This is a genomic window from Nocardia coffeae, assembly GCF_019890715.1.
Lineage (GTDB): Bacteria > Actinomycetota > Actinomycetes > Mycobacteriales > Mycobacteriaceae > Nocardia > Nocardia jiangxiensis.
The window spans coordinates 1,149,014-1,206,684 of the sequence record NZ_JAINZY010000001.1; the positions used below are offsets into that span (position 1 = coordinate 1,149,014).

Genomic DNA, 57,671 nt, shown 5'->3' on the forward strand with positions numbered 1-57,671 from the left:
GCACCCAGCCGGTCGAGGTGTGACACAGGATCCCGATACTGCCCGGGGTGTGACCGGCCAGGTCGACGAGCACCACACTGCCGTCGCCGAACAGGTCGCGGCTGCGGGTGAAGGTGAGCACCGGCGGTCCGTCGAGATCGAACTGCTCGACCGGACGGTCGCGCAACGAATCGCGCACGCCGCCGACCGGAGCGACCACCCCGTCGACGATCCACCGGTGTTCCTCGCTGTGCAGGTGGACCGGCAGACCGGGAAAGTCGAGCAGGCCGCAGACATGATCCCAGTGCGCGTGCGTGGGCAGCGCGAAATCCGGTGCGGGAAGCCGGGTTTCGCCCTTCAAGGCGGTGACCGTCGCAATGGTGCCGGCGGGCGGGCGGACCGCGACCCGCACGATCGCGGGCAATTCGGCGATGGCCCGGCGTTCGGCATCGAGGCAGAAACTCGGATCCACCAGAAAGGTGGCCTCCGGATGCCGCACGACGAACGAGGTGAGCGCATTGCGAATCCGCCTCGGATCGAACCGGCCCTCCACGACCATGGGCGTCGGCACCGCGCGCGGCACCTGCTCCAGGGTCGTGATCTCGACGGTGCGCCGCGCGGTCGGCAACCCCGCATCGGCGATCGACCGCAGAAAGGACTCGTCGGGCTTGCGTGGCCGCACCATTCCGCGCACCAGACTCGTTGCAGCGGAACAGCATTCGAATACATTCGGACTACGAACTGGTTCGGACATGACGGAACGCTAATACTTGATGTCGACATGAAGTCAAGGAGGCGAATGTGAGCACCGAATCGACCCTGCGCATCGGCGACGCCGCCGCGATCCTCGGCATCGAGGCCCACGTCCTGCGCCACTGGGAATCCGTCGGCCTGCTGCACCCACCCCGCACCCCCTCGGGCCACCGCACCTACAACCAGCAAACTCTCGACATCGCCCGCCTGATCCGCATCCTCCAGCGCACCGGGTTGTCCCTCGAACAGATCCGCGACCTCGGCGCCAACACCAGCGCCACCCGCATCACCCTCATCGAGACCAAACGCGCCGAAATCCGAGCCCGCATGGCCCTCCTGGAAGCCACCGACCGCTTCCTCGCCCACCTCACCACCTGCAGCCACCCCCTGATCGCCGACTGCCCCGAATGCTCGAAGTTCAGCCGGTCGGCCCCACCGCCACACCCCGAAAACTCGCCGATAAACCAGTCCGCAACACCCGCACGCCGACCACGCACGCCCCGCACCGTGAGCGAATTCCGACACTGAGAGGGCGCTGAGAATTACGGTTCCCGCTGTCGATCGCCAAACCGGTGAGGCAGGATGCGTAGGTTCGCCGTGGCCGCCGATGGCCAGGATCACCACTCGTTCGCGGTTGCCCGACGTTCCGATTCGGGCCCAGGAGTAAGGACCGACTTTTGCGGATCGCCAATCCCGTGTACGAGGTGTACACCCGCAGGCTCAGAGGTCAACTCGCCGGAGCGGAACTGCCCCGGCACGTCGGCCTGATCATGGACGGCAACCGCCGCTGGGCCCGCAAGAAGGGCCTGGCCGACACCCGGCTGGGCCACCGCTACGGCGCCGAGCACGCGGAGAACGTGCTCGCCTGGTGTGAGAACCTCGGCATCCGGCACGTCACGGTGTTCCTGTGTTCCACCGAGAATCTGCAGAACCGCCGGAACGACGAGATCGACTTCCTCATGCAGGTCGTCGAGGATCTGGTCACCGACCGCCTGGGCCGCCCGGATTCCGGCTGGCAACTGCATGTCGCCGGTTCGATGGACGTGCTGCCCGACACCACCGCCCGCGCCCTGAAGAACGCGATGGAAGCCACCCGGGACTGCACCACCGACGCGCACGTCACCCTCGCCATCGGCTACGGCGGCCGCCAGGAGATCATCGACGCCTTCCGCGACCTGCTCTACGAAAACGCAAGTCAGGGAAGATCTCTCGGCGACATAGCCGACACCCTCACCGCCGAGGACCTGGCCGCCCACCTCTACACCGCCAACCAACCCGACCCCGACCTGGTGATCCGAACCAGCGGCGAACAACGCCTCTCCAACTTCCTGCTCTGGCAATCCGCCTACGCCGAACTCTATTTCTGCGAGGCCTACTGGCCCGCCTTCCGCGAACTCGACTTCCTCCGCGCCCTCCGCAACTACGCCAGCCGCCACCGCCGCTACGGGAAATAAGCCCTCCCCGCGCGCCGTATCACCAGCTCGAACCCCGTGTCAGGGGCCGTGTCAGGCCGACATCAGGCCCATATCAGCCGGGCTGGCGACAGTATCCCCATGAACATGGCAATCACGGCCTCCGGGCTGCGGAAGTCGTACGGCGACAAGGCCGTACTCGAAGGCATCGACCTGAGTATCGGTGCCGGAACGATCTTTTCGTTGCTCGGACCGAACGGGGCGGGCAAGACGACGACGGTGAACGTGTTGACCACGCTGTTGAAGGCGGACGGCGGCACGGCACACGTCGCGGGGCACGATCTGGCCACCGCACCCGAGGCGGTGCGCGCTGCGATCGGCGTGACCGGACAGTTCGCGGCGGTGGACGAGCTGCTGACGGGCGAGGAGAACCTGCAGATGATGGCGGATCTGCACCGCCTGAAGGGCGGCGAGCGCAAGCGCGTCGTCAGCGAGCTGCTGGAACGATTCGATCTGGCCCGGTCGGCCAAGAAGCGGTCCTCGACCTATTCCGGCGGGATGCGCCGGAAGCTGGACCTGGCGATGACGCTGGTCACCCGGCCGCAGATCGTCTTCCTGGACGAGCCGACCACGGGCCTGGATCCGCGCAGCCGACGCACGATGTGGGAAATCGTCCGGGAGCTGACCTCCGAGGGCGTGACGATCTTCCTCACCACCCAATATCTCGAGGAGGCCGATCAGCTGGCCGACCGGATCGCGGTACTCGACCAGGGCCACATCGTCGCCGAGGGCACCCCCGACGACCTCAAGCGCCAGATGCCCGGCAGCCACATCCGGCTCCGGTTCACCACGATCGGCGAATTGGATTCGGCCGCACGGGCGCTGCCCGGCTCCACCCGCGACAACGAGGCCCTGGCCCTGCGGGTTCCCGACAGCGGCGGCACGAAATCCCTTCGGCTGCTGCTGGATCGGCTCGCCGAATCCGCGATCGAGGCCGAAGAGGTCTCCGTCCACACTCCCGATCTCGACGACGTCTTCCTTTCCCTGACCGGTCACGCGACCACGGAGGCCACAGCATCATGAGCACCATCACAGCGCCACTCGGGGATTCCTCGATCATGTTGCGCCGCAACGTCAAACACATCACCAGGACTCCGGTCACGATCTTCAACGCGGCCCTGATGCCGGTCGTGATGATGCTGATCTTCGTGTACGTGTTCGGTAGCGCTTTCGACGTCGGCGAGCACTACATCGACTACGCGACGCCGGGAATGATCCTGCTGGCCATCAGTTATGGCTTGTCGGGCACGGCGGTATCGGTGAGTTCCGATATGGCCAAGGGGATCATCAACCGCTTCAAGGTGATGGACGTGTCCCGCAACGCGGTCCTGATCGGTCACGTCGTGGCCACCATCGCGACCAACGTGGTCGCCATCGCGGCCATCATCGGCATGGCCTTCGCGCTCGGATTCCGTTCGCCAGCAACAGTACTCGACTGGCTTGGCGCGATCGGCATCGTGGCCGCGACATCGTTCGCGGCCTCCTGGCTCACGGTCGCGCTCGGGATGGCGGCGAAGACTCCGGAATCCGCGGGCATGAGCGTCGTGCCGCTGATCATGCTGCCCTTCCTGAGCAGCGCGATCGTGCCCGCCGACAAGATGGGACAGGGCGTGCGGCAGTTCGCGCAGTATCAGCCCTTCACGCCGATCATCGAATCCCTGCGCGGTTTTCTCACCGGACACCCCTCCGGCGGATACACCGCGGCCGCGCTGGCCTGGTGCGCCGGGTTCGCCATCGTCGGGTACCTGTGGGCACGTGCCACTTTCAACAAGCGAGTGTAGTCGCGGCCAGCTCCTGCCAGTCCGCCTGCGCACCCTCCCCCGTCGCCTCGGTGAAACGTTCTTCGCCGAGGCGACTTCGTGCTGCCTGCTCGATCCGGGCCACGTCCGGCTGGGAATGATCGGGGAGTCCGCGAACCTCCTCGCCCGCCGCGAGCAGCCGCGCGGCCTGCTCGTCCCGGCCCGCGCGCAGGGCCAGATCCGCGATCCCGACCAGCACCCTGGCGACGAAGGGCGCATATCCCGCCTCGGCGGCGGCCCGGAAGGCCGCGGTGTGGTGTGCGCGGGCCTCGTCGAGCCCCTCGGCGAGATAGCCGAGCTGACTGTGTATCTCCGCGCTGACGCTCGCCTGCTCGACGTCGCTGCCGAACAAGGTTGTCGCGGTATCGATCTGCCGATGGGCCTCCGGCGCGTCACCGCTCCAGCGGGCCAGATCCGCCTTCGCCATGGCCAATCCGGCCAGCGCGCTCGGCCAAGCAGCCTGATCCGCGCACCGCTGCGCCTCCGCCATCGCGAACGCACTCGCCTCCGAATCGCCGAGCAGCCAATATAATTGGGCCTGGCGCCACCGGCATCGAACGACATCGTCGAGCGTGCCGACCTCGGTGACCACCGCGATCCCCTGCTCGAAATACTCACACGCAGAGGCGAATTCGCCACGCATCGCAATGCGATCCGCCAGTTCGGTCAACGCGAAGAAAATGCCCCAACGCTCGCCGATCGCCCGGAACTCGGCCAGGGCCGTCTCGAAGTACTCGTCCGCCTCCCGCCCCTGCCGGCCGACCATCGTCCGCATCTTGCCCAGCTGCAACCGGGCCAGTGCACGCACCCAGGGGTCGTCGTCGGTGAGCAGCGGTTCGAACGCGGTCAACAGCGCGTCCGGACCCTGCAGCATGCGTTCGAGCGCGGCGACGAACCCCAGCAGCGGATAGCGGGCCCGACTGTGCTGACCGAAGCGGTATGCCTTGTGGATCCATTCCTGCGCCAGGCTCTCATCGGTCGGCCCGGACATCATGAAGTGCACGACCAGGCCGTACACCATGGCGCGCGTCCCGTCGTCCACCTCGCCGGGCAGGTCGGCGGCCGCGGTGATCAGCTCCAGGCCCTCGGCCTTGTGCCCGCCGAGCCACCAGTACCAGCCCGCGGCCGCCGCGAGCCGTATCGCCCCCGCATCGCCGGCCGCGAGCCCGCCGCGCATCGCCACCGCGATGTTGTCGTGCTCGGCCTCGAGCGTGGCGAGCCACCGGATCTGCTCTGCGCGGCGCAGATTCGGCTCCGCGGCCTCGGCGAGCTCGGTGAAATACTCCAGATGCGCCCGGCGCGCCGGCTCCGATTCCCCGGCCTCCTCGAGCCTGTCCTGGGCGTACTGGCGGATCGTCTCGAGCATCCGATAGCGCGGCTCGCTGTCATCCGCGATGAGCAGCAGGGATTTCTCGGTCAGCGCGGTCAGTAATTCGAGCACCTCCCACTGCTCGACCGCCGTAATCCTCCCGCCCCCTTGCCCTTCGGATCCATCCGCCGCGTTCACATTCCCCTGCACCGCGTGCTCGCCCGCGCAAACCTGCTCGGCCGCAGCCAGACTCACGCCACCGGAGAACACCGCGAGCCGACGCAGAACCATCCGCTCGGCGTCGGTGAGCAGCTCCCAGCTCCAGTCGACGACCGCGCGCAGCGTCCGATGCTGCGGTATCGCGGTGCGGCTGCCGCCGGTCAGCAGCCGGAACCGATCATCGAGGCGAGTGGCGAGCTGATCGAGGGACATGGTGCGCAGCCGGGCCGCGGCCAGCTCGATCGCCAGCGGTATCCCGTCCAGGGCCCGGCAGACATGCACCATCGTCGACAGCGTGCGGGCATCGGCCGGGAGATCCTTGCGCACAGCACCGGCCCGATCCCGCAGCAGCTGCACCGCCGGGGAGGATTCGATCTCGCCGACGCTCGCGCCCTCGGCCGGCAACGTCAGCGGCTCGACCTGCCACAGCGCCTCACCCGTGATGCCGAGCGGTTCCCGGCTCGTCGCGAGGATCCGCAGCTTTCGACACTCTCCCAGCACCCGGTGGGCGAAAGCCGCCGCGGCATCGATCACATGCTCGCAGTTGTCCAGGATCAGCAGCGTTTCCCGTTCACGCAGCGCCGCGACCAGCCGGTCCATCGGTTCCGCATGTTGTACGGCGAGCAACGCATCCCGCAGTCCCAGCGCGGCCAGTGCCGATTGCGCCACGTCACCGGTCGCGCCGACGGAAACCAGCTCCACCAGCCAGGCCCCGTCCGGCAGGTCGTCGAGCATGCTGCGCGCGGTCTCGAGCGCCAGCCGGGTCTTTCCCGAGCCACCGGGACCGGTCAGGGTGGTGAGCCGATGGTTCGAGATGAACTCGCGCACGGCCGCGACGTCGGCATATGTGCCGATGAACGTGGTGAGCTCGGCCCGCAGATTCGTCCTGCGTTCCGCCTCCTCCCGCGCACCGACCTCGCCGCGCAGCAGCGCGACGTGCAGCGCCGACAGCTCCGGTGAGGGGTCCGCGCCCAGCTCGTCGGCCAGTGCCTCCCGCGCGCGCTGGTAGACGGTCAGCGCCTCGGCGGCGCGCCCCGCCTCGCCCAGCGCCCGCATCAACCCGGCAACCAGCCGCTCCCGCACCGGGTTCCGGGCCACCAGCTCGGTCAGCTCGGCGATCAGTTCCGGCCCCCGGCCGAGCCGGATCTCCGCCTCGTACAGATCCTCCGCGGCTGCCAGGCGCAAGCCCTCGAGCCGAGTGATCACCGCGTCGACGGCCTCGCTGTCCTGGATACCGACGTCCTGCATCAATGCGCCGCGCCACAGCTCGACGGCCTCGCGCAGCAGCTCGGCGCGATGCGCGTCGCCACCGCCACCGGCCTGGTCCAGCAGCTGTTCGAAGCGCACGGCATCGACGGCACGGGGCTCGACGATCAGCCGATATCCGCCCGCCTGCACATCGAGCGACCCGTCCGGCAGCACCCGGCGCAGCCGGGAAACCAGCGCCTGCAGCGCATTCGCCGCGTCGGCGGGCGGCTGCTCGCCCCAAATCCAGTCGACCAGCGTGGATTTCCGGACCGCGCGGCCGGGTTCGAGCGCCAGGGCGATCAGCAACGCCCGCAACCGCGCACCCGGTACCTCGATCACCCCACCGTCATCTGCTCGGATATCGAGCGGTCCAAGCAATGCGATCTTCACCCGGCCATTCTGCCGTGAATGGGCAAATCGTCCACCGACAGCTTTCCAGCGGCCACGCAACCGCGGTCTACCAGGCGGAACACCGTGCGGTCCAGGCCGAACGCCGTGTCAGCGGGGATGTCAGAACGATGTCAGGCCGGTATCAGCCACCCCGGCGAAAGTAGTGCCATCAACGAAACACAGCGATCCAGCACACCGGCTGAATTCGCCACTCGCACAAGGAGAAACGCCATGAACACCTTCCAGACCCCGAACCCGATCGCCGTCGTCCTCGATGTCCTGTCCGCGACCGTGAACGTGATCGCCTCGGACCGCACCGACACCGTCGTCCAGATCCACCCCGCCGACGAGTCCAAGAAGGCCGACGTGCGCGCCGCCGCACAGACCCGGGTCGACTTCGCCGCGGGCACCCTGACCGTGACGACCCCGAAGGACTGGCGTACCTACTCCCCCTTCGGCGGCAACCCCACCATCGAGGTGACCATCGAGGTTCCCACCGGCTCCCAGCTGACGGGCAACGCCGGAGTGGGCCGACTGCGGGGCACCGGGGAATTCGGCGAATGCCGGCTGGAGATCGCCGCGGGTGACATCTTCGTCGACCGCCCGCTCGGCTCGGTCACCGCCAAGACCTCCTGCGGCGACATCCGCATCGGCGCGGCAGCCCGCGGAGACATCCGGCTGGAGACCTCCATGGGCGAACTCGAGGTCGGCATCCGTCCGGGCAGTGCGGTGAACGTGCAGACGAACACCCTGCAGGGCAACGTGCAGAACCAGCTGGGACCGGTCGCGGACGCCAACGGCGACACCGTGCAGGTGTACGCGCGCAGCGCGATGGGCAACATCACCATCCACCACGCCGCCGCCTAGTGCATCCGGCACCTCCGCAGGCGGGTGCGCGACGCACGTCAGCGTCGGCACCCGCCCTCCGGAAACAGCCTCGAGCAGGACGAACATCGCCCCATCCGGCATGTCAGGTCCGTATCAGGCCGATGTCAGCCGACCCGGCGACAGTATTCCCATGAACAGCTCAGCAGTCGCGGCGACCGGGCTGCGGAAAGCGTACGGGCACAAGATGATCCGCAACGACGCGCTCGCCATCTGCCGCACGCCCTCGCGCCCGGTCGCCGGGGAGAAGGGGTAACCCATGGAACTCAGGGTGGACCGGGAGCGCTGTATCGGCGCCGGAATGTGCGTACTGACCGCCCCCGGAGCGTTCGACCAGGACACCACGGACGGCCGAGTGGTCCTGCTGCGCGACCCGGCCGAGCCCGAGGCCGTGCGCGAGGCCGTCCGGGTGTGCCCGTCCGGCGCGATCACCATCGTCGAATAATCGTCACGTAAGGAAAACCCCGATGAGTCAAGCAGATTCGATCCCCCACGGCCTCGCCACCGACCGCGACGCGGGCCCCTTCAACCCGCCCAGCGGCACCACGCGGCTGCGCGAGACCCGTCCCGTCAGCCCCATCGTCTTCCCCGACGGTCACCAGGGCTGGATCGTGACCGGTTACGAGGCGCTGCGCGCGCTCATGGCCGACACCCGGTTCAGCTCTCGCCAGGACATCGGTGTTCTGCACACGCTGGAGGACCTGCCCGACCTGCCCGCCGACCGGGAACCGTCCCCGCAGATCCCGGGCGTATTCATCGCGATGGATCCGCCGGACCACACCCGGTTGCGGCGCAAGCTCACCGGCGCCTTCACCGTCCGGCGCATGAAGCAACTCGAGGACCACATCGTCGAGGTCGTCGAGAGGCAGCTGGATCACCTGGCGAGCCTGACCCCGCCGGTCGACCTGGTCGAGGAGTTCGCGCTGCCGGTGCCTTCGCTTGTGATCTGCGAACTGCTCGGTGTTCCCTACGCGGATCGCGGTACCTTCCAGGCGAATTCGGCCAAGTTCCTGGTCAAGGACCAGCCGATCGAGGAGAAGATGGCGGCGTACGGCGCGCTGACCACCTATCTCGCCGAACTGGTCATGAGCAAGCGCGCCGACCCGGACGAGGACATTCTGTCCGACCTGGCCCGCCAGGACGACCTGTCCATCGAGGAGCTCACCGGCATCGCCTTCCTGCTGCTGCTCGCGGGCCACGAAACCACCGCGAACATGTTGGGACTGGGCACCTTTGCGCTCCTGGAGCACCCCGAGCAAGCCGCCGAACTTCGCGACGACCCCGATCTGATGCCAGGCGCCGTCGAGGAGCTCATGCGCTATCTGTCCGTCGTCGACATCCTCTACCGCTACGCCGTCGAGGACATCGAGCTCGCCGGCGAAACGATCGCCAAGGGATCGACCGTCGTCATCTCGACGCTGGCCGCCAACCACGACCCACACCGCTTCGACAACCCCGACACCCTGGACATCCACCGCACGGCCCGCGGCCACCTGTCCTTCGGCCACGGCGTCCACCAGTGCCTAGGCCAGCAGCTGGCCCGCATCGAGATGCGCGCCGGATTCCAGGGCCTGCTCCGCCGCTTCCCCACCCTCACCCTGGCCATCCCCGCCGAAGAAGTGAAGCTCCGCACCGACATGAACATCTACGGCGTGCACGAACTGCCGGTCACCTGGACCGACACAGCCGAATAACCCGATACGCCAAGTTCAGGGCGGTGGATCCGAAGGATCCCCGCTCTGAACTCCGCGCCAACAAATTGCACCGCCGAGCTGCTCCCCGTCGAAGCGCTCACCGCCCGAGAACTGGCCGTACGCCGCAGCCTAACCTGCGCTGACCTCCCCGTTTTCGCGATCCGCCACCAAGACGATAGACTCGCACAGCCGAAAGGTACGCCGCCTTAGCTCAGTCGGTAGAGCGCTTCACTCGTAATGAAAAGGTCAGGAGTTCGATTCTCCTAGGCGGCTCCATCACCGCCCCGGTTTCAACAACCGGGTGCCGGTTTCCCGTGACTGCCCGTGCAGCTCCATCGTCGGCCCCAGCTATAGCTATCCGACTACCCAGAGTCGCCCGAACACATGCTCACGCACTCGCTGAGTTCCGTTCCGTGCTGTGTCGATGATGTGCACAGCCTCCCGACCAGTCAAACCCAAGCGCTTCGCGAGTTCGACCGGCACAGTTTCGGCATCACCGACCAGGTCCACAAGCAAACGATTACGTGCCTGCTCGGCCGCATGGATTTCGGCCGATGCTCTCCGGAATATCTCTGATCTCGGCGGAGTCCGCCCCTGCGAGCCCCGCGCGTCCAATTCACCGGTCGACACCAGGCGAGCGTGTGCGCGCTCCAGCCGCGACATCACCTCGGATTCGCGGTCCGTACTCATGCGATCAGAATATCGCGAGGCGCGAGCACGGCATCCAGTTCCCTCACCGTCCGCGTATCCGCCCACGGCGACAGACGATGCCGCCCCTCGGCCAACGCACTCGCCAGCCTCGGGGAGCGATTCTGCTCTGCCAGAGCTGCCGCTTCGGCTACGGCACTCGCCGCTTCCTCGATCTCGTCGAGCTGGATCAGCGCACGTTCCAGCTCGAGCAGCGTGACAGCGCGGTCCCGAACATAGTTCGGCGGCATAGTCGCCAGAGCCTGCCTGGATGCTGCGACCGCATGCACGGCGTCGCCGAGAATCGCGAGGCAGTTACCGCGATAACTCTCCTGTATCCCCGCACCCATGAAGTAGGCCCGGCTCTGCGACGGATGGCACGGCTCGACCCCGACGAGCATGGCATCTGCCTCATCAAGAGCTTCCAAACACGCAGATCGCTGCGCGGCGATCGCGGCGGCTTCGGCATTGCGGATGGCGACATAAGCCCGCAGATGGCAGTCCTGCGATTGCATCACCCAGCTACGCGCAGCAACCGCGTAATCGACCGCGATACGCGGCCGACGTTGCCAGGTCTCCAACTGCGACAGATGGCACAGCAGATATGCGCCGAGATCGGAGTCTTCGGCATCGTGTGCGTTCTCCCGGGCCTGCGTGTACAACCGTGCGGCAGTCGAGTAATCCTGCCCATCCCACGCCAAAGACCCTGCAAGCCCGGTCCATTCGGCGTACAGCGACAGAACCTCGGGGCGTAGCGCAGCCGGGCAGTCTCGCAGCATCGCCCCCGTGACTTGCTGCTGCGCAACGACCATTCCTTGTGCCGCAGGAGAACCCAGCAAATCATCCAGTTGCATCGCGTGGTGCAACGTCGACCGCACCAACGACACTGCGGCAACATCAGGTCGGCCTGCCCCCGACAACAACCACGCAGCACGTTCGGCGGAATCCCCGAGACCCAACGTCGCCAACGCGCCCGCTCCTATGGCACTGGCCTTCAACAGTTCTCGCCGCTTCATATCGCTCTCACTTCGGCGTAGTTGCTCGAACCGTTCCGCGACATCCTCCGGAGCCTTCGCGAGCATCGTCGAGTAGGTGGCCTGACCGAGACCGCCGACCGGCGTCTCGCCCTTCTCCCAACGTCTGACAGACCGCTCCGCCACACCGAGAGTGTGCGCAAACATGGCTTGCTTCATCCCGTAGGCACGACGCAGCGCAGCGCAATCTTCCCCGGTCCATATCGCGACGATAGCCATCACAGCCCCCTGTGGCGGAAGTAATGACCGCCACTGTAGCCGGTTCCTGTCCGGTTCCGTCCGGGCTCGACGCCGTCATGGCTGATTCAGCCGGTTCCTGTCCGGCCCATGTCCGGAAATGTCCGGTGTCATGGCGAAAGCATTTCCTCAGCCCCGCCGCCGGGTTGATGTCATCGCCCGATCGCGACATCGACAGACCAATTGCGAACCGCTGATCGATAGCAAGAGTCCCCGGCGGCGGGTGCCCCATCCAAATGGATCGAGCAGGGAGCGATAGACCTTATGGACATCGAAATACCTGTGCGCCAACAGCGTTCGCCTCGCCGTGTCCGGCCGAGTCGAGACAACCCGAAGCGTCCGACAGCAGTCGGGTTGGTTCGCACCGATATTTCCGGACTGGATGCATCCGAACACGCCGTCCGGATACACCGTCACGCCGAACAACTCGGCTATCGGTATCTGTACACGGTGCGACCACCGGTCAGGCGTGAGACCGACCCGGTCGAGTACGCCCTCGCGATCGCCACAGGGGTACAGGCCGCCGCATTGATCGTCTACGACCTCGAGACCGTCGGAAACACACCGGCCCGTGTATGCGAGGTATTCGATCTGGAAACGGTATGTCCACCGATCACATGGGCAGCCGCGAAACCAGGCTCCCTCGACCCCCACCATGCGCGCCCCGACCATCGATTGTCGGTCGTTGAGTCGCATCGAATTATGCAGGTGCACATAGCATGTAGTGCCCCGAACTGCCCGCTGAAGGCGAGCGCATTGGGCTGCCTCGTTCAGGCAGGAAAGCTCGTGCCGCCCACTCGCACACCACGCCAGCGGGCCGCCGCCCGCGGACTACCGTTTCCTACGCTCGATTACGAGACACCGGCGGCAGTCGGCCCCGGGATTGAAACACTCCTGGATGTACTCGACGCACTCACCGAGCCGAACGCGGATGCCCGAACTGGCGGTGCCCGCCTGCCTCTGCGCAGTGGAGAGTGAACCGCACCGGCGGCCGACATGGACAACATCCACCACACCGAAGCCGGTGGCTTCCAAGCCATGTGGCGACTGGACCGTCACATCGTCGGAATCATGCGCATCAGCAACACGTCCGACGACTCCGTAGTGGCCTCGTTCGATCCAGACCCCTTCCCCGACCTTGCCCAAGTGCGCGAACAGTATCCAGCGTTGGAGCAGTTGTGGAACGCCATCCGGCATGCATTCTGGTCCGAACTCCTTCCCCCGCAGCACTATTCGAGCCGAAATCCATGATCGTGGCCGCTGAATGTCAGTGGCCTGTCAAGCCGGACAGCGGTCCGCTGCCATCGGCACCATCCATCAAGTGAAACGAAGGGGGCACGGCTGCCATGTTCCGTATCGGAATCCCTGTCCACATCCACAAAGACACCACTTTGCGCGTGAAGATCCATGACGCATGCGGCTTGACTTGCACGTTCTGCCACAACGAAGGAACGCCCGTCACGATCGACAACCGACACCGACCTCCAGGAGATTTCGTCGCATCAGGCAGCAGCGGACGCGCCTCGATCTACGCCGGAACCAACGGCGCGACCTTTCTATCTGCGCCGATGCCCGACAACGAGGAGTTCGGGCACGCGATTGCCGCACTCCGTGACGCGTTGGAGCTGACCGAACTCCACCTGACCGGCGGCGAGCCGACCTTGCATCCAGCCGTCGCGCGCCTCACTCGGATCGCCGTCGACGCCGGCTATCGGGTCGGCATGACCTCCAACGGAGAGCGCGGCGAGCGGGTGATCCCGGATTGCGCCGCAGCCGGTCTGGACCGGGTGAACTTCTCGATCTTCGGCACCACCGCAGCTGAACTGGCCGAGGTTCAGCACGCTCGCTACAGCAATCCTGCTCTGGCACAACGGAAGATCGACGCACTCAAACGGTCGATCGCAGCGTGCGAGGCGACTGAGGTCAAGGCAAGCGCCAATATCGTTGTCCCCGACCACAGTCATGCCCCGCGCGTACATCGCCTACTCGACGAATACTCCCCGCACCTGACCGTACGGCTACTCAACTCGCTCGACCGGGGCGCAACTTCGATCGACGCCATCGAACGAATCCTTGCCGGCCGTGGCGCAGTCGCCGAAGCTCGCCACATCACAGCCGGAGTCTCCGGCGCACGCACGATCTACCGCCTACCGGATGGTCGGCGGATCCACTTCAAACAGATTCGCCCGGTCCGGCTGCCCAGCACATGCGCCGGATGCCGGTTCAACAACGGCACTGATTGCGAAGAGGGCTTCTACGGTGTGAGGCTGTACTACGACCGGACCGCCGGCTTCCAGGTCGGCGTCTGCATCCAGCGCATGGACTTGTGTATGCCACTGTCCGACTTCCTGACCAGCCCACTCCGCCGCGAAATTCTCACTCTGCGCGACACCGAGTATCACCAGCTAACCACCAGGCGCGCTGGATAGGTTCAATAGTTGCCCGAGCCACGACAGGAGCCACATGCCAATAGAGCACGAAGCCAAGATCCTCGACATCGACCCCGATGCCACCGAACGCCACATCATCGACAAGGGAGGTCGCAAACTCGGCCAGCGGTTCATGCGCCGCTACGTCTACGACATCACCCCCGGCGATGAATCCAAGTGGATCAGACTGCGCGACAACGGAAACGGCATCACACTCGCGGTCAAACACATCACCAGCGATGCCATCGACGGCACCCACGAGATAGAGGTGAGCGTCGACGATTTCGCCGCCACCAACGAACTCCTCGAGCTGCTGGGCTTCACGGCAAAGTCCTACCAGGAAACCAAGCGAATCAGCTTCACTCTCGACGGCGCACAACTCGAAATCGACACCTGGCCCCGAATCCCGCCGTACCTGGAGATCGAAGCCGCCACGAAGCAGGAAGTCATCCAGATCGCCGCGCAACTCGGCTACGCCGAATCCGACCTAACCGGCGAGAACACGATCAAGATCTACGCCCGCCACGGCATCGACCTCAACACCGTTCGCGAGCTTCGGTTCTGAGTAATCCCCCGCCCGCCATGTAGCCAGACCAGCAGAGCCCAGTGTCCAGGGATTCGAACACGGGGCTTTGCTTGCGGCAACTCGCCGGAGAGGCAGGTCTCTCATCAGGGGGTGCCGAGATCCTGAACTGCCTGTTTGTAGTCCTGCGGAAGCGCCAATCGATTAAGCCACTCGTCGGCAAAGTCTGCGGCTGCCTCGCAAGCCCATCGTGCACAGTCCGCACCCAAACACTTGTTCGGAAACCACGGAGCCCCGATCCGCTGCGTGTTCACCTTAAACCTCGGCTTGAGCCGCCTCTCGATATCACTCGCTTCATTCTGTTTCGCCCCAACCTTTTGCCAACTTACCTTGAAATGAACCAGCTCATTCCGAAGGAAAACCAGATCAGCCGCCTCACTGTAGACGCCGTCCCCTCTGGCGAACTCCGTCGCACCTGTCAGCAAAAGAGATCGTTGATACTTGTCAAATAATTGAAGGCGTTTCTCGGACCCGCTCACTTCCGTGTCGTTCCAGGCGGTGGCGAGATCCGAAACCACTTCAGGCGCAAAGATTTTCATGCGCCCGTTCACAGACATATACGGATCCGCTGCGTCGCTATACAAATCGTTCACGAGCGATTCCAAGAACGAGACTGAAAACTTCACAGCAGCCATGGCGTACGATCTATGTGGAAAATCTGGATTCCCATTCCCCTCATGAACAATCTTAGCTTCACGCTCCTTGCATAATCGCGCAAAGTGGAGTGCAGCCCAAAGATGCTGTGCAGTCAACGGCTCACGAGCTTGGATATTTGCGACTTCTGTAAATCCAACCGCATCGGCAACCGGAACAATAACCACTGCATCCTCAGATTGGTTGTGATCTTCCACACTTACCTCCATTCAACATGCTGTGAGGTCGCGCCACTATTCAATGGCATGCCACGGCTCCCGCTATGCCTTCAGCAGACCATCGCAGATCGGAGGCAACCGTTACCGAGCACATGACATAGCCCCGACGACAACCGCGGCCCACCTCCAGGCTCCATCGCCAGCAGTCCGCAGCAGCACACAATCGGGCCGATTCCGACCCACGATCCAAACGACCGTTTCAGCAGGTCAGCCACCCATTACTATCCAGCACCACGATCACCAACGCCAGCAAACATCGAGAGCGGCAATCTTGAAACCCGTCGCTCATGACAGCATCAGCTCCACCATGTTCTGGTTGAACTCTGGGTGCGACGGTCCGGATCCCGGCATGAGCAGCCGTTACTTTTGCCGTACAAACGTCCGCATACAAACCCGGATTGTGGCGCACTCTCCCGAATGGCTTTGGTCGTAACCTGTTGCTGTACAACAGCTTCGCCGAACTTCCTCGGACAACCACATACACCCGAACCAATCAGAAGATCCAGGGTTCGAGTCCGGCGGGTGCACGGTTCCGCGAGTGCTGCCCACCTCTGTCGGCGGCAACGTGCGTACACCCCTATCCATGCAGCGCCCTGCGCCACAGCCCGATCGACACTCACCGGCCACGCTCACACTGCCGGGCCACAACTCAGGCCGGATCGCACAGACCCGCGCATACGAACCATCCCCAGTACCACCCCCACCCCCTGGGAACATTCCACAAAACTATGACACATCATTCTGTGGTATGTACCACCAAACTGTGGCATATTGAACCCGCCGAAGAACTACATCGAGCGCTGCCGCCCAGGTAGCGCGGACGTTTTCGCGATGGAGAGCGGATGACCACATTCAGCACACCTCCCGCCGATGCCGGGGCCGTAGCGGTGCAGGAGCTCTGCCGGGCCGCGGAGGCACACCGAGAGTTCGGGGACAGATACGGGACGTTGCATCCGAAGGTGTGGCAGGAGCTGGAGGATTCCGCGCTGCCGCGTGCCGCGTTGCCGAAGCAGTTCGGTGGGCTGGAGTGGTCGGTGCCGCAGCTGTTGGAGGCGGTGCGCGAGGTTTCCGTCGCCGATCCGGCCACCGGGTGGGTGGCTGCGATCAACGGTCCGGCCGGGGCGTTCCTGTCTCGCCTGTCCCCTTCTGTCGCAGGCGATTTCACCGACCGTCACCTGGTGATCGGCGGCTCGTCGGTACCTGTCGGCACCGCCGTCCGGCACGGCACGCGGGTTCGGCTGCGGGGGCGCTGGCCGCTGGTCACCGGTGCGCCATCGATGACCCTGGCGGCGCTCGCGGCTCCCGCGACGGGACCGGACGGAGTCCCGGGCACCCGGTGGTGGTTGGTTCCGCCGTCGGCATTGGTTATCGAAAAGGACTGGGACGCATTGGGTTTGCGTGGTAGCGCGTCCTACACCCTCGGCTGCGACACCGTGGTGCCGAGCGGGCACAGCGTCGACCTGACCGCACCGACGAACATCGACGCGCCGATGTTCCGGTACCCGCTCTACGGCCTGTTGGCCGGGTGCATCGCGGAGGTCGCGCGGGCGACCGCGGACCGTGCGCTCGCTGCCTTCGCGAACCTGGCCGTTACCACCCGCACTCGTTACGGGGCCGGACCGCTCGCCGAACAACCTGTCGCGCAGGCGGCGTACGCCCGCGCGCACGGACGTGTGCAGGCCGCGGCGGCGTTGCTCGACAGCGCCACGACGCTCGCGTGGTCCAGCGCGCAGGTCGGCGAGGTTCCCACCGAGCAGGTGGCGCTGCTGCGCTCGGCCTGCTGTCAGATGGTCGATACCGCGCAGGAGGTGTGCCGCGACCTGTTCGAGGCCGGTGGTTCCGCGGCGATCCACCGGCGCAACGGACTCGAGGGATGCTGGCGCGACACCGTGGTGATCGCCCGCCACGCCCTGGTCGCGGCCCGCGGACGACAACTCGTCGGCGCGCATCACCTCACTTCCACGGCAGCCAAGGACCTGTGACGGTGGGGCCTGCTCCAGCGGTACTCGCGCCACCGTCCCCCGCACCACCCCGAGCATCCAGCTGGACACTGGTCGCGCTGTGCCTCGGCTTCTCCCTGGTGACCTTCGACAACACCGTCGTCACGGTGGGCCTGCCGCAGATGCAACAGCAACTCGGCATCGGCGCGGACGTCGCACTCTGGATCGTGGACGCCTACATGGTGGCCTTCACAGCGTTACTGCTCATCGGTGGCTCACTCGCCGACCGGTGGGGCGCCCGACGCGTGTACCTGAACGGAACCGTGCTGATCGCCGCAGGCTCGGCATTATGCGCGGTCGCCGACTCGGGTGGACTGCTCATCATCGGCCGGGCGCTGCAAGGAATCGGTGCGGCAGCGGTGATGCCCGGCTCCCTGGCATTGATCAAATCCAGCTATACCGACGACCGGCATCAGGCTCGCGCGGTGGTCATCTGGACGACGGCCGGCAGCGCCGCCGCGGTCGCGGGACTCGTCTGTAGTGGCGCGCTCGTCTCCGCCTTCGGCTGGCGAAGTCTGTTCTGGATGAATCTGGCCGTCGCCGTCCTCACACTCGCCCTGTCCGGACTGTGCCTGCGCGAAGCGCCGACCGTGCACAACCGGCTGAACCTGTTGAGCCAGGGCGTATTTCTCGCCGCCCTGACATCCTTCGTGGCAGGTGTGATCGAGTGGGGAGCATCGAGTACGGATTCGCTCACGGGTCCGGTGCTCATGGCGGTCGGTCTGGTGCTCGCCGTGGGCTTCACCGTCGTCGAACGCCGATACCCCAGCCCCGCACTGCAACTGGCACTTTTGCGCCGCGCGGACGCCCGCGCCGCCACAACAGTGGCATTCGTGGTCAACTTCGGTTTCTACGGACAACTCTTCCTGACGGCCGGATTTCTCCAGCGAGTCGAGGGATTCTCGCCCCTGCAAACCAGTCTCGTGATCACGGTCGAAGCGATCGGGGCGGTGTTCGGTTCACCGTGCGGCAGTTGGATCGCCCAGCGCTCCTCATATCGCATCGCCATGCTCACCGGACTGCTGGTCATCTCGGGCGGAATGCTCGTCATGGCAACGGGCGTATGGACTCACACGCTGGAACTCACGGCCGGATCGTCGTTCTTCGTTGGTCTCGGCGTCGACCTCGCGATCGCCTCTGCGACAGCGGATATGCTGCGCGTCGCGTCCACCGGCCGCGCCGGTGCGGCATCGGCTCTGCTGACGGTGTCCCGCCAGGTCGGCAGCGTGATCGGCGTCGCCGTGCTCGGTGTGGCAGGGGCGGCGACCGCCCCGTCGGCAACCGGTTCCTCTCGCGCGTTGATCATCGCCGCGCTGAGCTGTGCGGTGGCCGCATACCTCATCCGACGGGCAGGCACCGCACGATTCCACGGCCGACTCGGTGACCGGCCCGCGACTCCCGCAACGAGCAGGTGAGAGATGAAGATATCGATCCGCGTCAACAACGACCTGCCCTATGACGAACTCCTGCAACTGGTTTCGGCCGCCGAAGCGGCAGGGGTGGACCAGATCTGGGTATCGCACGATCTGCTGCTGCGTTCCGCGCCGGTGCTGATGGGAGCCCTCGCCGCACGGACCGAACGCATCCACCTCGGCATCGGCATCATGAATCCGTACACGGTGCACACCACCGAGATCGCGATGGCGGCCGCCACCGCCCAGGAGGTCTCCGGCGGCAGATTCGCCCTCGGAGTGAGCGCGGGCGCGACCGACTTCCTCGGCTGGGCCGGACTCGAGCGCCGACGCCCGATGACAACGGTGCGACAGTCGGTGACAGCGTTGCGAGCCCTGTTGGGGCACAACGACATAGCCGAAGAAGACCTGCCGGACTGGTGGAGCGGCTCGTCCGCACTTCGTTTCCCGCCGACGAGTCCGGTACCGGTATACATCGGCGCGACGGGACCACAGATGCGCCGACTGTCCGGCCGGATCGCCGACGGAGCACTCCCCCTGCTGCCCTGCCCGGACCTGTTCGGCAAGGTCAGCGCCGATATCCACAGCGGCCTGCGCGACGCCGACCGCGACAGCGCCGCATTCGATCTACCGGCCTGCATCTGGGTATCGGTCGGCGAACGCGACGCAGCGCGCCGGGCACTGGCCGAGAAACTCGCCTACTACGGCCAGTCCTTCTCCCCGGACCATCTGGCCCCGGCGGGTCTACGCCCCTCCGACTTCCACGAAGCCGGAAGATACGCTCGCGCAGGGGATCTCGGAAAGGCCGTGGAATTCATCGACGACCGGATGATGCGTCTCGCCGTCGTCGGTTCTCCCGAGGAGGTGATCGAGGGGTGTTTCGAGTTGCGCGAACTCGGTGCCCGACATATTTCGTTCGGCCCACCCCTCGGCCCGGATCCCCTTGCCGCACTTGCGGAACTGGGACGCACGGTCATTCCGGCACTGCGTTCGGCGACGCCATGATCAGCCAGGTCCATCGCTCGCGGCGGCGAGCAGCGGCACCACCAGATCGCTGATCGGCGTCGGGATACCGTGGGCCCGTCCGCGACGCAGCACGACACCGTTGCGCACGTCCCATTCGAGCGGCCGATCGGCCTCACGGTCGGCGAGGATGGAAGTGCCCATATCGGCTGGGTAAGCCCGAAACCCGTCGACAATCTCCTGCGGCACGTCATCGCTCAGCGCCGCGCCGTCGGCTCGGGCAACCTCGAGACACTCCCGGAGATAAGCCAGGGACAGTTCGGCGATATCGCCCCTGGCGAACATCCCGGAGCGACGACCCGTCAGAACCATCAATCCGGCGACCGCGTTCTGCAACAGCTTGCGCCACGCCACGGACTTGAAGTCCCCGGCCAGCTCGACCGAGCACCGTGTGCCGCGCAGAGTCTCGACCACCACACGTGACGCCGATGTGTCCGGCAGGGTCAGGCGCGCCTCGCCACGCAACCACACCGAACCGTCGGACTGTGTCTGAGCGGGGAACCACACCACCGAGGGGATGACCCGAGCACCGCAGACATACGGCCCGACAATCGTTTCCTGCTCGACGCCGTTCTGGAGAACACAGACGACCGTGTCCGGGCCGCACAATGCCTTCAACCATGATGCCGCCGCCTCCACCTGCGTCGACTTGACGGCGAGGAAAACGAGGTCGACCGCCCCGTCGACCTGTGCCGGGTCGATCTGCACCGGCCCCGGCACGACGACCCGGCCCTCCTCCACCTGCAACTCGAGGTGGTCACGCGCGGTCCGACCACAGATCCACGGCGTCCGGCCGACCTCGTGCAGCGCCGCCGTCACGGTCGTGCCGATCGCCCCCGGACCCACAACGGCGACGGTTGGATTCATCGACAACATCCTCTCCCTCGAGTAGTCCCGACCGCGCGACCAGCCGGGCAGACCCTTGTGTCTCGGACAGATCGTCTACCGAGGTTAGGCAACTCACCCCGCCATGCCTTGGCCCGACGCAGTGAAACCCCTCACCACGAACCGGACCACAGACCTGTCGTCGGGATATGAAGGTTCGGTAGCGAGTTTCCTGCGCTCTCGGCGAGACGTTCACCGCCTCGGCGAGCGTGGCGCGTCGGTGACGGCCAGTGGCATACGGATTCGATGCACGTTACATTTCTGCGGGATGTAGCGAAAGGAGATCCGGTGCGCAGACGGCGCATGCTCATCGCAGCCGTGGCGACACTGGGCGCGATCGTGTCATCGAGCTTCACCACGGCGCACGCCGATCCGATCCGCACCGCGAATTCGCAAGTAACACCGGTGGCAGGCGTTCCGCTCGACCAGTTCCGCAACGCCTTCGTCCAGCGGGACCGATCCGCACTCACCGTGGCCGGTCACCCGTTCCGATTCTCCGGCGCGAACGTCGAATGGCTGGGCCTCGAGAACTACGGCCCCAACCCCGCACCCACCACTCCGCTGGGCAGCGAACGCTATCCGAGCGACTACGAGATCGACGACGTATTCACCACCGCCCGGGATATGGGCGCGACCGTCCTTCGAGCGCAGACTCTCGGCGATACGATCGGCTGCCCGTCCTGCCTGGAACCCGCACTGGGACAATTCAATCCGGCCGCCTTCGCGCATATGGACAAGGTCGTGGCCGCGGCCCGCGCGCACAGGATCAAACTGATCGGCGAATTCTCCGGCGACGCCAACGGCGCACCCGCCCCGAACCAGAACTCCCCGTCCGCCGACAGCCACGACTGGTATTGCACCTGGCGGCATCGACCCGACTGCGGGCAGGCGTTCTTCACCGACCCGGCCATCATCGGCGACTACCAGCGGCACATGAAAGCCGTACTGGAGCATGTGAATCCGCTGACCGGACTCGCCTACAAGGACGATCCGACGTTCACCGGCTGGGTCGACGGCAACAATCTCGACCTGCTCGACGGCGCACCTGCCCCGGTCACCGAGGGCTGGCTGCGCACCGTCTCGGACTACTTCCGCTCGATCGACTCCCGGCAGCTGTTCATCAACATCAGCCTGGGCGGCGGCGACGGATTCGTCACCGACGGCGCGCTGCGGCTGCCCAATGTCGACGTCTACGCGGCGGAGTACTACCCGCACTGGCTGCCGATCATCTCCGGCGGCAACCGCATCGACGGCAACGCCGGGAAGCTGCACGACACCGCCGCTCAGGTCGCCGCAGCCGGAAAAGCGTTCAGCGCGATCGAATTCGGCTGGGACAGAACAGATTTTCTCACCACCGGTGCACTGGGCGATTTCCTCACCGGCCTGGAATCAGACCCGCACATCGCCGGTGACAACTTCTGGGCGCTTTCCGCGCACGCCGAAGGCCACGGCTGGCAGCCCATCCCCGCCGACGCCCACTGCTCGCCCACCTGCGAATGGGGTGAGGACGGCAACTGGTGGGCCCTCTACTACACCGGCCGCACCACCGCCTCCCACACCGCAGCCGACATGTCAACGCGCGCACAGCACTTGCGCACCCACGCCTACGCGATGTCCGGATATCCGGTACCGCCGCCGCATCGCCGGGTCCCCGCGCCGATCATCACCTCCACCACCGAGGGCAAGGTACTGTTCGAGGGCTCGGCCGGTGCGCCGAACTATTCGATTCAACGCCTTTCCCAGGGTATTTGGACAACGGTGTGCGACCACTGCACCACCGATGCCGCCGACGGCTGGCAGGACACCGATCCGCACGCCGCGCGCTGCTATCGGGTCATCGGTGACAACCTCGACGGCGTCGAAGGAACACCATCGGCTCCCGCCGGGAGCGACTGCCGCCGCAATGCCCGCGGCCACACACTTAGCAAATCGGAGTGAAGGAAATCCATGTCCCGGTTCAAGATTCGGTGTGCCGTGCTGCTCGCCGGAATATGTGCGGCGCTGTCCCTGACCGGGCCCGCGACGGCCGCGCCCGCCCCCAACGGCGGGCTGACGCTGCGCTCCGACATAGCGATCAATGCGCGCCTGCACGAACTGGTGTTCACCACCCCCGACCTGAACGCCCCCACTTATGTGAGAGTGCTGCTACCGCAGGGCTATTCGTCTGCCCGGCGCTATCCGGTGCTGCTGCTGCTCGAAGGTTGCTGCAATGCCGCACCGCAGGCTCGCGACTGGACCGACCCGGCCAAGGGCAACGCCGAGGCGATCGTGGGCAACACGCCGGTGATCCTCGTCATGCCCGATTCCGGTAAGGGCGGGTTCTACAGCGACTGGTACAACAACGGCCACGGCGGCAATCCGCGCTGGGAGAGCTACCACATCGGCCAGCTGCTGCCCTGGATCGACGCGCATTACAGCACCGTGTCCGGACGTCGCGGCCACGCGGTCGCCGGTTTCTCCATGGGCGGATTCGGTGCGATGAGCTACGCCGCCCGGCATCCCGACCGATTCGTCTCCGCCGCATCGTTTTCCGGCGCCCTGGACTCCAACGATCCACAGGCCGTCACCACCGACGAGATGCTCGCCTACCTGGACAACCCCGTCCCGGGAAGCCTTTGGGGTCCCCGCTCCACCCAGGAAATCCGTTGGCGCGCACACAATCCGTGGGATCTGGCCGCGAATCTGCGCGGGATGCATCTCGAGTTGTACACCGGCAACGGCAATCCGGGACCGTTCAACAAGACCTACGACGGCACCGAGGGCAAGGACGTCCACCCGCAGAGCGTCAGCATGCACAACCGGCTGAATTCCCTGGGTATCGCCCATGAATGGCACGACTACGGCGGCGGTTCGCACTCCTGGTCGTACTGGCGGCGCGACCTGACCCAGTACCTGCCAGGCCTGATGGCCACCTTCGCGCACCCGCCCGCGCAGCCCGAACCGTTCACCTTCACCGCCGCGGAACCGCGGTTCGACGCATACGGATATCAGGTCACGGTGAACCGCAACAGCCCGGCATTCACCACCCTCAGCGGCGTCACCCGTAACGGATTCACCTTGAACGCAACAACTTCCGCGACAGTCGTCACCTCCACCCGCTACCGCTCCGGCGCCGCCTACCAGGTCACGACCACCACCTCCCTCGGCAAGAAGAGCCAAACCATCCACGCCGCCCGCGACGGCCGGCTCACCATCCCCGTCTCCCTCGGTGCCCTCACCACCAACCAACCGGACATCGACACCCTCATCGCCCAGCACGCCGAAACCGCCACCATCGCCATCGCCGAACACATCTGACCCACCCGCGTGCTGCTCGCCCCGGGCAGCACGGCACACGCCACCGGCGGACGCCCACCTGACAAGCCATAGCGGAACCAAACGGCCGCACCACTGGCGAACTCGGTGCACAGCAGATCAGCGGACGCGGCAGCGCTCACCACCGATCAACCGTCTGCGCCGAACAGTCGAGGGCGAGCATCGACGATGCCTGCACTCGCCGACATCCCGACACACGGAAAGCGAACTCCGCCAGGGCATCACAAGGCGCGCTGACCCCGGTCAGCGCGATGATGGTGATCGGCGTTGCGGAGCTGATTCCGTTCCTCCGAGCCCGCAACTTTCATGGTCGCATGCACCAGGACCGCAGCCGTCGATGTGCTGCTGCGCGCCCTGATGGTCGCGGTGCCGCAGTCGGGCCCAGCTGCGGAATGATCCGATGGAACGTCCGGCGGATCAGCGGGTGCGGGCGGCGATGAGGGTGGCAACCATGGCGGCTACCGCGAAGCGGGGTTTGACGTTGGTGTCGAGGGCTTCGCGGCAGTGCAGGACGGCTTCGATCGAGCGCAGCAGGCCCTCGGGAGGGACCTCGGTGGCGAGATCGCGGATCTCGTCGCGCAGATCGGGATGGGTGAGGGTGACCGGGCGAGCAGGGCCGGTCATACGAACGGCGAGGGCGTCGCGGTAGAAACCCGCGACGTCGATCAGGGCCCGGTCCAGCGAATCGCGACTGGTGCGGGTGGCGCGGGATTTCTGGCGACGTTCGAGATCCTTGAGCACACCGGCCGAACCGCGGGTCGCCGAGGCGGTGCCCTTGCCGGTGCCGCCCGCGCCCAGGGCGGTCGCGAGCTCCTCGCGCTCACGTTCGTCGCGAGTGGCGCTGACCTGCTTGGCTTCCTCCTCCGCGGATTTGACCAGCTCATCGGCGGCGGTGTAGGCGACTGCGGGACGCGCGGTGGCCGCGACCAGAGCCAGCGCGCGCTTGCGGCGGCTTCTGGACTCCTCGTCGGTGGCCAGGCGACGCGCCCGCCCGACGTGACCGCCGCTGATCGAGGCCGCCCACCCGGCGGTCTCGGCGTCCAGACCGTCGCGCTCGCGCAGGACCTGAGCGATCGAGTCGACCGAGGGAGTGACCAGATGCATATGACGGCACCGCGAACGCAGCGTGACCGCGATGTCCTCCGGATCCACCGACGGCGCACACAACAGGAACACCGTGCGCTCTGGCGGCTCCTCGACCACCTTGAGCAGCACATTTCCGGCCGCCTCGGTCAATCTGTCGGCATCCTCGACCAGCACCACCTGCCAGCGCCCGGTACTGGGCCTGCGGGAGGCCACCTGGACGATCTCGCGCATCTCCTTGGTGCCGATGCTCAGCCCCTCGGGAATCACCCGGCGCACATCGCCGTGCGTCCCCGCCATGGTGGTGGTGCACGCGTGACAGTGCCCACAGCCTGGCGCACCCGGATCGGTGCACTGCAGCGCGGCCGCGAAGCACAGTGCCGCAACCGATCTGCCGGACCCGGGCGGCCCGGTGAACAACCACGAATGCGTCATCGCCGACGACGAGACCCCGCTGCGCGCGGCGACCGCGGCAGCGGTCAGTTCGGACTCGACCGCATCCTGGCCGACCAGCCGATCGAAGACACCCGCCACGGCATACACCCTAGCGGCCACCACCGACAGCCTCCGCGGTCCACCCGGGAGGCACGCCCCGGATCAGCCCGCGCGCTGATAGGTGGAGTTCGCGCCGTCCAGCGCCTCACGGATGATGTCGGCGTGGCCGCTGTGATGAGCGATCTCCCGGAAGATGTGCAGCAACGTGAAACGCACTGTCCACCAGACACGTTCGGGACCCCACGGCGAGGTCGGGGTGGGAATCGAGACATCCAGATCATCCACCTCCCGGATCAGCCGAGTGGTGTTGTCCGCCAGCGTATCCCACTCCTTCAGCAGCCCCTCGACAGTTTCCTCCGGTGCCATCCGGTATTCCGAATCGAACTGCGACACATCAAGTTTCGAGTTCTCGTCGCGTTCCACGATGACCGATGTCCACAGCTGTTCACAGTGGACCAGGTGGTGCAGCAGACCGCCGAGGGTCAACTCGCTGACGGTACTGCGCTGGCGCGCTTGCGCATCATCGATGCCACGCAGGGTTATCCGGAACAGCTCACGTTGCGAGGCGAGCATCGCGATCAGGTCTTCCCGCTCCTGATCGCGGCGCTCGGTCGAGGGTGCGGGCATCGGATGTCCTTCCGCTGAAGCGTGCCGGGATGGCGACACGCTACGGCAGGGCACCGACAGAAATCGGACAGCGACCGATTCCCGCCATTACGACTTGGCTGTGGCCGTCTTTCGAGCGGTGGTCTTCGCAGCCGTGGTCTTCTTGGCGGCAGTCTTCTTCGCGGCCGTCTTCTCCGCTGCGGCGGTGGTGGTCTTCTTCGCCGCGGTCTTCTTCGCGGCCGTGGCCTTCTTGGCCGGCGCCTTCTTCGCCGCCGCCTTCTTGGCCGTCTTCTTCACGGCCTTCTTCACCGGAGCCTTGGCCCGGCGATCGGCGAGCAGTTCCGAGGCCCGGTCATCGGTGATCGACTCGACCTCGTCACCCTTGCGCAGGCTGGCATTGGTCTCGCCGTCGGTGACGTACGGTCCGAACCGGCCGTCCTTGATCACCATCGGCTTACCGGTGGTCGAATCGTTGCCGAGTTCCCGCAGCGGCGCGGCGCTGGCGGCCTGCCGGCCCCGGCGCTTGGGCTCGGAGTAGATCTTCAGCGCCTCCTCGAGGGTCACCGAGAAGATCTGATCCTCGCTGGTCAGCGACCGCGAATCGGTGCCCTTCTTCAGATACGGGCCGTAACGCCCGTTCTGCGCGGTGATCTCGTCGCCGGATTCGGGATCCTTGCCGACCACCCGCGGCAGCGACAGCAGCAACAGCGCGTCCTCGAGGGTGATCGTGGACAGATCCATCGACTTGAACAGCGATCCCGTGCGCGGCTTGGGCGCGTTGGCCTTCTTCGCGCCCTTCTTGGGCTCGCCGTCGTCCTCGGGCTCGGGCAGAACCTCTGTCACATAGGGGCCGAAACGTCCCTCTTTGGCCACGATCCGATGACCCGTCTCCGGATCGTTGCCCAGCGAACGTCCCTCCTGCGGGGTGGAGAACAGTTTCTCCGCCACCTCGGGGGTCAGCTCGTCCGGCGGCAGATCGTCGGGCAGATTGGCACGCTGCGACACCGGATCGCCGTCGGGATCATCCGGATTGACGACCATCCGCTCGAGATACGGCCCGAACCGCCCGACCCGGACCACCACATCACGACCCTGATCGTCGGCGAACAACTTGATCGAGTTGACCGAGCGGGCATCGATGTCGTCGAGCTGCCCGCCGACCATCTTCTTCAGGCCGCCGGTGCGCGCGATCGAATCCTCCGCACCGTGATCACCACCGAAGTAGAAGCTGGTCAACCAGTTTCCGCGCTGCTCGCGTCCACCGGCGATGGCGTCGAGATCGTCCTCCATGGCCGCGGTGAAATCGAAATCGACGAGTCGGCCGAAGTACGCCTCGAGCAGTCCGATGACGGCGAACGCCACCCACGAGGGCACGAGCGCGTTACCGCGCTTGTAGACGTATCCGCGATCGAGGATGGTCTTGATGATCGAGGCATAGGTGGACGGGCGGCCGATGCCCAATTCCTCGAGCGCCTTGACCAGCGACGCCTCGTTGTAGCGCGGCGGCGGATTGGTGGTGTGGCCCTCGGGAGTCAGCTCGGCCGCGGCGACCTCCTGCCCCTCGGACAGCGCGGGAAGACGGGATTCGGCGTCGTCGGACTGGCTGCCCGAATCCTCGTCGACGCTCTCCACATACGCCTTGAGGAAACCCGCGAAGGTGATCGTGCGACCCGACGCGGAGAACACGCACGGAATCCGCCCCTCGTCCAGACCGGCGTGGCCGGTGATCCGGACGGTCAGCGTGGTGCCGCGGGCATCGGCCATCTGCGAGGCGACCGTGCGCTGCCAGATCAGCTCGTACAGCCGAAACTCGTCGTGGTCCAGACGTGCGTGCAGCTGACCGGGCGTGGCGAAGGTGTCGCCCGACGGACGGATCGCCTCGTGCGCCTCCTGCGCGTTCTTGACCTTGCGGGTGTACTGGCGCGGCGTCGGGTGGACGAATTCGGCGCCGTACAACTGCGTGGCCTGCGCCCGCGCGGCGGCGATCGCCGACTCCGACAACGTGGTCGAGTCGGTACGCATATAGGTGATGTAGCCGTTTTCGTAGAGCCGCTGGGCGACCCGCATGGTGCGCTCGGAGGTGAACCGCAACTTGCGCGCGGCCTCCTGCTGCAACGTGGAAGTCATGAACGGCGCGTACGGCCGACGCGTATAAGGCTTCGACTCGACCGAGGTCACCTGGAAATCGGCGCCGTCCAGGGCCGCGGCGAGCCGACGGGCGTATGCCTCGTCCAGCACCGTGACGCCACTGGCGGTCTTCAACTGCCCGTCGGAACCGAAATCACGGCCGCCCGCGACCCGCGAACCGGCCACAGTGACCAGGCGAGCGCCGAAGGTCCGCGGGTTGGCCGCATCGGCCTCGCCGCTGCCCGCGTCGAATTTCGCGGCGATATCCCAGTACTCCGCCGAGCGGAACGCCATGCGCTCACGTTCGCGCTGCACGACGATGCGGGTCGCCACGGACTGCACCCGGCCCGCCGACAACCGCGGCATGACCTTCTTCCACAGCACCGGGCTGACCTCGTAGCCGTACAGCCGGTCCAGGATCCGCCTGGTCTCCTGCGCGTCGACCAGGTCGTTGTCCAGCTCCCGGGTGTCGGCGGCGGCCGCGCGGATGGCGGGTTCGGTGATCTCGTGGAACACCATGCGCCGGACCGGCACCTTGGGCTTGAGCGTCTCGAGCAGATGCCACGCGATCGCCTCGCCCTCGCGGTCGGGGTCGGTGGCGAGATAGAGCTCGTCGGCGTCCTTGAGCAGGTTCTTCAGCTCGGAGACCTTGGCCTTCTTGTCCGGGCTGACCACATAGATGGGCTCGAAGTCGTGATCGACGTCGACACCCAAGCGCGCCCAGGACTGGCCCTTGTATTTGGCGGGCACGTCCGCCGCACCCCGCGGCAGATCTCGGATGTGGCCGACGGACGCCTCCACGACGTATCCACGGCCGAGGTACGGGGCGATCTTACGGGCCTTCGTCGGTGACTCGACGATGACGAGACGACGCACCTGGCTGCCCGCATCGGACCCTGCCTCGGAGTTCGGCGTTGCACCGCGGTCTCGTGTTGCCACCGGCGAACACACCTTTCCTGTCGACCCGCGCGGCGCGGGGAGGCGCTGCGCGCGGCTGGGGCAAGCGTAGGGAACAGATGTCCCCTGCCAGAGACGTTTATACCCTGTTCATCTGCTGTACCGGTGGTACGGCAGGTCCGCAGCACCTCTGGTACGGCGAGTTGATAGCCCCGTTTTGCGGTCGAGTGTACTTGCCCCGGATATGACTCGTCCCCCACCGCCGTGGGCGGTGAGGGACGAGCTTTCCGTTTGAGTAAGTTCGAGTGCTCAGCTGAGCGCACGAACTCCGGTGGCCTGCGGGCCCTTGGTGCCCTGGCCAACCTCGAATTCGACCTTCTGGTTCTCCTCGAGGGTGCGGAAGCCCGAACCCTGGATCTCGGAGTAGTGGACGAAGACGTCAGCGGAGCCGTCCTCGGGCGCGATGAAGCCGAACCCCTTCTCCGCGTTGAACCACTTCACAGTTCCCTGTGCCATTCTGTTCCTTCTCTTTCCATACCGGAACGGCGGACAAGGTAGGTTCGTCCACCGGGTCCGTTCCGACCGCTGTACTCTGTTCCCCCTGCAGGAAGCACTAAGCACGGCGTTCGCAACATCGATCCTGCTGATGGTTTGGACCTTTGATCCGTTCCCTCGAACACAGAAGCTTGCGACCAGGAACCAGTGAACCATGTCTTCGAGCAATTCGACAGTCGGGTTACCGACAATTTGCAAAAAAGATGATCTTGCGAATGCGCAGGTAAGGGGCACAATGCCCAAATCCGTACTCGAGGTAGGTTTGCTTCCGGATAACCGAGCGAGTGTCAGGCAAACGAGCTGTGACACAGATCGCTACTCGGAAGTGAATGCGCTGGTTGGCCTCGCACGGCACACAGCTTTCGCACATTTTGTGCGTGTCGAGGACCCGGCTTGCTAGATCCCGCCGACACGACGACCGCCGCAGCGCGCGGAACCGGATCGAGCTATGGGCGATCGTTGCTCAATCGTGTCCGAATCGGACTGGCCGACAGTACCGATCGTCTCACCCATGTCACCGAATTACCCGCGCGTGCGGCGCAGGTCACGACATGGCCGGGCTGGGTATCACCGGACGTGATCGAAGCGTTACGAAATACCGGTCTGGACAATCCCTGGTCGCATCAGACCCGCACTGCCGAGTTGGCCGCTGCCGGAACACATGTCGTGGTTTCCACGGGAACCGCATCCGGTAAATCCCTCGGTTATCAGCTGCCGGTGCTCACGGCATTGCAAGAGGATCCGCGGGCCACCGCGCTGTATATCTCGCCCACAAAAGCGCTCGGTGCGGACCAACTGCGCGCGATCGGCGAACTCACGCACGAAGGCCCGCTGCGCGATATCCATGCAGCGCCCTACGACGGCGACACCTCCGCCGAGATCCGCCAGTGGGTGCGCGCCAACGGCCGGTGGATCTTCACCAACCCCGACATGCTGCATCTGAGCATGTTGCGCGCACATCAGCGGTGGGCGCGGGTGCTGCGGCGGCTGCGCTACGTGGTGGTCGACGAATGCCATTCCTACCGGGGTGTATTCGGTTCGCACGTAGCGCTCGTGCTGCGGCGGTTGCGCCGGTTGGCGGCGCACTACGGGGCCGATCCGGTGTTCATCCTGTGCTCGGCCACCACCGCCGATCCGGCCGCGGCCGCGTCGCGGCTGATCGGCGCGCCGTGCGAGGCCGTCACCGAGGACGGGTCACCGCAGGGGGCGCGCACGGTCGCACTGTGGGAACCGGCGCTGCTCACCACGGTGACCGGCGAGAACGGCGCGCCGGTGCGGCGACCGGCCACTGCCGAGGCAGCGCGGATCATGACCGACCTGGTGGTCGAGGGCGCGCGCACGCTGACCTTCGTGCGTTCACGGCGGGCCGCGGAGGTGGTGGCCATGGAGACGCGCCGCATGCTCGCCGAGGTCGACCCGGAACTCGGCCGCCGAGTGGCCGCCTACCGGGCCGGATATCTCGCCGAGGACCGCCGCGAACTGGAAGCAGCGCTGTCCGACGGCGCCCTGCTGGGGGCCGCGACCACGAACGCGCTCGAACTCGGCGTGGATATCGCGGGGCTCGATGCCGTGGTCGTCGCGGGATTTCCCGGGACGGTCGCCTCGTTCTGGCAGCAGGCCGGGCGGGCCGGGCGGCGCGCGCAGGGGTCGCTGGTGATGCTGGTCGCCCGGGACGACCCGTTGGACACCTACCTGGTCCGGAACCCGGACGCGCTGCTGGGACGCCCGGTCGAGGCGACGATCACCGACCCGCACAACCCGTACGTCCTCGGGCCTCATCTGCTGTGCGCGGCGATGGAGAATCCGCTGACCGATGCCGAGGTCGACGAGTTCGGGGCGGCCAGTCTGATCACCGACCTGGCCGATCAGGGGCTCGTCCGGCGACGGCGACCGGCGAAGGGCCCGGCGCGGTGGCATATGACCGCTGCGGTGCGGCCGCACGACGAGGTCGACGTGCGCGGCGGCATCGGCTCGACGGTGGCCATCGTCGACCAGGAGACCGGACGCATGCTCGGCACGACCGATGCCGGCCGGGCCCCGGCGACCCTGCATCCCGGCGCGGTGCACCTGCATCAGGGCGAGACCTATGTGGTGGACGAGCTGGATCTCGACAGTGGGGTGGCCTTCGTCCACGCCGATCAGCCCGGCTGGACGACCAGTGCCCGTGCGGTCACGTCCATCGCGATCGACGACATCGACGCCGAACGTGCGCACGGCCCGGTCACCACGGCCCTGGCGCAGGTGCGGGTGAGCCGACAGGTGGTCGGCTATCTGCGCACACTTCCCACCGGTGAGGTGCTCGACCTGGTGGAGCTGGACCTGCCGGAACAGACCCTGCCGACCCGCGCCGTGCTGTACACCGTGACACCGGCACTGCTGGCCCGCGCCGGAATCGACCCGCGGCGCGCGCCCGGCGCACTACACGCCGCCGAACATGCCGCGATCGGGATGCTGCCGCTGGTGGCCAGCTGCGACCGCTGGGATATCGGCGGGGTGTCCACGGCCGAACATCCCGACACCGGGCTGCCCACCGTCTTCGTCCACGACGGGCATCCCGGCGGCGCGGGCTTCGCCGAGCGCGGCTTCCAGCGGCTGCGCACCTGGCTGCGGGCGACTCTGGCGGTGATCGAGTCGTGTGGCTGCCCGAGCGGATGCCCGTCCTGTGTACAGTCACCCAAGTGCGGCAACGGTAATCAGCCGCTGGACAAGGCGGGGGCCGCGGCCCTGTTGACCGCGGTGGTCGCCGAACTTCCCGACGATGACGACGATCGGTCCGTCTCGTGACGCGGTGGTCATCCGCTCGATGCCGGACCGCGACTCGAATCGTCGGCAACTCGGACGATGCCCGCGATGCGGTTGGCGTCACATACAGCGGCTCTGCCGCATGACTGATGTGAAACGCGTTCATGTTAACTAGCTCGTTGCCGATTCCTTAAAGAATCTGAAGTCGAATGCCGTCAATGACACTTCATCAATCAATTGAAAATCAACGGATCGCAATTGTTCACATGTCCAAATTGCCCCTCCGGGACATATGGCCGAACACAGATCATCAACTCTTGCGCATTCTTTGAACACCAACCGCTCGGTATTCATCGGCCTTGTTCCTCCACCGGTCCCGCGCGTGCGATGGCCCGAACATCCGGACTGCCGAGCGGACCCAGCGATGCGGTGACCTCGGCGACCACGGTGACGTCCCAGTCGACGACCGTGCAGGTCCGCACCCGAACTCGCATGCGCTGCCCGAGATCGCGGGCCCGAGCACAGGCATCGTCCCCGGTCCTGGACGCACCGGCGGCTGCCAGCGCACCGAGATCCGCTGCGGCCTGCGCCCGATGTCGAGCCACGATCACCACGCCGACCTGCACGAACAACAGCGTTGCGGCGAGCAGGGCGGTCAGGGCCAGGCAGGCCGCCACGGTGGCCGCGCCGCGCTCGGCCTGCCGGGACGTCATCCGGACTCACCCGGTTCCCGGATCGCGACCGCATCGGCATGCAGCCTGAGCATCGGCAGCAGCGGCACCCGCACCGAGACGACTGCGATCACCTGATCGCCGTCGGTGCGGAGGGAGACCTCCGCACCGGTCGGCGCCACCCGCAGCGCCGCCGGTTTCGCCTCGGCGTCCGCACCGCGCGCCGCCAGCCGTGCCGCCTCGCGCGCGGCGTCCACACAGCGCACCTGTGCGGCGGCGGCCAGCAGCGTCCCCAGGCACAGCACGACCACGACGAGGAGGGCGGCCAGCGCGATGGCCGCCTCCACCGTCACCGCGCCCCGTTCGCCGGTTCCGCACCGCGGAACCGTTGCGAGCGTGCGTATCCCCTGTGCGCGACCACGTCTCACACCGAGGTGGCGAGTGCCTTGTCGATGATCTTCGTCAGGGCGTTCACGATGGAATCGCCCGTCACCACCGAATAGAGCACCGCTCCGAACGCCGCGGCAGCCACCGTGCCGATCGCGTATTCGGCGGTGCTCATCCCCTCCTCGGCGACCAACGCTCGCAGCAGGCGCGCACGCAACTCCAGTACTGCCGATCGAACCGCCACCCGCATCGATCTCCCCTTTCTCTGTCACCGGCACGGGCGTTCCGCGCCGGAGGTCTCGCATGTCGCTCACAGCCCGCCGCCGAGCACCCGCGTGGCCAGGCCGATGACGACCGGCACGATGCCCAGGCAGACGAAGGCCGGCAGGAAGCACAGGCCCAGCGGTCCGCCGATCAGCACCCCGGCCCGCTCTGCTCGGGCCGCTGCGGCGTCCTCCACGGCGGCGCGGCACTGCCCCGCCAACTCGCTCACCGCATCCGCCAGGCACGCGCCCGAGCGGGCCGAACGCGCCGCCATCCGGGCCAGTGCCTGAATATCGGCGGATCCGGCCTCCTGGGCCACCCGCCGCCACGCGTCAGGCTGATCCGCACCCAGCGCCAGCAGATCGGCAACCCGATGCAGTGCCGTGCCGAGCTCCGGCGGAGCGATCGAGGCCACCGCACGAGCCGCGACACCGACCGGCAGGCCCGCCCGCAGACAGGCCGCCAGCAGATCGAACGCCGACGCCGTCCCGAACCGATCCGCACCACCGGCGCGACCCCGACGTCGCGAAACCCGATGTGCCCCAACAAGCACCGCCCGTCTCCGCAGCGCCGCCGCCGCGGCGTCGCCCGGCACGCACACCAGCGCAGCCACCAACAACAGCAGCCCGCAAACGACCATCACCCCTCCCCTCGCGTCGTATCCGAAAGCGCCACAACACAAGTCCCCGTCGACAATCCACACCGCCGCAAACCCGCTCGAGACAACCGATGCACGTGCATTCCGTCGCGGCCCTCGCCCACGCGCCGATCGATCGGAACAACCACCGCCACAACAACCTCGGACTCGTCGAGAGAAATCAGAGGCAGCCTCACCGACCGCGGCGCTGCCACGAGATCCCCATGGCTACCGAACAGCTAAGTCCCGACGGTCGCAATACATCGCCCCGTCGACCCACATTTCGAACGTCTGCACCCTGATCACATTCGTCCACAGCAAGTCCTGGACAGGCACGTCCCGCCTCCCGGGCACGCCCGAATTGACGGGTACGCTCAACAGCCCCCGCTGCCCGAACTACTTGAACGCCAACGGAACCGAACAGCCGGGACCCCGCGCCAGCGAGCACCAGGCCCCACACGCGGGCACATCCAACTTGCTCACATCCATCCACAACCGGCCCTACACAGCCTCCAGCCGCGCCTGAACACCGTGGGTGGTTGGGCGGGTTTCGGGGTGCTTCGGGGGTGGCGGGTGAGGTTCTCATGTGGGTACCTGGGCTGTGATGGCGTCTGCCCAGAGCAGGCCTGCGCAGATCAGGGCTGTGCCGAGAGGGAGTAGGGCGGTGCCTGGGCCGGGGGTCAGGAGGACTTGCAGGGGGGCCGCGTTCATCAGGTGGCCCAGGGCTATGCCGAGGAGAGGGAGGGTGGCGAGGACTACGGCGCTGGCTCGTGCACCGGCCAGGGCTGCGGTGGTCTTGTCGCGAAAACGTATGCGGCTGGACAGGTCTGCACGTGCGGCGACGAGGAGTTCGGCCAGGGCCAGGCCGTGCTGGTCGGCCAGTTGCCAGGCGTCGGCGATGCGGGCGAGTTCGGCGGCGATGACGGACTCGGCATTGCGCAGACCGGCGGCGGCGGATCCGCCGAGCCTGCTGCGGGCCGAGCCGATCGCGAAGGCGCGTGCCGCGACGCCCTGGACCTCCCCGGCCGCGACAGCCGCGGCGGCACTGGGGTGCGTACCGACCCGCAGCTCACCGATCACGGTCTCCAGACCTTCCAGCAGCGCAACGCATTCCACCCTGTGCTGCCGGGCCCGAGCCGAGCGTCGGCCACGCAGACCGACCGTCACCGCGACCAGCAGGGCGGCGAGCAAGGCGCCTACTCCGGCCACCGCCGCTCCCGAGACACCGAGATACGCGCCGATCCGGAACAGCCGGTGCGGCGAGACTTTTCGCATACCTCTGCGCACACCGAACAAGGCGAGGTAGCGCCGGGCACCTGCCGAGGGAGGCACGGCGAGTACCGCCGCCGCCAGACAGGCCACGGCGAGTGGCGGGATCATCGGGCGTCCCGTTCGTCGAGCAGGCGGCGCAGGGATGCGGCCGCGGGGGTGGGTGCGTCGTCGGTGCGCCAGGCCGCCTCGATGCGGACCCGGCCGTCCGGATCGCGGACGACCAGCCCGATCTCGCACAGCGCACGCGCGCCGTCGGGACGGCGATACACGTGCAGAATCACCTGGACGGCCGCGGCGAGCTGACTGTGCAGGGCGGCACTGCCCAAGCCGCCCAGTGCCGCCAGTGCTTCGAGACGGGCCGGAACCTCACGCGGCGAGTTCGCGTGCACGGTGCCCGCACCGCCGTCGTGGCCGGTGTTGAGTGCGGTCAGCAGGTCGATGACCTCGGCGCCGCGCACCTCACCGATGACGATGCGGTCCGGGCGCATTCGCAATGCCTGACGCACCAGATCGCGAACGGTCACCGCGCCCGCGCCTTCCACGTTCGGCGGACGCGCCACCAACCGCACCACATGGGGATGCGGCGGAGCGAGTTCGGCGGCGTCCTCGACGCACACGATGCGCTCGGCCGCGTCGACCTCGGCGAGCAGACCGGACAGCAGCGTGGTCTTTCCCGCGCCGGTGCCACCCACCACCAGGAAAGCCAGCCTCGCGCGAATGATGCGCTCCAGCAACGCCTTCGCCTCGGCGGGGACCGACCCGGATGCCGCCAGCGCATCCAGGCCCTGACTCGCCGGGCGCAGCACCCGCAGCGCCAGGCAGGTGCCGCCGGGAGCGACCGAGGACAACACCGCGTGCAGTCGCACACCGAACGAATCCCCCAGCACGCCGGTACCTTCCGGCAAGCGCCCGTCCACCCACGGCTGCGCGTCGTCGAGCCGTCGCCCCGCGGCCAGTGCCAGGCGCTGGGCCAGTCGCCGTACCGCGGCCTCGTCCTGGAACACCACCGACGCCCGCTGCAACCCCTGTCCGCGATCCACCCACACCGAATCGGGCGCTGTCACCAGCACATCCGACACCCGCGGATCGTGCAGCAGCGGTTCGAGCACCCCGGCCCCGGTCATCTCGGTCTGCAACAACCGCAGCACCCGCAACAGATCCGTATCCCCGAGCACCCCACCCGCTTCGGCCCGGATCGCCGCCGCGACCCGCGCCGGATCCGGCTCGCCCGACTCGACCGCCAGCCTCTCCCGCACCCGGTCCAACAGCTCGTCGGTCACCAACGCACTCATCGACACCGGACCTCCCCGACCACGAACCCGGCCGCGCCGACATCCCTCGTGGCCGAACCCGCTCGATCCCGAGCACCACCATGTGCAGGCACGATGTCGCCTCCCGCGAATCGGCGAAAGGTCGGACCGTGCAGCCGTTTCGGTGTCGCCGAAACCGGCCACGAACTCATCGATCCTTCGCCGGGCAGAGACGCACTCACCGCCGCGACGGCCATCCGCGTGCGGCCGGACAGTGTGACCGCACCCGGTGTGCGACCGAGACCGGCTGGTGCACTTGCATTTGCGAGGCCATCGGTCGCCCCCGGCCGAATATCCATCACGAGTGCTCGATCGCTGATGACCTCGCCGAATGCCGGTTCGTGGATGACCCTGGCGCGGCGGTGTTTTCGCACGGACGCGCCCGCAAGGCGGATCATCGGTCGTCTCCGGTCAACAGAGACAGCACCGATTCGGCGGCAGTTCGCAGGGGCCCGCGCGGGGTGGTCAGGCCGGCGCGTTCGAGTTGGCCGGACAGGCCCGGGTGGGCGCGGACCGCGGCCAGCAGCGGGAGGCCGAGCGCCTCGGCGACCTCGTCGCCGTGCAGGCCGCCCGGGGCGGGCCCGCGAACGATCAATGCCTGGTTGGGATTTCGGCGGCGCACATGCGCCACGGTGGCGCGGGCCGCGGCGATCGAGCGCAGCCGTGGTGTCGCGACGAGGACGACCAGATCCGCCCCGTCGAGCATCTGATCGGCGTGCGGGCCGCGCTCGCGGGAGATATCGCAGACGACCAGATCGCCTGCGGCACGGCCCGCGTCGAGAACCGCGCGCACCGCACCGGGACCGATCTCGGTGGGGCCGGTATCGGGGGTGGCCCGGCCACAGGCCAATACGCGCAGGCCGGGCGCGGCCTCGGGCAGTGCGTCGCGCAGGGTTGCCGCGGCCACCCGGCCGTCCTCGACGACCAGATCGGGCCAGCGCAGCCCCTCCTCGGATTCGATGCCGAGCAGCAGATCGAGGCCGCCGCCGAACGGATCGCCGTCGACCAGGATCGTGCCGGGGCTGAAGCGAATCGCGGACGCGGTCAAGGCGATCGCACCGGCCAGCGTGGACGCGCCCGCACCACCGCAGGCGCTCACGACCGCGACGACCGCACCACCGCCCTCGGCGGCGGACGCGGGCTCGGCGAACACCTCGATCAGCCGATCCGCGGCCGCGGGCAGGCCGAGCACCAGCTCGGCGCCACCGGTGATCGCGGCCTCCCACTGATCGGCCCCGGGTTCTCCCTCGCTGACCAGGACGGTGCCCGCACGACGCGGATACCCGGCCGCAGCGCATTCGTGCGCGGCGGCCGTGTCGAGAATCACGAGCGCGGCCTCGGTCCAGGCGTATCTACCGATCGGCATCGAGTGCTCCGCCAACTGCCGATCGGCAGCGGCCGCGATGCGCCGGACCTCCTCGCGCAGCCGATGTCCGGATACGAGCGTCAGGGCCGGAGGCTGCTCCGCTGTAACGGAATTCATGCAGGTCAGCCTGGCCCGGATGACGTTGCGGCACCAGAGGTGACCGCTCGGTTGTGGATAACTCCGGGGGTGTGAGCAAAAACGAAACTCCCGGTACCACGCAACAGGCCGACGAAGGCCGCCGACCGAAGGCCGAGCGAGGCAGGGGCCCGGACGAAACGGTCCGGAAATAGAGGACGGCCCCAGCCGGGGGGGGAGGAGGCTGGGGCCGTCGGGGTTCAGCCCCGGGGGGTCGGGCTGAACGCGCCTGGACTATGTCCAGGTGCCAGCAATACTACACCCAGGGCCGGGCCGAAACGCAAGTGCAGCGGGCGAGGAAGTTTTCGCCGTCGACGGGGCATCGAGGCGGCAAATCCGATCGGCGGGCGATTCGGCGGCGCGCGCCGCCCCTGGGCATCCGGTCCGGGCGAAATTTCCCTATCCTGGACCGCGTGACGGCCGAGGGCGACCAGACAGCGGCGGAAGATCCGATCAGCGCGACAGATACGAACGGGCAACGAGGCGAGCGAACGAGTGCGCGCCCGGGACGGGTGGCGGCATTCTTCGATCTGGACAAGACGGTGATCGCCAAGTCCAGCGCGTTCGTGTTCAGCAAGCCGTTCTTCGATCAGGGCCTGATCGATCGCCGGACGGTTCTGGAGAGCAGTTATGCGCACTTCCTGTACATGCTCTCCGGCGCTGATCACGACCAGATGGAGCGGATGCGCGAGCATCTGACGAAGATGTGCGCGGGCTGGGATGTGGCCCAGGTGCGCGCCGTGGTCGCCGAGACGCTGCACGAGCTGGTCGATCCGCTGATCTACGCGGAAGCGGCGGATCTGATCGCCGACCACAAGATCCGTGGCCACGATGTGGTGATCGTCTCGGCATCCGGCGAGGAGATCGTCGCGCCGATCGCCGCCGCACTGGGTGCGACGTACACCGAAGCCACGCGCATGGTGGTGAAGGACGGTAAGTACACCGGCGAGGTCGAGTTCTACTGCTACGGCAAGGGCAAAGTCACCGCAATCGAAAAACTCAGCGCCACAGAGGGTTACGACCTCTCTCGGTGCTATGCCTACTCCGATTCGGCGACCGATCTGCCGATGCTCTCGGCGGTGGGGCATCCCACGGCGGTCAATCCGGATCGAAATCTGCGCCGGGAGGCCATCTCTCGCGACTGGCCGGTGCTGACGTTCTCGAATCCGGTCTCGCTGTGGGCGCGGATCCCGGCCCCGTCCACGACGACCGTCGCGGCGACGATCGCGCTCGGGGTGAGCGCACTTCTCGCGGGAGCGATCAGCTACCGGCTGCTGCGCCGACGGGACTGAGACGGCCCTCGAATACCCCCTCACACCCGTCCGAAACGAGCTTGCACGACGGGTGCGCAACCCCTCCAGGGAACCACGAAACGCCGCACGACACGCCGGTTTCTAAAATGTTTCCGCAGGTCTTGAATGTGAGGGGACTCACAGGTAAGAATGGATTCACGGAAGGACGGAAGGCCAAGATCGAGGCGGAAGAGAAGCGTCGAGCTCCCATCCCACCTTCCCAGCACGGGCGCCAGGCACCCACGCGGAGCGCGCCGCGACAGGGCAGCAGCGTTGTGGGCTTGCGAGATTCGGGTTCTTGTCGGCGATGGCCTCGCACAGGTTGCGGGGATGAACCGGCAGGGTCCGAGGAATCGCCGAGGCCGCAGAACACAACCCAAACAAGCACGCTTGGTAACCAGGTGGTCCGTGCTAGCGGGCGGTGAAGTCGGAAACGACACGCCGCCCGTTTTGGTGTGCGCAGGCTCAGACGCTGTCGGCGATGGAGCGCGCCTCCCGCGCCCCGTCCTCGAATGCACCGCAGCACAACACGACCCAGCCGCCGACGCCCTCGACCGTGCCCGCGCCGAACGCGGCCCCCGCGTCCAGATACGCCTGCCGCCGACGCAACCAGAACACCTCCGGCACACCCAGACTGTGCGGGTCCAGCCCACTGGACACCGAAACCAGCCTGGACGCCGCGCGCGCCACGACGCCGTCGCCCGTGCCGAACGGACGCAGGGTGAGCAACTCACCGTGCACCACCGCCGCGACGACGGGTGCGGGGGCATTCGAGGTCAGCACGGTCTGTACGAGCAGATCCAGCCGCTCGGCTATTTCACCGCCCGGACGCGGACGACCCAGTTGTTCGGGGTCCCCCACCAGATCCGCGGCCGCGAGCAGATGCAGCCGGGCCAGCGCCTGCAACGGAGCCCGCTGCCACACGCCGACCAGATTCTGCAGCGCCTCCCCGTCCAATGCCTGCCCGACCCGCAACGCGCCGGTCAGAATCGGATCCCCGACACTCCCGGGCTCGGGCAGCTCGGTGCTCCCCCCATCGATCGCCGCCGACGACCGCGCCGCACGCACCGCGGCCTCCGCGGCCGTCGTGGGCCATCCCCGGCGATTGGCCTGATGCCGATGCACCTCGGCCAACGCGTCACGAGCCCGATCGGCGGCATCACGCACACCGGGCAGATCGACCAGGGGTTGCAGCACATCGCTCACGAGTGCACACGCTACTCGAGCGTGGAATGACCAACGGAGGGGATCGTCCCGGCCCCGGGACGACGGCGCGACAGGGCCCGGACAAAAACAGTCCCCGGTACTCACGTCTCGAACCGTGAACCTCAGTCGTCGCTTTGGTTCCGTGCTCGGGGCTGACGTGCCGGGGGCCTGACCAGGTGCCTCAACAACCTCACATCATCTTCAGACGTCTCCGCTGGTCATGTGCTGCTGTTCCGCATTTCCTGATGTGTATCTCATTGTCCTCCTCTGCGCCGTCACGTCAAGACTTTCGGCGGCATATTTTCACCACGAATATGAGCTCCCACCTGCAAGTTCACCGCTCAGCGCGCACCGAGCAGATCCCGCCCGGGAATGGCCTCGAGCAGGTTGCGGGTGTACTCCTCGCCGGGCGCGGAGAAGACCTCGTCGGTAGTGGCGGACTCGACGACCTTGCCGTTCTGCATGACCATGACGTCGTCGGCGATCTGCCGGACCACGGCCAGGTCATGGGTGATGAACAGATAGGACAGACCCAGTTCGGCCTGCAGGTCGTTGAGCAGGGTCAGGATCTGGGCCTGGACCAGGACGTCCAGGGCCGAGACCGCCTCGTCGCACACCACCACCTCGGGCTCCAGGGCCAGCGCGCGGGCGATCGCGACCCGTTGCCGTTGACCGCCGGACAGCTCGTTCGGATATCGGCGCATCACCGAGGCGGGCAGCGCCACCTTGTCCAGCAGATCGCGCACCCTGGCCTCCCGCTGGGCCGAATCGCCGATCCGGTGGGTACGCAGCGGTTCCTCGATGGTGCGGTAGATCGAATACATCGGATCCAGTGAGCCATAGGGGTTCTGGAAGATCGGCTGCACCCGGCGCCGAAAGGCGAACGTGCCCTTGCGATCCAGATCCGCGATGGACTTCCCCTCGAAGGTCACCGTGCCGGAGGTGGGTTCGAGCAGACCCAGCACCATGTTGGCGACCGTCGATTTGCCCGAACCCGATTCGCCGACGATGGCCGTGGTGGTCCCGCGCGGCAGCCGGAACGAAACCTCGTCCACGGCACGGAATTGCGCGGACTTCCACGGTGAACCGCCGCGCACCTTGAACACCTTCGTGAGCCGTTCGGCCACCAGGACGTCGTCGGTGACCGACGCGACCTCGGCATCGGCTGCGGCGACCTGTTCGGCGACGTGCACGGCCCGCTCACGCACCTCGGCGCGACGGCTCACCGACGCGCGCTGCTGCGCCGCCAGCGACGGCGCCGAACGCACCAGCCGCTTGGTGTACTCGTGCTGGGGTTCGCGCAGAATCCGCAGTGCGGGACCGGATTCCACCACGCGCCCGCGATACATCACCACCAGATGTTCGGCGCGTTCCGCGGCCAGACCGAGATCGTGGGTGATCAGCAGCACCGCCGTGCCCAGCTCGCTGGTGAGTTCGTCCAGGTGGTCGAGGATGCGCCGCTGCACGGTGACGTCCAGCGCGGAGGTGGGTTCGTCGGCGATGAGCAGCCGGGGACGGCAGGCCAGCCCGATCGCGATCAGCGCACGCTGGCACATACCGCCGGAGAACTCGTGCGGATACTGGTTGACCCGCTGCGCCGCGTCCTGCATGCCCGCCTGCTCGAGCAGCGTGACCGCCTGCTGCCTCGCCTCCTTGCCGCGAGCGATCCCGTTGGCCGCCAACGTTTCCCGAACCTGGAAGCCGACCTTCCAGACCGGATTCAGGTTCGTCATCGGATCCTGCGGGACGAAACCGATCCCGTTCCCGCGCACCGCGAGAATCTCCCGGCGCGAGGCCGAGGCGAGATCCTTTCCGTCGAAGAGGATTTCGCCGCTGGTGACCTTTCCGGTACCGGGCAGCAGATCGATGATCGCGTGGGCGGTGGTGGACTTCCCGGATCCGGACTCCCCCACGATGGCCACCGTCTGCCCCGGATACACGGACAGATTCACCCCGCGCACGGCGGGCACCTGTTTGCGGTCGGCCGTGAAAGATACGTTCAGGTCCCGGATTTCGAGCAGTGGACCGGCCTCGGACTGCTCGCCATCGGTCGGCGCATCGGATGTGTTCGTCGCATCGGTCATTTCCGCACTCACCTCTTACGCGCTTTCGGATCGAGCGCATCACGCACCGCGTCGCCGAGCAGGATGAAGCTCAGCACCGTCAGCGCCAATGCCGTTGCGGGATAGAACAGGATCGCCGAGGTGCGGATCGACTGCTGATCGGCGGCGATGTCCGCACCCCAGGACACGACGGTGCGCGGCAGGCCCACACCGAGATACGACAGCGTCGCCTCGGTCACGATGAACACGCCCAGCCAGATGGTGGCCACCACGATCAGCGGCCCGGCCGAGTTCGGCAGCACATGCCGGATCAGCGTGCGCAGCGGCGACACTCCCAATGCCTTTGCCGCCGTGACATATTCGCTGTTCTTGGCCTCGATGACCGCACCGCGCGCAATGCGGGCCGCCTGCGGCCAGGTGAACGCGGCCAGAATCAGGATCACCGTCCAGATCGTGCGCGAGTTCAGCAGCTGCATCAGCACGATCGCCGCCAGGACCAGCGGCAGCGCGAAGAAGATCTCGGCCAACCGGGACACCACCGAGTCCAGGATGCCGCCGTAGAACCCGGCGATCGCGCCGAGCGTGCCACCGATCAGCACGAACAGGATCGCCGCACCGATACCGCAGAGCACCGAGGCCCGGGTGCCGTAGATGGTGCGCGCGTAGACATCACATCCCTGCAGATCGAATCCGAACGGATGACCCGAGCGATGCGCGGCCATACTCAGCGCGGTATCGCAGTAACGCGGATCCTGACCGGTGAACAGCTGCGGCCAGGCCGCGACGAGCAGCACGATCACGATCAGCACCGCGCCGACCAGGAAGATCGGATTGCGCCGCAACTGCCGCCAGGCATCACGCCAGATGCTGGTCGGCGAACCGCCGTCCTCGACACGGTCGGTGGCCAGCACCTCGACCTCGTCCGGCGGCGCGACGTAGTACTCCTGGGTACGGCGATCGACGCCGTAATCATTGTCAGGCATAGCGAATCCGTGGGTCGAGGGCGGCATAGAGCAGGTCGACGACGAGGTTCGACAGCAGGAAGATGACGATCAGCACGGTGACGAAGGACACCACGGTCGGCGCCTCACCGCGGATGACCGCCTGGAACAGTGTGCCGCCCACGCCCGGAATGTTGAAGATGCCCTCGGTGACCACCGCGCCCGCCATCAGCGCGCCCAGATCGGTGCCGAGGAAGGTGACAACAGGGACCATCGAATTGCGCAGGATGTGCACGGTGATCACCCGTCGCCGGCTCAGGCCCTTCGCCGTCGCGGTGCGGACGTAATCGGCGGTCATGTTCTCCGCCACCGAATTTCGGGTCAGGCGCAGTACATAGGCGAACGACAGCGACCCGAGCACGATCCCCGGGACGATCAACTGTCCCCAGGGAGCCTTACCGGAAACGGTGACCGGCGCGATGCCCCACTTCACGCCGAGCAGGAATTGCGCGAGAAAGCCCACGACGAAAATCGGCACCGCGATGATGACCAGACTGATCACCAGCAGCGTCGAATCGAACAGCTTCCCCTTGCGCAGCCCGGCGACCAGGCCGAACGCCACCCCGAAGACGGTCTCCACCACCAGGGCGATCACGCTGAGCCGCAACGTGATCGGGAACGCCCGCGCCAGCTCGGCGCGCACCGGGCGACCGGAGAACGCCGTGCCGAAGTCGAGAGTGAAGATGCCCTTCAGATAATCCAGATATTGAATGATGAACGGCTGATCGAGATGGTAGCGAGCACGCAATGCGGCTTCCAGCCCCGGCGTCATCGGCTTGTCGCCGGCCAGTGCCCGGATCGGATCACCCGGGATGAGGAAGATCATTGCGTACACGAGCAGCGTCGCCCCGATGAAGACGGGAATCATCTGAAGCAGTCGCCGCACGACATACCAGGCCATGAGTGCCTCCGCGGTCGATGGCCGGGGCAGTGCCGATCCGCCGATGAGCGAGTCGGCACTGCCCCGGCTTCCAGCAACTAGTTCTTCTCGATGTTCTCGAAGTCGAACAAGCCGGACCAGGCCAGCTTGGCCGACTTCACGTTCTCCGAATAGCCGCCCGTGCCTTTGTAATCCAGCACCGGGATGTCGGCCATGTCGCGGAACAGCACCGCCTGGGCCTGGGTGATCACCTTGTAGGAGTCCTCCGGCGTCGCCGCGGACTGAGCCTGGACCAGCAGGTTGTCGAACTCGGGATCGGAGTAGCCGACGTCGTTGGTTTCCGAACCGGTCTGGTACTGCGAGGTCAGGAATTCCAGCATGGACGGGTAGTCGCCCTGCCAGCCGTAGCGGAATGCCTTGCCGATCGTCTTGCTGTGCACCTGATCCCGGATCTGCTTGAACGTCGGCAGCGGAGTGGCCGACGCGTCGATGCCCAGGGTGTTCTTGATGCTGTTCGCGGTGGCCTCGACCCACGCCTGATGGGTGCCGTCCGCGTTGTAGGCGATCTCGAACTTGCCCGACCACGGCGAGATCGCGTCGGCCTCCGCCCACACCTTCTTCGCCTCGGACGGGTTGTATTGCAGCACTTCGTTACCCGGCACGTTCGGGTTGAATCCGGGCAGCGTGGTGGCGGTGAAATCCTTCGCCGGGCCCTTGGTGCCGTGGAAGATGGTGTCGGAGATCTGCTCTCGGTTGATCGCCATCGAAATGGCCTTGCGCCGCAGCAGACCCTCCTGACCGCCGAAGTGCGGCAGCGAGCTCTGGATGCCGATGTGTTCGCTCTGCGCGGTCGGCTTCACGATGGCGCGGTCGCCGAGGTCCTTCTTGAAGGTGGTCAGCGCGTTGTTCGGGATCCGGTCGATGGTGTCCAGATTGCCGCCGAGCAGGTCGTTGTAGCCGGCCTCGTAGCTCTGATACATCTTGAACTGCAGGCCCTTGTTCTTGGGCGGCCGGCCACCGTGATAGTCCGGGTTGGTCACCAGGTCGATCGAAACCTGGTGCTGCCAGGCGCCGTTGCGCGCGAACTTGTACGGGCCGTTGCCGATCGGATTCTCGCCGAACGCCTTCATGTCCTTGTAGGCCACGCTGGGCAGCGGGTAGTACGGCGCGAAGCCCAGTTGCAGGGTGAAGTCGATCGACGGATTCTTCAGATCCACGGTGAAGGTGTGGTCGTCGACCACCTTCAGACCCGACATCGTCTGCGCCTTGGGCGGATTCGCGGCCAGGTCGTCATAGCCCTGGATCAGGCTGAACACCCAGTTCTGGTTCTGGCCGTTCGTGCTGAGCGCGCCGTAGTTCCAGGCGTCGACGAACGACTTCGCCGTCACCGGTTCACCATTGGTGAACTTCCAGTCCGGCTTGATGGTGATCGTGTAGTGCTGACGATCGGTCGTGTCGATCGACTTCGCCATCTCGTCGTGCGCGTTGCCGTCGGCGTCGTAGTACTTCAGCCCGGCCCACAACCGATCGACGACCCGACCACCCATGTTCTCGTTGGTATTGGTCGGGACCAGCGGATTCTGCGGTTCCGAAGCGAACGTGGTCACAACCCCCGCGTCCACACCTCCGTCCCCGGACGAGCAGGCCGTCAGTGCCAGCCCTGCCGCCAATAATGCCGCCGCGGCCAGCGCGGTAATCGTCTTGACTCTCAACGCATTCTCCCGATTTCAGGACGGGCGAAGCGACCGGCGGCGTGCACGGGATCTCCTGCACGGGCCGGACGATCGCCATAGGTGAATCGGACATTAGCCATACAACCGGTTGTTGTCAGCGGATCGACCCCGGTTCGTCACTCGTGTTAGCAAACCGGCAACATCGTTGACGCATTGCGGCCGATTCGAGTAGCACTTTGCACAATTGGCTAGGCACAGCGACGAGTTGACCGTCCGATCGCCGTGTCACCACCGGTCCGCGCCGGACAACGGAGTCGGCGGCGTATCGACCCTCGGGACCTGACCACGACGCCGATCCCGGTCCGTTACTGTCGGAATGTGGCCGCGCTCACCCCCGGCCGAAGGCATGCGAAAGAAGAGGCGAGATGACCGAGAACACCGCTGATCACCTGAAGGCGTATCCGCCGACCGCGGAATTCGCCGCCGCGGCCAACGCCGATGCGTCCCTGTACGATCGGTCCGCCGCGGACCGCGACGCGTTCTGGACCGAACAGGCGCACCGGCTGCACTGGCACGAACCCTTCAGTCGCGTCCTGGACTGGGACGACGCTCCGGTCGCCCGCTGGTTCGGCGACGGCAAGCTCAACGTCGCCTACAACTGCGTGGACCGGCACGTCGACGACGGCCACGGCGATCAGGTCGCCATCCACTGGGAGGGTGAGCCCGGCGACTCCCGCGCCATCACCTACGCACAACTGCTGACCGAGGTCTCCCAGGCCGCGAACTACCTGACCGAACTGGGTCTGCAGGCCGGTGACCGCGTCGCGATCTACATGCCGATGGTGCCCGAGGCGATCGTCTCCATGCTCGCGTGCGCGCGCCTGGGCCTGACGCATTCGGTCGTGTTCGCCGGTTTCTCCCCCAGCGCCCTGCGCCAGCGCATCGACGACGCCGCCGCCCGGCTGGTCATCACCACCGACGGTCAGTGGCGACGCGGTAAGTCCGCCCCGCTCAAGGAGGCCGTCGACGAAGCCCTGATCGGGGGCTTGCACAGCGTCGAACACGTACTCGTGGTGCGCCGCACCGAAATCGAGGTGCCCTGGACCGACGGCCGCGACCTCTGGTGGCACGACACCGTCGCCGAAGCCGACACCGAGCACGAGGCCCAAGCGTTCGAGGCCGAGCACCCGCTGTACATCCTGTACACCTCGGGCACCACCGGAAAACCCAAGGGCATCCTGCACACCACCGGCGGATACCTCACGCAGGTCGCCTACACCCACCACAACGTCTTCGACCACAAAGCGGGACAGGACGTCTACTGGTGCACCGCGGACATCGGCTGGGTCACCGGGCACAGTTACATCGTGTACGGCCCCCTGGCCAACCGCGCGACCCAGGTCGTCTACGAGGGCACCCCGAACTTCCCCGATGAGCACCGGCACTGGCAGATCATCGAAAAGTACGGCGTCACAATCTATTACATCGCACCCACCCTGGTGCGCACCTTCATGAAGTGGGGCCGGGAGATCCCCGACGCCCACGACCTGTCCTCGATCCGCGTACTGGGCAGCGTCGGCGAGCCGATCAACCCCGAAGCGTGGCGCTGGTACCGCGAGGTCATCGGCGCGAACTCCGCACCCATCGTGGACACCTGGTGGCAGACCGAGACCGGCGCGATCATGATCTCCCCGCTGCCCGGCGTGACCACCACCAAACCGGGCGCGGCCATGGCCCCGCTGCCGGGCATCTCGGCGAAGGTCGTGGACGAGGAGGGCAACCCGGTCCCCCTCGGCGAGACCGAAGCCAACGGCTACCTGGTCCTGGATCAGCCGTGGCCCTCGATGCTGCGCGGCATCTGGGGCGATCCCGAACGCTACAAGGCCACCTACTGGGAACGCTACGGCGACAAGGGCTGGTACTTCGCCGGCGACGGCGCGAAACTCGACGCCGACGGTGACCTGTGGGTGCTGGGCCGCGTGGACGACGTCATGAACGTCTCGGGACACCGCATCTCCACCGCCGAGGTCGAATCCGCACTCGTCGGTCACTCCGGCGTCGCCGAAGCCGCCGTCGTCGGCGCCAGCGACGAGACCACCGGACAGGGCATCGTCGCGTTCGTCATCCTGACCGCGGAAGCCAAGAACACCGGCCAGGACCTCGTCGCCGAACTCAAAGCCGAAGTCTCCCGGGAGATCAGCCCCATCGCCCGCCCCCGCGAGATCCACATCGTGCCCGAACTCCCCAAGACCCGCTCGGGCAAGATCATGCGCCGCCTCCTGCGCGATGTCGCCGAAGGCCGCGAACTCGGCGACACCTCGACCCTGGTCGACCCCAACGTCTTCGAAGCCATCCGCACCCAGAAGACCAACTGGTAACACCACATTCGAATCCGCGGGCCCGGAGCGCTTCGGCACTCCGGGCCGTCGCGTATCCGGACCATCTCACAGCTCGCCCACCAGCGCACCCGAACGACTGAGCGCAACCACCGACGCACCCAGCGGCGAAGCGTCTCCGTCCGCCGGAGCTCGCCCGCGAAGCGATAGGCAAAACAACGACACCCCAAGGTTTTTCGGCGCGGCTCGCCGTTCAGTGACCGCCGCGTACGCGCCGAAGGAGCAAGCGGCGGTCGCTGAACGGCGAGTCTCAGGGCGCCGAAAAACAGCCGGAGCGCAGCGGAGGCCGAGGCTAAAGCGCGCCGGAGCGGAGCGGAGGCCGAAGATACAGTTAGTGTTGCGGCAAGCTGTACTCGACGGGAGTGCGGCGCGGACGCAACCGCGAGCTGCCGTTGAGCAGAGCCTAGGCCGGACAGCACAGGGACAGGGAGAAGGGTCGAGCATTGAGCTTCACACAGGGCGGTAACGGGCAGGGCGCCGAAAGTGGCCGGGCCATTACCTCTATTCCGCTGTCCGAGGTCGATACCACGCGCACCGCGAGCATCGGAGACCTGGTTCGCGATGCCACCGAACAGATGTCGACCCTGGTCCGCGCCGAGGTGGCGCTGGCCAAGGCCGAGGTGACCGGGGAAATCCGCAAGGGCCTGCAGGGCAGCGTCTTCTTCATCGTCGCGCTGACGATCCTGCTGTTCTCGACCTTCTTCTTTTTCTTCTTCGTCGCCGAACTGCTCGATGTGTGGCTCTACCGCTGGGCGGCCTTCCTGATCGTGTTCGCGCTGATGATCGTGGCCACGGTGGCGTTCGCGGTGCTCGGCTACATGAAGGTGCGCAAACTTCGGGCGCCGGCCAAGACCATCGAATCGCTGAAGGAGACGCGGACCGTGCTGCCGCAGGGACTCGGCGCACACGGGTCGGATGTCAACGATGCGGTCGACACGTCCGGCCGCTAGCGCGCCGATTACGCTTTCCGGCGTGTCGTCTATTCCGAGTCCGGATCCGTCGAGCGTCCGCTACGACGGACCGTGGATCCACAAGGACGTGCATGCCAACGGCATTCGATTCCACATCGCCGAGGCGGCGCCCACCTCCGGATCCGGCGTGCGCGGAGACGATACGGCGGAGACCGATACCCCGCTGGTCCTGCTGCTGCACGGATTCGGCGATTTCTGGTGGTCCTGGCGGCATCAGCTGACCGGCCTGGCCGACCTCGGGTACCGCGCGATCGCGGTCGATCTGCGCGGATACGGCGATTCGGACAAGCCACCGCGCGGCTACGACGGCTGGACGCTCGCCGGTGACGTCGCCGGACTCATCCGCGCGCTGGGTCACACCGACGCCACCCTGGTCGGCCACGCCGAGGGCGGACTGGTGTGCTGGGCGACCGCGGTCCTGCATCCGCGGCTGGTGCGCTCGATCGCGGTGGTGAGTTCGCCGCATCCGGTAGCGCTCAAACAGGCCGTGCTGCGCGATGGACGGCAGCGCCGGATGTGGCTGCCGAACTTCCTGCGCTATCAACCGCCGCGCTACGGCGAACGTCTGCTGACCACCCGGGACGGATTCGAGGTGGAACGGCTGCTGCGGCAGCGGGCCGGAACCGACTGGGCCGGATCGGCAGATTTCGTCGACACCGCCCGCCGGATGCGCGCGGCCATCCGAATCTCCGGCACTGCGCACTGCGCCCTGGAATATCAGCGCTGGGCGTTCCGCAGCCAGTGGCGTCCCGACGGCCATCGCTTCATGTCCGCGATGCGCGAACCGGTCCGCATCCCTGTCCTGGCCCTACACGGCGAATCGGACGGCTACATCCTCGACGCCACCATCCGCCGCGGCCAACGCCTCTCCCCCGACCGCCGAATCGTATCCCTCACCGGCGCAGGCCATTTCGCCCATCAGGAGAGACCACAGGAAGTCACCGCCGAACTCGCGAAACTCCTATCCTGAAAAACCAAGGGCGACAACCGATCTCGCACGAACATCGGTAACTCACCGGGTACGCCCGAACGGCAACCAACCGCCTGACCGCCGGCCCGACACCTGGCCTCCCCGCCCCCAACGACACGCTGAAGTCGCGGGGAGGCGGGCTAGCTCAGGACGCACTGGCCGGTGCCCACGGCGGCCGTGCGGCCTGCCGCGGCGTCGAGATCGGACCTGACCTCCTTCAAGGTCAGCACGTATCCGGTGTCCTCGTCGGTGACGGCCGCGCCGAACACCACGCCCAGCACGTCACCCTGCGTATCCACCAGCGGCCCACCGGAATTGCCCGCCCGGACCTTGCCGCGCACGGTGTAGACCTCGCGCTCGACGGTATCGCTCTTGTAGATGTTGGGTCCGGTCAGATTCAGCGTCTCGCGCACGCGCGCCGCGCTGGCGGTGTACGGTCCGCCGCCCGGATAACCGAGCACGATCGAGCTCTCACCCGAGGTCGCGGCACCCGAAGCCAGCGGGATCACCGGCGCCTGCAGACCGGGCACGTCCAGCACCGCCACATCCTTGGACGGATCGAACAGCACCACGGTGGCATCCAGCGGCCCCTTGGCGGTATCCACCTGCAGGGAATTGGTTCCGGCGACCACGTGCGCGTTGGTCATGATCCGCTCGGGGGCGACGACGAACCCCGACCCCTCCAGCATCCGCTGACAGCTCGACGCGACACCGCGGATACGCAACACGCTGTGCTGCAGGTTGACCGCGACCGGACTGTCGAGCACGCTCCCGTCCGGCGGGGCGACCGCGGCGATCGGCGCGCGGCTGAACGGACCGATCACATCCGGCAGCCCGGAGGTGTTGAGCAGCTGGGAGAACTCGTTGGGCACCCGGCGCAGCCAGTTCGGCGCGACCTTGTTGACCTCCGAGAGCACCCGCGAACCGTTCACCGCGGCCGCGATCGCCGGTTGCGAGGAGGAGGCCAGCGGCAGCGCCAGCAGCCAGGCGGTGGCCAGGACCGCCACCAGCTGCAGGCACGCGCCCACCACGCTGTCCACGGCGCGGATGAACGTGTTGTGCATCCCGCTGCGGGCCGCGCGGCCCAGCACCATGCCGGCCACCTCGCCGACGATCACCAGCGCCACGATCAGCACCACGCCGACCAGGACGCGTTTGCGGCCCTCGGCGATGTGGATCAGGATGTGCGGCGCGATCAGGATGCCCGCCACCGCGCCCAGGATCACGCCCAGGAAGGCCAGCGCGGAAGCCACCGCACCCTGCCGCCAGCCCGAGGAGGCGGCCAGCAGCGCGATGATCACGACCGCGATATCGAGCCAGTCCGACGAGGTCATCGTGTCCTCCCCAATGCCGCCGATCGACGCGGCCCTGCCGGCCGCGAACCCGACCGACTCATAACGTCATCCCCACTGCCTCGAGCGCGGCCCGCAGATCACGCACGTCGTGCGGATCCCATTCGCGCTCCCATCCCGAAACCGCCAGCAGACCGGCCAGTACACCGGCGGTGAATCCCCAGACGAGCATGCTGTCGACCTCGAACGCCGGGCTCATGTACCCCAGCGGATGCCGCACCACGAACCGATTCGCCGGATCGATGAGGTCCGCGATCCGCACCCGCGCCACCCGCGCGGCCTCGGTCTCGCTGACCACCCGCACCTCGCCGGGCGTGCGCCAGTACGCGAGCACCGGCGTCACGTCGAACCGCGAGGGCGGTACGAAGATCTTCGGCAGCACCGCGAGCGGATCCACGCCCGCGCGCTCCAGGCCGGTCTCCTCCCATGCCTCGCGTAACGCGGTGTCGACCGGGCCGCGATCGCCGGATTCCACCCCGCCGCCCGGAAAGGCGACCTGGCCGCGATGCTGACGCAACGTGGCCGCGCGCTGGGTGAGCAGCACATCCGCATCGGCGGGCAGTCCACCCGGCGCCGCCGGGTCGGCTTCGGGCGAGCCGCCGAACAGGACGAGCACCGAGGCCTGACGCGGGCGCATCGCCGCGGCCGCGACCTGCCGCATCGCCGTCCGATTCAGCACCGGGTTGGTCCCGGTCGGGTCGGCCGGTTTGCGTTCGACGACGCCGCGCAGCCAGGACGGGATGCCCTCGGTCACCAGATCCGGGCGCGCGCCGGACTCCTCGCGCCCCTCGCGGTCGCGCACTCTGCCTCCTCCGGCCTCGTCGCCGTGATCACCGCCCGCGGCGGCCGGGCTGCCCGCGGCAGCCGTATCGGACCGGTCTCGAGCACGGTAGCCGCATCCGACACCGTGCGCGCGACGGCCACCCCGATCGCCGTCGGTCATGCACGCACCCCCAGTTCGGCGGCGACCGTCTCGCTGATGTCCGCGACGTCGGCGAACGGGCGCGATACGACCTTCGCGATCGAACCGTCGGCGCGGACCAGCACCGAGATCGGCAGCGCCGGAACCGCTCCGACCGCGCTCCGCACCCGGCCGTCACCGTCCTGCACGCCGGGCAGATGAACCTTCAGATCCTGCAGCCGGGCCAGGGCCATCGACTCGTTCGGATCGCTGTGCACGGTGAGCACCGTCATCGCCGAGCCGACGCGATCGGCGAACTGCTGCAACGCGGGCAGTTCCTCGGCGCAGGGCCCGCACCAGTACGCCCACAGATTCAGCAGGGCGGGTTTACCGGCCAGGGCAGCGCCCAGATCCACCTGCCGGCCGTTCGCCAGGCAGTCCAGGCCGATACCGGCCAGCGGACCCTTCGCCGGACCCGGTGTGGTGGCCGTCGGGCAATCGGCCAGGGCAGCGGCCGAGCGCTGCCCGCTGCTCACGGCGGCGGGCACCTTTGCCGCGGTCGCCGTTGCGCCGGGACGGTTTTCGTGGACTCCGCGAGGCCACAGCGCCACCGCGAGCGCGACGATCACGATCAAACCGACGAATGTCCATCGCCAGGCCGTGGGAATCGACCTCACCGGCCCACCAGTTCGAGCAGATGCTCCGCCTCCGGTCCCTTGACCAGCGCGGCCGCGGCGACCGGATCGGTCGGACCGGTCCCGAAGGACGGGCAGTCCTTGGCCAGCAGGCAGGCGCCGCACGCGGGTTTGCGGGCATGACACACCCGGCGACCGTGAAAGATCACCCGGTGCGAGAGCATGGTCCACTCCTTGCGCTCGATCAGCTCGCCGACGATGTGCTCGACCTTGACCGGATCCTCCTCGGTGGTCCAGCCCCAGCGCCGCACCAGCCGCCCGAAATGCGTGTCGACCGTGATACCCGGCACGTCGAAGGCGTTGCCCAGAATGACATTCGCAGTCTTGCGACCGATTCCCGGCAATTTGACCAATTCGTCCAGATTTCCGGGGAGTACGCCGTCGTGCCGTTCCAGCAGAGCCTGGCCCAGACCGATCAGCGAGGACGCCTTGTTGCGATAGAAGCCGGTCGGGCGGATGTACTCCTCGAGTTCGGTGCGATCGGCCTCGGCATAGCCGCGCGCATCACGGTAGCGGGCGAACAGCGCGGGTGTGGTCATATTCACCCGCACATCGGTGCATTGCGCGGAAAGGATTGTGGCGACCGCCAATTCGAGCGGGTTCGTGAAATCGAGCTCGCAGTGCGCATCCGGGAATGCCAGCGTGAGTGTCCGATTCATCCGACGCGCCCGACGTACCAGGCCGAGCCTGGTCTCGGCAGCGAATTTGGCCGTACGAGAAGCGGACGTGTCGCGCCGCCGCGGTTCGGCGGCGGCGCTGGGAGCGGTGGCGGCGGGTTTACGCACTCGTCCACCATACGGAACCCCTCCGACAACAGCCCGTCAATGAGTCGTGCGACCCGGGGAAATCGGCTCGATCGCGGGTGTGACGGCGACGTTCACAGGGTGATCGAGGCGACAGAGAATGCCTCCCGTGTTCCATCTGAGACCTTCTCCGTGTTTACTCCTCGATATGCAAGGACTCGCTGTGGTGCTCTTCCCGGTGGTGCTGATGCTGTTCGCGCTGTTCATGGAACGCGTCGAAAATCGGCTTCGCAAACTGCTCGAACCGGAAGAAGAGGTCCAGCAATACCTCGAACGTGCCAGCAATGCCGAGGTCAACGAGCTCGCGAAGCTGGGTGTACCGGCCGCCGCGGCTCATCCCGGCCGCAGACGTACCCGCGGCGACGAACTGGACGTCGCACAGGCGAGCTGATCCGGCGCGCCGCGCCGACGCGACACGGGTGCGGCGGGAACCATTCGGGCATCGCGGTCGTTTCACCAACCGCATCTACGTGGTGTCTGTCACTACGCTGTCCGCATGCAAAGTAGACTGCACTGTCGGCCGCTTCGGCACGAGCCGGGGCGACAGCGACGGGCCCGCAGGCGGCAGCTTGCGTCGTCACCACGTAGGGACCCGCTGGCGCCGCCAGTACACCGTCAATTCCCATAAGGAGCACATTCGTGGACGAGGCCCTCGCCAGAGCAGGCATCTTCCAAGGCGTCGAGCCCACCGCAGTGGCAGCTCTCGCCAAACAACTACAGCCCGTGGACTTTCCCCGCGGACACATCATCTTCAACGAGGGTGAGCCGGGCGACCGGCTGTTCATCATCACCTCCGGCAAGGTGAAGATCGGCCGTCGCTCGCCCGACGGGCGAGAGAATCTGCTGACCATCATGGGTCCGTCGGACATGTTCGGCGAACTGTCGATCTTCGACCCGGGTCCGCGCACCTCGACCGCCACCACCGTGACCGAGGTACGCGCGGTCACCATGGACCGCGACGCGCTCAAGTCGTGGATCGATCAGCGGCCGGAGATCGCCGAGCAGCTGCTGCGCGTGTTGGCCCGGCGTCTGCGCCGCACCAACAACAACCTGGCCGACCTGATCTTCACCGACGTCCCCGGACGTGTGGCGAAGGCGCTGCTGACGCTGGCCCAGCGGTTCGGCACGCAGGAGGCCGGCGCGCTGCGCGTCACGCACGACCTCACCCAGGAGGAGATCGCCCAGCTGGTCGGCGCCTCCCGCGAGACCGTGAACAAGGCCCTGGCCGATTTCGCGCACCGCGGCTGGCTGCGTCTGGAAGGCAAGAGCGTGCTGATCTCCGATTCGGAGCGTCTGGCCCGCCGAGCACGCTGACGTATTCACGCCACATGTGAGTCATCCGGGGCTGTTTCGGCCCCGGATGAAGCGCCTGTCGGTGCAGGGACGCTCGCCACCACACCTGGTTCCGCCAACCCCGGACAACGCCGACACCTGTTCGCGGCCCGTCCCGTTGCTCGGACGCGTGGCGGGTGCGAGTGCCCGACACGGGGCCGAACGACGGGACTCAGGGGGCCGCGAACCCGCCGGAGCGAAGCGGAGGCCGAAGACACAGCTTAGTTTTGTTGGCTGCGCAGGTAGGCCAGCTGGGCTTTGACCGAGCTGCGGGCCGCGGGCCACAGCTTCTTGTCGACGTCGGCGTAGACCTTCGCGACGACCTGTAGCGGCTTGGCGTTCGGGCCCAGTTCGCGCAGTGCCGCGCGCACCTGCTCCAGGCGCTCCTGGCGATGCTGGATGTAGTAGCGCAGGACGGGCTCGGCCTCGGGGTGATCGGGGCCGTGTGCGGGCAGCAGGGCCCGGCCGGGGGCCACCTCGAGCAGGCGGTCCATCGAGGAGAGGTAGTCGCCCAGCGCGCCGTCGCGCGATTCGAGCACGGTGGTTCCGCTGCCGAGCACGGTGTCGCCGGTGAGTACGGCGTCGTCGAGGACGAAACTCACCGAATCGGTGGTGTGCCCAGGGGTGCCCAGCACCGTGATGCGCAGCCCGGCCGCCTCGACGACCTCGCCGTCGGTCAGCGGTGTGACCGAACCACGCAGATGTTCCGGATCGACCGCGCGCACCGTGGTGCCGGTCAGCTTGGTCAGCCGATCGATACCGCCGGTGTGGTCGTGATGGTGGTGCGTGATCAGGGTGAGGGCGATATTTCCGCCGGTCTCCCGCGCGATCGCCTCGCTGTGCTCACGATCCTTGGGCCCCGGATCGATCACGACGCAATCGGATCGTCCGGGGGCACGCAGAATCCAGGTGTTGGTGCCCTGCAGGGTCATCTGGTTGGGGTTGTTCGCCAGCAGTACCGATGCAGTCGGCGTGACCGTCCGCAGTTGCCCGTAAGCCGGATGAGTGAGCGTCATGCTGTGTCCTTCTGCTTCGCTTGGCACGCGAACCTCATTCCTGCTTACCGCATTTCGTGCAGGGCCGCACCACGATCTAGCTCACCTCGGCGATGAGTTCCACCTCGACCGGAGTGTTCCTGGGCAGCTCGAAAACGCCGACCGCGGAGCGGGCGTGCGTACCGGCTTCGCCGAACAGTTCGCCCAGGAGTTCCGAGGCGCCGTTGATCACCTGCGGCTGATCGTTGAATCCCGGTGCGGAGGCGACGAATCCGACGACCTTCACGATCCGCACGACCGAGTCCAGCCCGACCAGGTCGTGGACCGCCGCGAGCGCGTTGAGCGCGCACAGCTGGGCCGCCTGCTTGG

The 57,671-nt window shown here is 66.9% G+C and carries 50 protein-coding genes and 1 tRNA gene (2 of these 51 running past the window's edge); 24 read left to right on the top strand and 27 right to left on the bottom strand.

All coding sequences use genetic code 11. From position 1 onward, the window contains the following. Positions 1-733, bottom strand: partial view of an MBL fold metallo-hydrolase gene (locus K7711_RS04900; RefSeq protein ID WP_222965194.1) — the 5' portion only. It extends 224 nt beyond the left edge of the window; the window shows 733 of its 957 coding nt (coding positions 1-733); its start codon is at positions 731-733; its stop codon lies off the left edge, out of view. Positions 734-780: 47 nt separating this feature from the next. Between K7711_RS04900 and K7711_RS04905 the strand changes: the two genes are divergently transcribed. From K7711_RS04905 to K7711_RS04920, 4 genes are all read left to right on the top strand, one after another. Next, complete coding sequence (locus K7711_RS04905) at positions 781-1,260, top strand: MerR family transcriptional regulator (RefSeq protein WP_222965196.1); 480 nt, start codon at positions 781-783, stop codon at positions 1,258-1,260. Between the two features lie 149 nt (positions 1,261-1,409). Next, complete coding sequence (gene uppS / locus K7711_RS04910) at positions 1,410-2,186, top strand: polyprenyl diphosphate synthase (RefSeq protein WP_222965198.1); 777 nt, start codon at positions 1,410-1,412, stop codon at positions 2,184-2,186. 99 nt (positions 2,187-2,285) lie between these two features. Beyond that, positions 2,286-3,227, top strand: coding sequence for an ATP-binding cassette domain-containing protein (locus tag K7711_RS04915; RefSeq protein WP_222965200.1), 942 nt, complete (start codon positions 2,286-2,288; stop codon positions 3,225-3,227). After that, positions 3,224-3,985 carry an ABC transporter permease gene (locus tag K7711_RS04920; RefSeq protein WP_222965203.1) on the top strand — a complete coding sequence of 254 codons (762 nt, stop codon included), beginning with the start codon at positions 3,224-3,226 and terminating at the stop codon, positions 3,983-3,985. Before K7711_RS04915 ends, K7711_RS04920 begins: the two co-directional genes overlap by 4 nt. Here the strand turns inward: K7711_RS04920 and K7711_RS04925 are convergent. Next, complete coding sequence (locus tag K7711_RS04925) at positions 3,969-7,169, bottom strand: AfsR/SARP family transcriptional regulator (protein ID WP_222965205.1); 3,201 nt, start codon at positions 7,167-7,169, stop codon at positions 3,969-3,971. The genes K7711_RS04920 and K7711_RS04925 overlap by 17 nt on opposite strands. Positions 7,170-7,400: 231 nt before the next feature. Between K7711_RS04925 and K7711_RS04930 the strand changes: the two genes are divergently transcribed. From K7711_RS04930 to K7711_RS04945, 5 genes are all read left to right on the top strand, one after another. Continuing rightward, entirely contained in the window at positions 7,401-8,036 is a 636-nt protein-coding gene (locus K7711_RS04930; protein ID WP_222965207.1) for a DUF4097 family beta strand repeat-containing protein, read from the top strand. Positions 8,037-8,187: 151 nt separating this feature from the next. Continuing rightward, positions 8,188-8,310 (top strand): hypothetical protein, encoded by a 123-nt coding sequence (locus tag K7711_RS48330; RefSeq protein WP_268929153.1) that lies wholly within the window; start codon positions 8,188-8,190, stop codon positions 8,308-8,310. Positions 8,311-8,313: 3 nt separating this feature from the next. Beyond that, positions 8,314-8,499: a ferredoxin gene (locus tag K7711_RS04935; RefSeq protein WP_222965209.1), complete on the top strand. Its 186-nt coding sequence runs from the start codon at positions 8,314-8,316 to the stop codon at positions 8,497-8,499. A 22-nt stretch (positions 8,500-8,521) separates the two neighbouring features. Continuing rightward, positions 8,522-9,748, top strand: coding sequence for a cytochrome P450 (locus K7711_RS04940; protein ID WP_222965211.1), 1,227 nt, complete (start codon positions 8,522-8,524; stop codon positions 9,746-9,748). A 200-nt stretch (positions 9,749-9,948) separates the two neighbouring features. After that, positions 9,949-10,024: transfer RNA gene (locus K7711_RS04945), tRNA-Thr, on the top strand. A gap of 410 nt (positions 10,025-10,434) precedes the next feature. Here the strand turns inward: K7711_RS04945 and K7711_RS04950 are convergent. After that, entirely contained in the window at positions 10,435-11,688 is a 1,254-nt protein-coding gene (locus K7711_RS04950) for a helix-turn-helix domain-containing protein (protein ID WP_222965213.1), read from the bottom strand. Positions 11,689-12,702: 1,014 nt separating this feature from the next. Between K7711_RS04950 and K7711_RS04955 the strand changes: the two genes are divergently transcribed. From K7711_RS04955 to K7711_RS04965, 3 genes are all read left to right on the top strand, one after another. Next, entirely contained in the window at positions 12,703-12,957 is a 255-nt protein-coding gene (locus K7711_RS04955; protein ID WP_222965215.1) for a hypothetical protein, read from the top strand. 95 nt (positions 12,958-13,052) lie between these two features. After that, on the top strand, positions 13,053-14,135 hold the full coding sequence (locus tag K7711_RS04960; RefSeq protein WP_222965217.1) for a radical SAM protein: 1,083 nt from the start codon (positions 13,053-13,055) through the stop codon (positions 14,133-14,135). 34 nt (positions 14,136-14,169) lie between these two features. Next, a complete protein-coding gene (locus tag K7711_RS04965; protein ID WP_222965219.1) occupies positions 14,170-14,700 on the top strand; it encodes a class IV adenylate cyclase in 531 nt (176 codons plus the stop codon). A gap of 104 nt (positions 14,701-14,804) precedes the next feature. Here K7711_RS04965 and K7711_RS04970 read toward each other — a convergent pair whose 3' ends face one another. Then, positions 14,805-15,569, bottom strand: a complete 765-nt coding sequence (locus K7711_RS04970) for a hypothetical protein (protein ID WP_222965221.1) — start codon at positions 15,567-15,569, stop codon at positions 14,805-14,807. Positions 15,570-16,432: 863 nt separating this feature from the next. Between K7711_RS04970 and K7711_RS04975 the strand changes: the two genes are divergently transcribed. Genes K7711_RS04975 through K7711_RS04985 form a run of 3 tightly spaced genes read left to right on the top strand, consistent with a single transcriptional unit; the run spans position 16,433 to position 20,007 of the window. Continuing rightward, complete coding sequence (locus K7711_RS04975) at positions 16,433-17,572, top strand: acyl-CoA dehydrogenase family protein (RefSeq protein ID WP_222965223.1); 1,140 nt, start codon at positions 16,433-16,435, stop codon at positions 17,570-17,572. Between the two features lie 2 nt (positions 17,573-17,574). Then, positions 17,575-19,005, top strand: coding sequence for an MFS transporter (locus K7711_RS04980; protein WP_222965225.1), 1,431 nt, complete (start codon positions 17,575-17,577; stop codon positions 19,003-19,005). Positions 19,006-19,008: 3 nt separating this feature from the next. Next, entirely contained in the window at positions 19,009-20,007 is a 999-nt protein-coding gene (locus K7711_RS04985; protein ID WP_222965226.1) for an LLM class flavin-dependent oxidoreductase, read from the top strand. Here the strand turns inward: K7711_RS04985 and K7711_RS04990 are convergent, their stop codons facing one another. Then, positions 20,008-20,892: an oxidoreductase gene (locus tag K7711_RS04990; protein ID WP_222965228.1), complete on the bottom strand. Its 885-nt coding sequence runs from the start codon at positions 20,890-20,892 to the stop codon at positions 20,008-20,010. 306 nt (positions 20,893-21,198) lie between these two features. On the opposite strand from K7711_RS04990, the gene K7711_RS04995 reads away from it, so the two are divergent. Next, on the top strand, positions 21,199-22,848 hold the full coding sequence (locus tag K7711_RS04995; RefSeq protein ID WP_222965230.1) for a glycoside hydrolase 5 family protein: 1,650 nt from the start codon (positions 21,199-21,201) through the stop codon (positions 22,846-22,848). 9 nt (positions 22,849-22,857) lie between these two features. Then, positions 22,858-24,207, top strand: coding sequence for an alpha/beta hydrolase (locus K7711_RS05000; RefSeq protein WP_222965232.1), 1,350 nt, complete (start codon positions 22,858-22,860; stop codon positions 24,205-24,207). A 435-nt stretch (positions 24,208-24,642) separates the two neighbouring features. Here K7711_RS05000 and K7711_RS05005 read toward each other — a convergent pair whose 3' ends face one another. The 4 genes from K7711_RS05005 to K7711_RS05020 form a co-directional block, all read right to left on the bottom strand. Next, the gene (locus K7711_RS05005; RefSeq protein WP_222965234.1) at positions 24,643-25,842 is read right to left on the bottom strand and encodes a DNA polymerase III subunit delta'; all 1,200 of its coding nucleotides are present in this window, start codon (positions 25,840-25,842) and stop codon (positions 24,643-24,645) included. A 63-nt stretch (positions 25,843-25,905) separates the two neighbouring features. After that, positions 25,906-26,430, bottom strand: a complete 525-nt coding sequence (locus tag K7711_RS05010; protein WP_222965236.1) for a mycothiol transferase — start codon at positions 26,428-26,430, stop codon at positions 25,906-25,908. An 87-nt stretch (positions 26,431-26,517) separates the two neighbouring features. Continuing rightward, positions 26,518-29,475: a type I DNA topoisomerase gene (topA, locus tag K7711_RS05015; RefSeq protein ID WP_222965238.1), complete on the bottom strand. Its 2,958-nt coding sequence runs from the start codon at positions 29,473-29,475 to the stop codon at positions 26,518-26,520. A 267-nt stretch (positions 29,476-29,742) separates the two neighbouring features. Next, positions 29,743-29,949, bottom strand: a complete 207-nt coding sequence (locus K7711_RS05020) for a cold-shock protein (RefSeq protein ID WP_011206895.1) — start codon at positions 29,947-29,949, stop codon at positions 29,743-29,745. Between the two features lie 432 nt (positions 29,950-30,381). Between K7711_RS05020 and sftH the strand changes: the two genes are divergently transcribed. Continuing rightward, a complete protein-coding gene (gene sftH, locus K7711_RS05025; protein ID WP_222965240.1) occupies positions 30,382-32,772 on the top strand; it encodes a DEAD/DEAH box helicase in 2,391 nt (796 codons plus the stop codon). 308 nt (positions 32,773-33,080) lie between these two features. On the opposite strand, the gene K7711_RS05030 is transcribed toward sftH, so the two are convergent. The 7 genes from K7711_RS05030 to ssd all read right to left on the bottom strand — a co-directional run bounded on the left by K7711_RS05030 (position 33,081) and on the right by ssd (position 38,754). Next, positions 33,081-33,443: an Rv3654c family TadE-like protein gene (locus K7711_RS05030; RefSeq protein WP_222965242.1), complete on the bottom strand. Its 363-nt coding sequence runs from the start codon at positions 33,441-33,443 to the stop codon at positions 33,081-33,083. Beyond that, positions 33,440-33,754 (bottom strand): TadE family type IV pilus minor pilin, encoded by a 315-nt coding sequence (locus K7711_RS05035; protein WP_222965244.1) that lies wholly within the window; start codon positions 33,752-33,754, stop codon positions 33,440-33,442. The genes K7711_RS05030 and K7711_RS05035 overlap by 4 nt, the downstream gene beginning before the upstream one ends. A gap of 71 nt (positions 33,755-33,825) precedes the next feature. After that, positions 33,826-34,038, bottom strand: coding sequence for a DUF4244 domain-containing protein (locus K7711_RS05040; RefSeq protein ID WP_040828394.1), 213 nt, complete (start codon positions 34,036-34,038; stop codon positions 33,826-33,828). A 60-nt stretch (positions 34,039-34,098) separates the two neighbouring features. After that, complete coding sequence (locus K7711_RS05045) at positions 34,099-34,692, bottom strand: type II secretion system F family protein (protein WP_222965246.1); 594 nt, start codon at positions 34,690-34,692, stop codon at positions 34,099-34,101. A 579-nt stretch (positions 34,693-35,271) separates the two neighbouring features. Next, positions 35,272-36,069: a type II secretion system F family protein gene (locus K7711_RS05050; RefSeq protein ID WP_222965248.1), complete on the bottom strand. Its 798-nt coding sequence runs from the start codon at positions 36,067-36,069 to the stop codon at positions 35,272-35,274. Next, positions 36,066-37,253, bottom strand: coding sequence for a TadA family conjugal transfer-associated ATPase (locus tag K7711_RS05055; protein ID WP_222965250.1), 1,188 nt, complete (start codon positions 37,251-37,253; stop codon positions 36,066-36,068). Before K7711_RS05055 ends, K7711_RS05050 begins: the two co-directional genes overlap by 4 nt. A 412-nt stretch (positions 37,254-37,665) precedes the next feature. Further along, complete coding sequence (gene ssd / locus K7711_RS05060; protein WP_222965252.1) at positions 37,666-38,754, bottom strand: septum site-determining protein Ssd; 1,089 nt, start codon at positions 38,752-38,754, stop codon at positions 37,666-37,668. A 470-nt stretch (positions 38,755-39,224) separates the two neighbouring features. On the opposite strand from ssd, the gene K7711_RS05065 reads away from it, so the two are divergent. Beyond that, positions 39,225-40,064: an HAD family hydrolase gene (locus K7711_RS05065; RefSeq protein ID WP_308014580.1), complete on the top strand. Its 840-nt coding sequence runs from the start codon at positions 39,225-39,227 to the stop codon at positions 40,062-40,064. A gap of 465 nt (positions 40,065-40,529) precedes the next feature. Here the strand turns inward: K7711_RS05065 and K7711_RS05070 are convergent, their stop codons facing one another. From K7711_RS05070 to K7711_RS05090, 5 genes are all read right to left on the bottom strand, one after another. Continuing rightward, positions 40,530-41,270, bottom strand: a complete 741-nt coding sequence (locus tag K7711_RS05070; protein WP_222965256.1) for a Fic family protein — start codon at positions 41,268-41,270, stop codon at positions 40,530-40,532. A gap of 341 nt (positions 41,271-41,611) precedes the next feature. After that, positions 41,612-43,354, bottom strand: a complete 1,743-nt coding sequence (locus tag K7711_RS05075; RefSeq protein WP_222965258.1) for a dipeptide ABC transporter ATP-binding protein — start codon at positions 43,352-43,354, stop codon at positions 41,612-41,614. 8 nt (positions 43,355-43,362) lie between these two features. Further along, complete coding sequence (locus K7711_RS05080; RefSeq protein WP_222965260.1) at positions 43,363-44,316, bottom strand: ABC transporter permease; 954 nt, start codon at positions 44,314-44,316, stop codon at positions 43,363-43,365. Then, positions 44,309-45,235 (bottom strand): ABC transporter permease, encoded by a 927-nt coding sequence (locus tag K7711_RS05085; RefSeq protein WP_040828404.1) that lies wholly within the window; start codon positions 45,233-45,235, stop codon positions 44,309-44,311. The genes K7711_RS05080 and K7711_RS05085 overlap by 8 nt, the downstream gene beginning before the upstream one ends. A 77-nt stretch (positions 45,236-45,312) precedes the next feature. Continuing rightward, positions 45,313-46,926, bottom strand: coding sequence for a peptide ABC transporter substrate-binding protein (locus tag K7711_RS05090; protein ID WP_235746560.1), 1,614 nt, complete (start codon positions 46,924-46,926; stop codon positions 45,313-45,315). Positions 46,927-47,312: 386 nt separating this feature from the next. Here K7711_RS05090 and acs point away from each other — a divergent pair, with 386 nt between their 5' ends. From acs to K7711_RS05105, 3 genes are all read left to right on the top strand, one after another. Then, the gene (gene acs, locus K7711_RS05095; RefSeq protein ID WP_222965262.1) at positions 47,313-49,265 is read left to right on the top strand and encodes an acetate--CoA ligase; all 1,953 of its coding nucleotides are present in this window, start codon (positions 47,313-47,315) and stop codon (positions 49,263-49,265) included. Positions 49,266-49,726: 461 nt separating this feature from the next. Next, entirely contained in the window at positions 49,727-50,233 is a 507-nt protein-coding gene (locus tag K7711_RS05100; protein WP_222965264.1) for a phage holin family protein, read from the top strand. Positions 50,234-50,264: 31 nt separating this feature from the next. After that, positions 50,265-51,224 (top strand): alpha/beta fold hydrolase, encoded by a 960-nt coding sequence (locus K7711_RS05105; RefSeq protein ID WP_372460115.1) that lies wholly within the window; start codon positions 50,265-50,267, stop codon positions 51,222-51,224. A 140-nt stretch (positions 51,225-51,364) separates the two neighbouring features. Here the strand turns inward: K7711_RS05105 and K7711_RS05110 are convergent, their stop codons facing one another. The 4 genes from K7711_RS05110 to nth all read right to left on the bottom strand — a co-directional run bounded on the left by K7711_RS05110 (position 51,365) and on the right by nth (position 54,957). Beyond that, the gene (locus K7711_RS05110) at positions 51,365-52,558 is read right to left on the bottom strand and encodes a MarP family serine protease (protein ID WP_040817794.1); all 1,194 of its coding nucleotides are present in this window, start codon (positions 52,556-52,558) and stop codon (positions 51,365-51,367) included. 58 nt (positions 52,559-52,616) lie between these two features. Beyond that, positions 52,617-53,333, bottom strand: a complete 717-nt coding sequence (locus K7711_RS05115) for an NUDIX hydrolase (RefSeq protein ID WP_235746820.1) — start codon at positions 53,331-53,333, stop codon at positions 52,617-52,619. 182 nt (positions 53,334-53,515) lie between these two features. After that, positions 53,516-54,145, bottom strand: coding sequence for a TlpA disulfide reductase family protein (locus K7711_RS05120; RefSeq protein ID WP_222966708.1), 630 nt, complete (start codon positions 54,143-54,145; stop codon positions 53,516-53,518). A 5-nt stretch (positions 54,146-54,150) separates the two neighbouring features. Next, positions 54,151-54,957 (bottom strand): endonuclease III, encoded by an 807-nt coding sequence (nth, locus tag K7711_RS05125; RefSeq protein WP_222965268.1) that lies wholly within the window; start codon positions 54,955-54,957, stop codon positions 54,151-54,153. A gap of 166 nt (positions 54,958-55,123) precedes the next feature. Between nth and K7711_RS05130 the strand changes: the two genes are divergently transcribed. Continuing rightward, positions 55,124-55,366, top strand: coding sequence for a hypothetical protein (locus K7711_RS05130; protein WP_040817788.1), 243 nt, complete (start codon positions 55,124-55,126; stop codon positions 55,364-55,366). Between the two features lie 248 nt (positions 55,367-55,614). After that, positions 55,615-56,289, top strand: a complete 675-nt coding sequence (locus tag K7711_RS05135) for a Crp/Fnr family transcriptional regulator (protein WP_067664335.1) — start codon at positions 55,615-55,617, stop codon at positions 56,287-56,289. Positions 56,290-56,528: 239 nt separating this feature from the next. Here the strand turns inward: K7711_RS05135 and K7711_RS05140 are convergent, their stop codons facing one another. Together K7711_RS05140 and K7711_RS05145 are read right to left on the bottom strand one after the other, a co-directional pair. Beyond that, complete coding sequence (locus tag K7711_RS05140; protein ID WP_222965270.1) at positions 56,529-57,323, bottom strand: MBL fold metallo-hydrolase; 795 nt, start codon at positions 57,321-57,323, stop codon at positions 56,529-56,531. 76 nt (positions 57,324-57,399) lie between these two features. After that, a protein-coding gene (locus K7711_RS05145) for a RidA family protein (protein WP_222965271.1) crosses the window boundary here: on the bottom strand, positions 57,400-57,671 show its 3' portion. It continues 190 nt past the right edge of the window; the window shows 272 of its 462 coding nt (coding positions 191-462); the start codon falls outside the window, past its right edge — the gene reads right to left on this strand; the stop codon is at positions 57,400-57,402.

Coding starts and splice junctions, on each gene's coding strand:
- ssd (WP_222965252.1), bottom strand. CDS start 38,754: ATGAATTCCGTTACAGCGGAGCAGCCTCCGGCCCTGACGCTCGTATCC.
- K7711_RS04940 (WP_222965211.1), top strand. CDS start 8,522: ATGAGTCAAGCAGATTCGATCCCCCACGGCCTCGCCACCGACCGCGAC.
- K7711_RS05080 (WP_222965260.1), bottom strand. CDS start 44,316: ATGCCTGACAATGATTACGGCGTCGATCGCCGTACCCAGGAGTACTAC.
- K7711_RS04920 (WP_222965203.1), top strand. CDS start 3,224: ATGAGCACCATCACAGCGCCACTCGGGGATTCCTCGATCATGTTGCGC.
- K7711_RS05055 (WP_222965250.1), bottom strand. CDS start 37,253: ATGAGTGCGTTGGTGACCGACGAGCTGTTGGACCGGGTGCGGGAGAGG.
- K7711_RS04935 (WP_222965209.1), top strand. CDS start 8,314: ATGGAACTCAGGGTGGACCGGGAGCGCTGTATCGGCGCCGGAATGTGC.
- K7711_RS05085 (WP_040828404.1), bottom strand. CDS start 45,235: ATGGCCTGGTATGTCGTGCGGCGACTGCTTCAGATGATTCCCGTCTTC.
- K7711_RS05140 (WP_222965270.1), bottom strand. CDS start 57,323: ATGACGCTCACTCATCCGGCTTACGGGCAACTGCGGACGGTCACGCCG.
- K7711_RS48330 (WP_268929153.1), top strand. CDS start 8,188: ATGAACAGCTCAGCAGTCGCGGCGACCGGGCTGCGGAAAGCGTACGGG.
- K7711_RS04965 (WP_222965219.1), top strand. CDS start 14,170: ATGCCAATAGAGCACGAAGCCAAGATCCTCGACATCGACCCCGATGCC.
- K7711_RS05110 (WP_040817794.1), bottom strand. CDS start 52,558: ATGACCTCGTCGGACTGGCTCGATATCGCGGTCGTGATCATCGCGCTG.
- K7711_RS05050 (WP_222965248.1), bottom strand. CDS start 36,069: ATGATCCCGCCACTCGCCGTGGCCTGTCTGGCGGCGGCGGTACTCGCC.
- acs (WP_222965262.1), top strand. CDS start 47,313: ATGACCGAGAACACCGCTGATCACCTGAAGGCGTATCCGCCGACCGCG.
- K7711_RS05040 (WP_040828394.1), bottom strand. CDS start 34,038: ATGCGGGTGGCGGTTCGATCGGCAGTACTGGAGTTGCGTGCGCGCCTG.
- K7711_RS05075 (WP_222965258.1), bottom strand. CDS start 43,354: ATGACCGATGCGACGAACACATCCGATGCGCCGACCGATGGCGAGCAG.
- K7711_RS04915 (WP_222965200.1), top strand. CDS start 2,286: ATGAACATGGCAATCACGGCCTCCGGGCTGCGGAAGTCGTACGGCGAC.
- K7711_RS04955 (WP_222965215.1), top strand. CDS start 12,703: ATGGACAACATCCACCACACCGAAGCCGGTGGCTTCCAAGCCATGTGG.
- K7711_RS04990 (WP_222965228.1), bottom strand. CDS start 20,892: ATGAATCCAACCGTCGCCGTTGTGGGTCCGGGGGCGATCGGCACGACC.
- K7711_RS05030 (WP_222965242.1), bottom strand. CDS start 33,443: ATGACGTCCCGGCAGGCCGAGCGCGGCGCGGCCACCGTGGCGGCCTGC.
- K7711_RS05010 (WP_222965236.1), bottom strand. CDS start 26,430: ATGCCCGCACCCTCGACCGAGCGCCGCGATCAGGAGCGGGAAGACCTG.
- K7711_RS05020 (WP_011206895.1), bottom strand. CDS start 29,949: ATGGCACAGGGAACTGTGAAGTGGTTCAACGCGGAGAAGGGGTTCGGC.
- K7711_RS04930 (WP_222965207.1), top strand. CDS start 7,401: ATGAACACCTTCCAGACCCCGAACCCGATCGCCGTCGTCCTCGATGTC.
- K7711_RS05130 (WP_040817788.1), top strand. CDS start 55,124: ATGCAAGGACTCGCTGTGGTGCTCTTCCCGGTGGTGCTGATGCTGTTC.
- K7711_RS04985 (WP_222965226.1), top strand. CDS start 19,009: ATGAAGATATCGATCCGCGTCAACAACGACCTGCCCTATGACGAACTC.
- K7711_RS05045 (WP_222965246.1), bottom strand. CDS start 34,692: ATGGTCGTTTGCGGGCTGCTGTTGTTGGTGGCTGCGCTGGTGTGCGTG.
- K7711_RS05000 (WP_222965232.1), top strand. CDS start 22,858: ATGTCCCGGTTCAAGATTCGGTGTGCCGTGCTGCTCGCCGGAATATGT.
- K7711_RS04950 (WP_222965213.1), bottom strand. CDS start 11,688: ATGGCTATCGTCGCGATATGGACCGGGGAAGATTGCGCTGCGCTGCGT.
- K7711_RS04960 (WP_222965217.1), top strand. CDS start 13,053: ATGTTCCGTATCGGAATCCCTGTCCACATCCACAAAGACACCACTTTG.
- K7711_RS04975 (WP_222965223.1), top strand. CDS start 16,433: ATGACCACATTCAGCACACCTCCCGCCGATGCCGGGGCCGTAGCGGTG.